Origin of the sequence: Flavobacterium rhizosphaerae (assembly GCF_046000445.1) — a bacterium.
In the GTDB taxonomy this organism is placed as follows: Bacteria; Bacteroidota; Bacteroidia; order Flavobacteriales; family Flavobacteriaceae; genus Flavobacterium; species Flavobacterium rhizosphaerae.
This window is the reverse complement of record NZ_JBELPZ010000004.1, coordinates 57,672-115,342: the sequence shown is the minus strand read 5'-3', so window position 1 is coordinate 115,342 and position 57,671 is coordinate 57,672. Positions and strand designations below refer to the sequence as shown.

At 41.0% G+C, this 57,671-nt stretch carries 45 protein-coding genes, 1 tRNA gene and 5 pseudogenes (2 of these 51 cut by a window edge); 30 read left to right on the top strand and 21 right to left on the bottom strand.

Going from position 1 to position 57,671, the window contains the following annotated elements; translation table 11 throughout:
- The 14 genes and pseudogenes from ABS766_RS06065 to ABS766_RS06000 all read left to right on the top strand — a co-directional run.
- Positions 1–918 carry the 3' portion of an LptF/LptG family permease gene (locus tag ABS766_RS06065; RefSeq protein ID WP_408084229.1) on the top strand. Its footprint begins 552 nt before the window's first position, so 918 of the gene's 1,470 nt are visible here — the last part of the coding sequence; the start codon falls outside the window, past its left edge; its stop codon occupies positions 916–918.
- A complete protein-coding gene (ribB, locus tag ABS766_RS06060) occupies positions 915–2,057 on the top strand; it encodes a 3,4-dihydroxy-2-butanone-4-phosphate synthase (protein WP_408084228.1) in 1,143 nt (380 codons plus the stop codon). Before ABS766_RS06065 ends, ribB begins: the two co-directional genes overlap by 4 nt.
- A 142-nt stretch (positions 2,058–2,199) precedes the next feature.
- Positions 2,200–2,287, top strand: a tRNA-Ser gene (locus ABS766_RS06055).
- Positions 2,288–2,980: 693 nt separating this feature from the next.
- Positions 2,981–3,250: pseudogene (locus ABS766_RS06050) on the top strand (ATP-binding protein); the annotation flags it as partial.
- Between the two features lie 287 nt (positions 3,251–3,537).
- Positions 3,538–4,257, top strand: coding sequence for an SDR family NAD(P)-dependent oxidoreductase (locus ABS766_RS06045; protein WP_408084227.1), 720 nt, complete (start codon positions 3,538–3,540; stop codon positions 4,255–4,257).
- Between the two features lie 11 nt (positions 4,258–4,268).
- Positions 4,269–5,017 (top strand): annotated as a pseudogene (locus ABS766_RS06040) (alpha/beta hydrolase fold domain-containing protein).
- Between the two features lie 489 nt (positions 5,018–5,506).
- Positions 5,507–8,221 carry a substrate-binding domain-containing protein gene (locus tag ABS766_RS06035; protein WP_408084226.1) on the top strand — a complete coding sequence of 905 codons (2,715 nt, stop codon included), beginning with the start codon at positions 5,507–5,509 and terminating at the stop codon, positions 8,219–8,221.
- 235 nt (positions 8,222–8,456) lie between these two features.
- A complete protein-coding gene (locus ABS766_RS06030; protein WP_408084225.1) occupies positions 8,457–9,824 on the top strand; it encodes a sugar porter family MFS transporter in 1,368 nt (455 codons plus the stop codon).
- A complete protein-coding gene (locus ABS766_RS06025) occupies positions 9,787–11,355 on the top strand; it encodes a glycoside hydrolase family 32 protein (RefSeq protein ID WP_408084224.1) in 1,569 nt (522 codons plus the stop codon). Before ABS766_RS06030 ends, ABS766_RS06025 begins: the two co-directional genes overlap by 38 nt.
- Positions 11,356–11,382: 27 nt before the next feature.
- Complete coding sequence (locus tag ABS766_RS06020; RefSeq protein WP_408084223.1) at positions 11,383–14,481, top strand: SusC/RagA family TonB-linked outer membrane protein; 3,099 nt, start codon at positions 11,383–11,385, stop codon at positions 14,479–14,481.
- A 10-nt stretch (positions 14,482–14,491) separates the two neighbouring features.
- Positions 14,492–16,186, top strand: coding sequence for a RagB/SusD family nutrient uptake outer membrane protein (locus ABS766_RS06015; protein ID WP_408084222.1), 1,695 nt, complete (start codon positions 14,492–14,494; stop codon positions 16,184–16,186).
- Between the two features lie 17 nt (positions 16,187–16,203).
- On the top strand, positions 16,204–17,487 hold the full coding sequence (locus ABS766_RS06010; protein ID WP_408084221.1) for a DUF4960 domain-containing protein: 1,284 nt from the start codon (positions 16,204–16,206) through the stop codon (positions 17,485–17,487).
- A gap of 116 nt (positions 17,488–17,603) precedes the next feature.
- Positions 17,604–19,154: a glycoside hydrolase domain-containing protein gene (locus ABS766_RS06005; protein WP_408084220.1), complete on the top strand. Its 1,551-nt coding sequence runs from the start codon at positions 17,604–17,606 to the stop codon at positions 19,152–19,154.
- A 15-nt stretch (positions 19,155–19,169) separates the two neighbouring features.
- Positions 19,170–20,072 carry a carbohydrate kinase family protein gene (locus tag ABS766_RS06000; RefSeq protein ID WP_408084219.1) on the top strand — a complete coding sequence of 301 codons (903 nt, stop codon included), beginning with the start codon at positions 19,170–19,172 and terminating at the stop codon, positions 20,070–20,072.
- 534 nt (positions 20,073–20,606) lie between these two features.
- Here ABS766_RS06000 and ABS766_RS05995 read toward each other — a convergent pair.
- Positions 20,607–20,726, bottom strand: a pseudogene (locus ABS766_RS05995) (IS3 family transposase); the annotation flags it as partial.
- A 710-nt stretch (positions 20,727–21,436) separates the two neighbouring features.
- Here ABS766_RS05995 and moaA point away from each other — a divergent pair.
- The 10 genes from moaA to ABS766_RS05945 all read left to right on the top strand — a co-directional run bounded on the left by moaA (position 21,437) and on the right by ABS766_RS05945 (position 30,775).
- Positions 21,437–22,420 (top strand): GTP 3',8-cyclase MoaA, encoded by a 984-nt coding sequence (moaA, locus tag ABS766_RS05990; protein WP_408084218.1) that lies wholly within the window; start codon positions 21,437–21,439, stop codon positions 22,418–22,420.
- Entirely contained in the window at positions 22,417–23,001 is a 585-nt protein-coding gene (locus ABS766_RS05985; RefSeq protein ID WP_408084217.1) for a nucleotidyltransferase family protein, read from the top strand. Before moaA ends, ABS766_RS05985 begins: the two co-directional genes overlap by 4 nt.
- Positions 22,998–24,176 (top strand): molybdopterin molybdotransferase MoeA, encoded by a 1,179-nt coding sequence (locus tag ABS766_RS05980; RefSeq protein ID WP_408084216.1) that lies wholly within the window; start codon positions 22,998–23,000, stop codon positions 24,174–24,176. Before ABS766_RS05985 ends, ABS766_RS05980 begins: the two co-directional genes overlap by 4 nt.
- Positions 24,177–24,208: 32 nt before the next feature.
- Complete coding sequence (locus tag ABS766_RS05975; protein WP_408084215.1) at positions 24,209–24,436, top strand: MoaD/ThiS family protein; 228 nt, start codon at positions 24,209–24,211, stop codon at positions 24,434–24,436.
- Position 24,437: 1 nt separating this feature from the next.
- Positions 24,438–25,547, top strand: coding sequence for a molybdopterin-synthase adenylyltransferase MoeB (gene moeB, locus ABS766_RS05970; RefSeq protein WP_408084214.1), 1,110 nt, complete (start codon positions 24,438–24,440; stop codon positions 25,545–25,547).
- Positions 25,540–25,980: a molybdenum cofactor biosynthesis protein MoaE gene (locus ABS766_RS05965; protein WP_408084213.1), complete on the top strand. Its 441-nt coding sequence runs from the start codon at positions 25,540–25,542 to the stop codon at positions 25,978–25,980. The genes moeB and ABS766_RS05965 overlap by 8 nt, the downstream gene beginning before the upstream one ends.
- A gap of 1 nt (position 25,981) precedes the next feature.
- A complete protein-coding gene (gene moaCB, locus ABS766_RS05960) occupies positions 25,982–26,887 on the top strand; it encodes a bifunctional molybdenum cofactor biosynthesis protein MoaC/MoaB (RefSeq protein WP_408084212.1) in 906 nt (301 codons plus the stop codon).
- 132 nt (positions 26,888–27,019) lie between these two features.
- A complete protein-coding gene (locus ABS766_RS05955) occupies positions 27,020–27,505 on the top strand; it encodes a (2Fe-2S)-binding protein (protein ID WP_408084211.1) in 486 nt (161 codons plus the stop codon).
- A complete protein-coding gene (locus tag ABS766_RS05950; protein WP_408084210.1) occupies positions 27,498–28,517 on the top strand; it encodes an FAD binding domain-containing protein in 1,020 nt (339 codons plus the stop codon). Before ABS766_RS05955 ends, ABS766_RS05950 begins: the two co-directional genes overlap by 8 nt.
- Positions 28,518–28,540: 23 nt before the next feature.
- The gene (locus ABS766_RS05945; RefSeq protein ID WP_408084209.1) at positions 28,541–30,775 is read left to right on the top strand and encodes a xanthine dehydrogenase family protein molybdopterin-binding subunit; all 2,235 of its coding nucleotides are present in this window, start codon (positions 28,541–28,543) and stop codon (positions 30,773–30,775) included.
- A 32-nt stretch (positions 30,776–30,807) separates the two neighbouring features.
- On the opposite strand, the gene ABS766_RS05940 is transcribed toward ABS766_RS05945, so the two are convergent.
- A complete protein-coding gene (locus ABS766_RS05940; RefSeq protein WP_408084208.1) occupies positions 30,808–31,815 on the bottom strand; it encodes an XdhC family protein in 1,008 nt (335 codons plus the stop codon).
- A gap of 179 nt (positions 31,816–31,994) precedes the next feature.
- On the opposite strand from ABS766_RS05940, the gene modA reads away from it, so the two are divergent.
- Genes modA through ABS766_RS05925 form a run of 3 tightly spaced genes read left to right on the top strand, consistent with a single transcriptional unit; the run spans position 31,995 to position 34,272 of the window.
- Complete coding sequence (modA, locus tag ABS766_RS05935; RefSeq protein WP_408084207.1) at positions 31,995–32,756, top strand: molybdate ABC transporter substrate-binding protein; 762 nt, start codon at positions 31,995–31,997, stop codon at positions 32,754–32,756.
- Positions 32,753–33,424, top strand: coding sequence for a molybdate ABC transporter permease subunit (gene modB / locus ABS766_RS05930; protein ID WP_408084206.1), 672 nt, complete (start codon positions 32,753–32,755; stop codon positions 33,422–33,424). Before modA ends, modB begins: the two co-directional genes overlap by 4 nt.
- Positions 33,421–34,272, top strand: a complete 852-nt coding sequence (locus ABS766_RS05925; RefSeq protein ID WP_408084205.1) for an ATP-binding cassette domain-containing protein — start codon at positions 33,421–33,423, stop codon at positions 34,270–34,272. Before modB ends, ABS766_RS05925 begins: the two co-directional genes overlap by 4 nt.
- An 11-nt stretch (positions 34,273–34,283) precedes the next feature.
- Here the strand turns inward: ABS766_RS05925 and ABS766_RS05920 are convergent, their stop codons facing one another.
- The 11 genes and pseudogenes from ABS766_RS05920 to glyA all read right to left on the bottom strand — a co-directional run bounded on the left by ABS766_RS05920 (position 34,284) and on the right by glyA (position 45,791).
- On the bottom strand, positions 34,284–36,449 hold the full coding sequence (locus ABS766_RS05920; RefSeq protein ID WP_408084204.1) for a xanthine dehydrogenase family protein molybdopterin-binding subunit: 2,166 nt from the start codon (positions 36,447–36,449) through the stop codon (positions 34,284–34,286).
- Positions 36,450–36,464: 15 nt separating this feature from the next.
- Positions 36,465–37,457 (bottom strand): FAD binding domain-containing protein, encoded by a 993-nt coding sequence (locus ABS766_RS05915; protein WP_408084203.1) that lies wholly within the window; start codon positions 37,455–37,457, stop codon positions 36,465–36,467.
- A 25-nt stretch (positions 37,458–37,482) separates the two neighbouring features.
- Entirely contained in the window at positions 37,483–38,277 is a 795-nt protein-coding gene (locus ABS766_RS05910; RefSeq protein WP_408084202.1) for a 2Fe-2S iron-sulfur cluster-binding protein, read from the bottom strand.
- Between the two features lie 398 nt (positions 38,278–38,675).
- A complete protein-coding gene (locus ABS766_RS05905) occupies positions 38,676–39,578 on the bottom strand; it encodes an aspartyl protease family protein (protein WP_408084201.1) in 903 nt (300 codons plus the stop codon).
- A gap of 411 nt (positions 39,579–39,989) precedes the next feature.
- On the bottom strand, positions 39,990–41,012 hold the full coding sequence (locus ABS766_RS05900; RefSeq protein ID WP_408084200.1) for an LLM class flavin-dependent oxidoreductase: 1,023 nt from the start codon (positions 41,010–41,012) through the stop codon (positions 39,990–39,992).
- 11 nt (positions 41,013–41,023) lie between these two features.
- Positions 41,024–42,037: an LLM class flavin-dependent oxidoreductase gene (locus tag ABS766_RS05895; RefSeq protein ID WP_408084199.1), complete on the bottom strand. Its 1,014-nt coding sequence runs from the start codon at positions 42,035–42,037 to the stop codon at positions 41,024–41,026.
- 18 nt (positions 42,038–42,055) lie between these two features.
- Positions 42,056–42,565 (bottom strand): peptide-methionine (S)-S-oxide reductase, encoded by a 510-nt coding sequence (locus ABS766_RS05890; protein ID WP_408084198.1) that lies wholly within the window; start codon positions 42,563–42,565, stop codon positions 42,056–42,058.
- Positions 42,558–43,094: pseudogene (gene msrA, locus ABS766_RS05885) on the bottom strand (peptide-methionine (S)-S-oxide reductase MsrA); the annotation flags it as partial. The pseudogene msrA and the gene ABS766_RS05890, both read right to left, overlap by 8 nt.
- A 15-nt stretch (positions 43,095–43,109) precedes the next feature.
- A pseudogene (gene msrB / locus ABS766_RS05880) lies at positions 43,110–43,559 on the bottom strand (peptide-methionine (R)-S-oxide reductase MsrB); the annotation flags it as partial.
- Between the two features lie 326 nt (positions 43,560–43,885).
- On the bottom strand, positions 43,886–44,326 hold the full coding sequence (locus ABS766_RS05875; RefSeq protein ID WP_408084197.1) for a hypothetical protein: 441 nt from the start codon (positions 44,324–44,326) through the stop codon (positions 43,886–43,888).
- 190 nt (positions 44,327–44,516) lie between these two features.
- On the bottom strand, positions 44,517–45,791 hold the full coding sequence (glyA, locus tag ABS766_RS05870; RefSeq protein WP_408084196.1) for a serine hydroxymethyltransferase: 1,275 nt from the start codon (positions 45,789–45,791) through the stop codon (positions 44,517–44,519).
- Positions 45,792–45,912: 121 nt separating this feature from the next.
- Here glyA and fahA point away from each other — a divergent pair, with 121 nt between their 5' ends.
- Positions 45,913–47,211, top strand: coding sequence for a fumarylacetoacetase (gene fahA / locus ABS766_RS05865; protein ID WP_408084195.1), 1,299 nt, complete (start codon positions 45,913–45,915; stop codon positions 47,209–47,211).
- Between the two features lie 99 nt (positions 47,212–47,310).
- Here the strand turns inward: fahA and clpB are convergent, their stop codons facing one another.
- Positions 47,311–49,917, bottom strand: a complete 2,607-nt coding sequence (clpB, locus tag ABS766_RS05860) for an ATP-dependent chaperone ClpB (RefSeq protein ID WP_408084194.1) — start codon at positions 49,915–49,917, stop codon at positions 47,311–47,313.
- Between the two features lie 128 nt (positions 49,918–50,045).
- Between clpB and ytxJ the strand changes: the two genes are divergently transcribed.
- Both ytxJ and ABS766_RS05850 read left to right on the top strand, forming a co-directional pair.
- Entirely contained in the window at positions 50,046–50,438 is a 393-nt protein-coding gene (ytxJ, locus tag ABS766_RS05855; protein ID WP_408084193.1) for a bacillithiol system redox-active protein YtxJ, read from the top strand.
- Between the two features lie 48 nt (positions 50,439–50,486).
- Positions 50,487–50,906 carry a hypothetical protein gene (locus ABS766_RS05850; RefSeq protein ID WP_408084192.1) on the top strand — a complete coding sequence of 140 codons (420 nt, stop codon included), beginning with the start codon at positions 50,487–50,489 and terminating at the stop codon, positions 50,904–50,906.
- A 31-nt stretch (positions 50,907–50,937) separates the two neighbouring features.
- On the opposite strand, the gene argH is transcribed toward ABS766_RS05850, so the two are convergent.
- The 7 genes in view from argH to ABS766_RS05815 are tightly spaced (at most 44 nt apart) and all read right to left on the bottom strand, a layout consistent with a single transcriptional unit that may run on beyond the window.
- Positions 50,938–52,218, bottom strand: coding sequence for an argininosuccinate lyase (gene argH, locus ABS766_RS05845; protein WP_408084191.1), 1,281 nt, complete (start codon positions 52,216–52,218; stop codon positions 50,938–50,940).
- Positions 52,219–52,262: 44 nt separating this feature from the next.
- Entirely contained in the window at positions 52,263–53,366 is a 1,104-nt protein-coding gene (locus ABS766_RS05840; protein WP_408084190.1) for a M20 family metallo-hydrolase, read from the bottom strand.
- Between the two features lie 15 nt (positions 53,367–53,381).
- Positions 53,382–54,167 (bottom strand): acetylglutamate kinase, encoded by a 786-nt coding sequence (gene argB / locus ABS766_RS05835; protein WP_408084189.1) that lies wholly within the window; start codon positions 54,165–54,167, stop codon positions 53,382–53,384.
- Positions 54,154–55,107 carry an N-acetylornithine carbamoyltransferase gene (locus tag ABS766_RS05830; protein ID WP_408084188.1) on the bottom strand — a complete coding sequence of 318 codons (954 nt, stop codon included), beginning with the start codon at positions 55,105–55,107 and terminating at the stop codon, positions 54,154–54,156. The genes argB and ABS766_RS05830 overlap by 14 nt, the downstream gene beginning before the upstream one ends.
- 25 nt (positions 55,108–55,132) lie before the next feature.
- Positions 55,133–56,266 carry an aspartate aminotransferase family protein gene (locus ABS766_RS05825; protein WP_408084187.1) on the bottom strand — a complete coding sequence of 378 codons (1,134 nt, stop codon included), beginning with the start codon at positions 56,264–56,266 and terminating at the stop codon, positions 55,133–55,135.
- Positions 56,267–56,304: 38 nt separating this feature from the next.
- Entirely contained in the window at positions 56,305–57,282 is a 978-nt protein-coding gene (gene argC, locus ABS766_RS05820; RefSeq protein WP_408084186.1) for an N-acetyl-gamma-glutamyl-phosphate reductase, read from the bottom strand.
- Positions 57,275–57,671, bottom strand: partial view of an argininosuccinate synthase gene (locus ABS766_RS05815; protein WP_408084185.1) — the end only. The gene runs 800 nt beyond the window's last position; the window shows 397 of its 1,197 coding nt (coding positions 801–1,197); the start codon falls outside the window, past its right edge; its stop codon occupies positions 57,275–57,277. The genes argC and ABS766_RS05815 overlap by 8 nt, the downstream gene beginning before the upstream one ends.

The window sequence follows — 57,671 nt, the reverse complement described above, 5'->3', positions numbered from 1 at the left end:
TCTAACGCTACTATAATCAAGTCAAAAAGAGGATTACTTATAGGCAGTGAAAAATCAAATCTTCTTCAACTTGAACTTTATGACGGATATTATTACGAAGATATTTTCTCTAAAAAACCTGCTGAGCGTTTACGCCAGCCCTTTGCAAAAAGCAGCTTTTCTAAACATGTTATGAATATAGACCTTTCACAGTTTAATTCTGAAGACATGGAAAGTGAAGATGTTGGACATACTGACAGGATGCTGAATGTTACCCAGCTTAATTATACGCTTGATTCTTTAAACAAAAATTACAGTAACGAAAAACAAACTATAGCCGATAATGTTGCCCAAAGGCCCAATGCTGTATTAAAAAATTATTCGCAACCTAAACGCACTGCAAGAGATTCTGTAACCAAACCGGTGTTAGACAGTATTCCAGAAAACCTTACCACCCTTGTAGAAATTTATGATTTGTCCCGCATTTATGAAACAGCCTATAATAATGTAAACAGTAATAAATTTTTGCTTTCTAATGGTCAAAGGGCATTATTTGAAAAAACTAAAAATATAAATTCGCACTGGCTTGCACTTTACGAAAAATTTGTAATAGCCTTTTCCTGTATACTTATGTTTTTCATAGGTGCACCCTTGGGTGCCATTATACGTAAGGGAGGGCTTGGCCTGCCTATAGTATTTGCCGTGTTGATATTTATTATTTTTCACTTTATAAATACATTTGGGAAAAAATTGGCGCAGGAAAATGGCATCCCTCCTTTTTTAGGTTCGTGGATGTCATCATTTGTATTAGGCCCGTTAGCTATACTGCTTACTTATCGTGCTACAAATGATATAGGGCTGATAAACTTTGACAATATATTTTTGCCGGTACAAAAAGCCATAAGTAACATTTTTAAGAATAAAAAAACAGAAGAATGATAATTGCTGAAGATACAGAAATAAAATTAAATACTATTGAAGAAGCTATAGAAGATATCAGGCTTGGCAAGGTGGTAATTGTGGTTGATGATGAAAGTAGGGAAAATGAAGGTGATTTTATAGCCGCAGCAGAAAAAGTTACACCCGAAATGATAAACTTTATGGCCACTGAAGGCCGCGGGCTTATTTGTGCCCCACTTACTGATGCACGCTGTAATGAACTGAATCTTCCTCTCATGGTTACCAATAATACTGTATTGCACGAAACCGCTTTTACGGTTTCTGTTGATCTTTTAGGACATGGCTGTACCACAGGAATTTCTGTTCATGACCGCTCTAAAACCATTAAAGCGCTTACAGAAGAAACTACTAAACCAGAAGATTTAGGCAGGCCGGGGCATATATTTCCGCTAAGAGCAAAAGAAGGTGGTGTTTTAAGACGTACAGGGCATACTGAGGCAGCTATAGACCTTGCTAGGCTTGCCGGTTTAAAACCTGCCGGGATATTAGTAGAGATTCTAAATGAAGATGGCTCAATGGCGAGATTGCCGGAATTATACAAAATTGCTAAAAAGCTAAACCTGAAACTTATTTCTATTGAGGACTTAGTTGCATACCGCATGCAACACGATAGCCTCATACAAAAAAAGGATGATTTTGAAATACATACCCGCTTTGGCAGCTTCAGGTTACGGGCCTATGAGCAAACAACCAATAAACAAATACATATTGCATTAACAAAAGGCACTTGGAATACAGGAGAGCCTGTATTAACCCGTATTAATTCTACACAGGTAAATAATGACATATTGGGAACCTTAACCAATAATGCCGACCAAAAGCTGGACAGTATGTTTAATAAAATAAATGAAGAAGGCAGGGGGGCAATATTATTTATTAACCAGGATATTAAACCTTCTGAGTTATTACAAAGGTTAAAAGATTTAAAAGATTTACAAGCGCAAGGTATAAACAAAGCACCACAGGTAAAAATGGATACCAAAGATTTTGGTATTGGTGCCCAGATATTACATGATATCGATATTTGCAATATAAAGCTGCTTACTAATTCGGCACATACAAAACGAGTGGGAATGATTGGCTATGGGCTAAGAATAGAAGAGTATGTAAATTTTTAAAAAGCTAAAATTATTAGTATGAATAACTTATAATTTTACAGGAATTATTTTGACTATTTCACTTAAAATATATTTGCTATAACCAAAAAGGTTACTATATTTGCAACCGCAATTAAGCAAAACAAAATTGCTTATACATACTGGAGAAATGGCAGAGTGGTCGAATGCGGCGGTCTTGAAAACCGTTGACTGTAACAGGTCCGGGGGTTCGAATCCCTCTTTCTCCGCCAAATGAAGTTTCAAAAGAAACTCTAAAACGCAAAACCCTTTAAATCAACATTTTAAAGGGTTTTATTTTTTTAGTTGACAAAATCGTTGACAGTCTACACCTTTATATTGCTGACTTATGAAAAGATTTTTGTTTTCCAATTAATAAATCTAATAATATTTCGAAATTTTCAAAATCAGTATCATTGAATTTTTATAATTATTGTTTATAATCAATTTTACTGTATCTTTTGATAACTGTATAAAATCTTTAATTTTTGTTTTTCTATTTATATCATCTAATAAGATATTTCTATATACATCGATAGGGATGGACAAACCAGTGCAAATTGACCCCCTCTTGGCCGATTTAAAAAGCCCCCTCTCGCCGGAGCAAACTGCCCCCTTTCGGCCAGTTTAAATTGACTCCTCAAAAAAGGCATAAAAAGTAGTCTTTTGCCAGACTTTTGGAACAAGGATTAATTTAGCCTTTTTTGATAAACTAAACCTGAGATAGACCATGTCCAATAAGCCCATAAAGATGAATAAATTACGACAGATTATCCGCCTGTACTGCCGGGGTACGGGCATTAAGACCATCCACGGGATGGTGAGCACTTCCTGCAATAGCATAAAGAAGTACGTTCGCGTCTGGAACACCCTGGACATGGATTTCCGTTACAAAGCCTATCTCGAAGAAGTAGGCCGGGCTTGACTTTATAAAGAAATATAAGGATATATTTATTACCGGTTCCACTAGAACAGGAAAAAGCTACTTGGCAACTGCAATAGGTTACGAGGCATGTCATGATGGCTTTAAGGTACTCTATGTCAATACCGCCAAGTTTATGGGGCAGCTTAAACTGGTAAAAACTAAAGGAACCCTGCTGGCTGAACTTAAACGTATAGAACGCATAGACCTGCTTATACTGGATGATTTTGGCCTGCAGCCCTTTCGACCCGCAGTCAAGGCTCATACTTCTTGACATTATAGAAGACCACTACCAGAAACGCTCTACAATTGCTTACATCTCAGATATCGGTAAAGCAATGGTATGATATAATCGGTGAGAAAACAATAGCAGACGCAGTACTTGCCCGCCGATACACCTGCCCGCCCTTGTTGCTGTAAATGGGCATAAGTAAAGAAAAACCAGATACCAATGCAGGATTAAAAAAGGATCAATAATTTGACTACATATGCTGAGGTAAAGTTGATGAACTTTGCAGTATAAAATTTAAAATAGTATGTCAACACAGAATAAAATTGCCATTGTTACAGGAGGTAGCCGTGGTTTGGGCAGGGGATATGGTTATCAACCTGGCTAAAAAAGGTAATAATATTATTTTTACCTATCACAGTAATAAAGTTGAAGCTGATAAAGTTGTAACTGAAGTATTATCCCTTGGACAGAAAGCTATTGCGTACCAATTAGACGTTAGCAATATAAAGAACTTTGACGCATTTTTAGATCAGGTGAGCGGGCACTTAACCCAGCACGAAGGTTCCCCTAATTTTGATTTCCTGATTAACAATGCCGGTGCCGGTATTTACGGTTCTGTATCAGAGACTACCGAGGAAGCGTTTGACGCGATGATGAACGTCCACTTTATGATATTAGATGATCCGGCTGGAACGTACACTTACCTGATTGAAGAGCTGAACAAATTGGATTTTGCCTATGTGGAACTAATGAGGCGAAGCCCTTATTTTCCTTCGCCTGCTCACTATCCCAAAGACGATGAAATTGAATTCTTCGGCAGAAAGATCCGCCAAACAATTATCGCCAACGCCGGGTATGACAAGGATTCCACTGAAGCAGAACTTGATAAGGGCATTGCCAAACTTATCTCATTCGGGACCTTGTTCATTGCTAATCCTGACCTGCCACAACGCTTTGAAAAAAATGCTGCGCTTAATGAGCCGGACAAGGCTACTATGTTCAGCGGTGCGGAACACGGCTATATCGACTATCCATTATTAAACGACTAAAAACTTAAATTATGAAAAATACATTCAAAATTGTACTGATGTTGGCGCTGCTTCAACTCGCTAACATAAATGTGAAAGCACAAACTATTCCAGATAGTACAATGCAAAAAATCGATGAATTTAGGGCATTCTATGAAACCTTAGGGAAAGTATACCCGCCAGACTCTACTGTTTCGATAAATGAAACAGCCATTGCAGGAGTAAAAAGCTACTGGCTTAATAAGGAGTTGCTAAATCAAAAAAATATAGTTGTTTACCTCCATGGTGGTGTTTATACCTATGGCAATTTTAATACTTACCACTCCATGTTATCACACTTAGCCAAGTCATTCCATGCGCCAATGTTGTACATAGAATATTCACTTTCACCAGAGCATCCTTATCCTACAGCAAACAATGAAATATCAATGTATACAAAGAGTTGCAACGAAAGTACAAAGGCTCTGAAGTAACGTTAATGGGTGATAGTGCTGGCGGTGGTTTAGCTATATCACTGGTACGTAAAGCACAGGAAGCTAATCTATCAATGCCTGCATCTTTAGTCCTAATCTCCTCTTGGATAGATTTAAAGTGTGTTAATGATTCCTATGAAACCAAACAGGCATTGGATCTAATCCTAAGCAAGGATTTTCTGTATAACCATGCATTGATGTATTCTTCAAATAACATCAAAGAGGCTGATCCGAGTGAATTGAAGTTCAAAAAATTCCCTCCTGTTTTCTTATTGGTTGGTACAGACGAAGTATTGAATGATGATTAAAAAACTTTTATGCATTCATTAAGCCAATCCAGAAAAATTCAAAGCTTAAGGAGTATGATGGGCAGAAACATGTTTGGTCATTTTCGCATATTGACTCCAAACATTCAATCGAAGCAATAAAAGACATGAAGGATTTTATATGGGTCAGTAGTAGATAGGTGATGTAATTTTAGTAACCTTGTAAATAGGATTGCGCTCTTAACTCCCTAATTGTTAGCTTCTGTTACCTAATTAATCTGTAGTATAATTATGGGAATAAAATTCCCACAATTATACTTTTACAGCAATGATGCCGGTTTTAGCCATTAGGTTCAAAGCACTACCGGACACAGGACTTTTATTTGCCATTCTCAACCTGATACAGATTATTTTCTTCATTTAAAGAAAAATACTTGTATTTTTGTATTACAGTTTTTAAGTGGTAAATTTTAATATTCAGAAATTGCGATGTGTTTTTTTTTAATGTTCCGGCGGTCTTCTAAAAAGTTGATGATGATGATCTCTTTTATAGTTGTCTTGGGCTGTAGCGAAAAAGAACACGATAAGAAAATCAAGATTGGCTTCTCTCAGGCAATGACTACAGACGAATGGCGCAGGCAAATGAACCAGTCCATGATGGTAGAAGCCTCCTTGCATCCGGAGACAGAATTAACCATTAAAGATGCCCATAACGATGTAAAGCAGCAAATAAAGGATATTGAAAGACTAATCTCTGAAGGGGTAGATATTCTTTTAGTATCACCAATTGAGGCACGCCCACTGGATTCCGTTATTAAAAAAGCACTGAACCAAGGGGTGCCGGTAGTGGCAATTGACCGAAAAACGGATAAAGAAGACTTTACTGCCTTTATAGGCGCCGATAATATAGAAGTCGGGCGTAATGCCGCTAAATATATAGTAGCTAATACCAGAGGGGTAATAAATATCATAGAAATTACCGGGGCTGATGCTTCTTCTCCTGCCTACGAGCGTAGCTTAGGCTTTAAACAAATCGTCGATCAGAACCCTCAATTAAAAATAACTGATAAAATCCGGGGTAATTGGGAACTCCCCTCTGCAAAAAGCCAACTCAAAGCGCTTTTAGCACACAGAAAAGAAACAAGCTACATTTTTGCACACAACGACCGTATGGCGCTCGGGGCATGGGAAGCGGCAAAAGAGTTAGGGGTTGAAAAAAATATAAAAATTATAGGTGTAGATGCGCTTAATACGCCTAACGGGGGTATCGAGCTTGTAAAAAAAGGTACCCTGACAGCCACTATACTGTACCCTAACGGAGGTAACGAAGCTATAAAACTCGCGATTACAATCCATAACCGGGAACCCTTTGCAAAAAATAATATCCTCAATACGATTGTGGTTGACCGCAACAATGCGGAAATTATCGAAAACCAAATGGATAAGGTAGACCAGCAGCAAAAGGTGATCGAAGGTCAGCTTGAAGCCATTAAAATCCAGGAGCAGGAATTCAGTTCGCAAAAACACCTGGTCCGCTTGCTGAGTTTTTTCCTGGCCACCATATTAGCACTTGCACTGTACAGTATTTACAGTACGGTTTCACTAAAAAAGAAAAAACGACAACTCGAAGCAATCAACAATACGGTTACGAGACAAAACAATACATTGGAAACCATGGCTGAGGAAGCCCGCAGGAATAACGAGGCTAAATTCAGTTTCTTTACCGGCTTAAGCCACGAGTTTAAAACCCCATTGACTTTAATCATTAGCTATGCGGAATCATTGATTGAAAATGAAAAAATCAAAGGGACCCGGCTGATGGAAGAAATGAAACTTATTTATACCAATTCAAACCGGTTATTGCACCTTATTAACCAACTGCTGGATTTCAGAAAAATAGAAGAACAAAAATTCAGCCTGCTGACATCCCGGACAAATATCTATGACTTTACCCTGGCGCTCATGGCCAATTTCAGGGCTGAAGCAACAAAACGTAATATTGAATTTACGGTGACCTGTGAAAATAGGGGAATTGATATATTTATAGACCATGGTCTTATAGATAAAGTATATTTTAACCTTCTTTCAAATGCTTTTAAATTTACTCCTGATAACGGGTACATAAAAATCATCATAAAAGAAACGGCATCGCAGGTAAAGATTATCTTTCGAGATTCGGGTATTGGCATACCGGAAAAAGAACTTCCGCAGGTATTCAATCCCTTTTTTAAGGCATCAAATAACACTAAGAGCAGTTCAGGCATAGGGCTTAACTTAGCCCGTGAATTTGTTGTACTTCATAAAGGTTCGTTAGAAGTAAAGTCGCACCACGGTACCGAATTTACCCTATCATTACAAAAAGGCACCAGCCACCTTACTGCTAATGAAATTAACCGTAATGAAGAAGATCTAAAAACAGGCATGTTAAAGCTGCAGGAATTCGTGAGTTCAGAACCTGATGTTACAACAAGTATCAATAAAAATGTAAACAGCGAAAAGTATAGCCTGTTAATTATAGAAGACCATCCGGACCTGGTTAATTTTCTGGACAATAAACTGGGTACAGACTATAATGTAACCACCAGCGATGGTTCTGATGCAGTACTATGTGCCATACAAAACATTCCCGACATCATTATTTGTGACATAAACCTTAAGGAGATAGATGGCTTTGAAATAAGCCGCATACTTAAAAAAGACCTTCGGACATCCCACATTCCTATAGTGATGCTTACAGCACTAAGCAATAAAGAATCTATGATAAAAGGGCTACAGGCAGGGGTAGACAGTTATCTTACAAAACCTTTTAGCCTATCGGTACTGCAACGGACCCTTGAAAACTTATTGTTCAACCGTGAAAAACTCCGGTATTATTATACAAACAATATATATAAAGTAGATCCTGAAACGCGCTTTGGAAGTCTGGAACAGGATTTTATTGCAAAGATGAATACTTTCATTACTGACAATATTGATGACCCAAAATTTTCGGTGGAAGAACTCGCCGAAAAAATGCTGGTATCAAGAGTACAGCTTTACAGGAAAGTTAAAGCAATTTTAGGTATTAACATTAGTGACCATATAAGTAATATTAAACTGGAACAGGCCTCCGAAATGTTAAAAGGCGGAAATATGAATGTAAGTGAAGTAGCATATGCTTTAGGATATTCCTCTCCTAATTACTTTTCTACTGCCTTTAAAAATAAATACGGTGTTTCGCCCAAAGATTATAAAACTACAGGATGAGGTGATACCAATTTGTATCAAAAAACAGGTAACATTTTTAGCTTTTACGTAACATTTTCATAACTATATCGATATAGATGAAAATGTTTTCGTAAAGTTAAGTTTTTGATTTTTAATCATTAACACTAAAATGCATTACAAACTCAATATTGTGTTACATTATTGTAACGTCAGTAAAAAAGCCTAACTGTATTTACTGCTACTTTAGCCATCAGATTAATTAAATTTTCTATCAATGAACAAAATTATTATCTGGTCGGTTATTGCAGCGCTTGCAGGATTTCTTTTTGGTTTTGATACTGTAGTTATCTCCGGTGCTGATCAGCAATTACAAAGTTTATGGCATTCATCTGATGCCTTTCATGGAACTGTAGTTATGGGTATGGCATTATGGGGTACTGTAGTAGGAGCCATTTTTGGGGGCATCCCCACCAATTCCATCGGACGAAAAAACACCCTCCTGTGGATAGGCGTACTTTATTTTATATCGGCTATTGGTTCAGCCATGGCAAATAACCCCTATATATTTGCCTTATTTCGTTTCATTGGTGGCCTGGGTGTAGGGGCATCAACAATAGCCGCACCTGCCTATGTATCAGAAATAGCGCCCGCAGAAAAGCGGGGCCGGTTGGTAGCTCTGTATCAGTTTAATATAGTGCTGGGGATACTGGTAGCCTTTGTGTCAAACTATTTTTTAAAAGACATAGGCGAAAATGCATGGCGCTGGATGTTGGGTATACAGGCATTACCTGCAGCCATATATACGTTACTTATGTTTACTGTACCAAGAAGCCCACGCTGGTTACTATCAAAGTTCAGGCACGAAGAAGCCCGTAAAGTACTAACAATAATTGATCCTAACGCGGATATTGAGACCCTGATGTTGGAACAAAATCAGGAAAAAGATATCGCTAATGAAAACCTATTTTCCAAAAAATACCGCTTTCCGGTATTGCTGGCATTCCTTATTGCTTTTTTTAATCAGTTTTCGGGGATTAATGCTTTCTTATATTACGCTCCACGTATCTTTAAAGAAGCCGGGCTGGGCGATAGTACAGCGCTATTAAGTAGTATAGGTATTGGCATCATCAACCTTGTATTTACCCTGATTGGTGTTGCACTGATAGATAAATTCGGCCGCAGGCTACTAATGTATATAGGCTCGGTGGGATACATAATTTCGCTGGGGCTTGTATCAGCAGCATTTTACTTCGGTTGGGGCGGCATGGCCGTACCGGCCTTCCTTTTCATTTTCATAGCTGCACATGCTATAGGCCAGGGCGCTGTAATATGGGTATTCATCTCCGAAATATTCCCTAACCACATACGCGCTTCAGGGCAGGCATTCGGCAGTTCCGTGCACTGGGTACTTGCTGCAATAATCCCATCTTTGGTACCGGTGCTTTTTACTACTATAGGGCCTGCAATAGTATTCCTGATATTTACTGTAATGATGGTATTCCAGTTGCTTTTTGTAATATTCATTATGCCAGAAACCAAAGGAAAATCCCTTGAAGAGCTTAGCGGGGAGCTGACCAATAATAAAAACAGACAAATTCAAAAAAATGAATACAAAAAAACTTCTGCTCTGCGGGCTGACTAGCTTATGCCTTTTGGGTAACATATATGCCCAGCGGGCAAACAGCGACGAAACAAACTACAGGCCTAACTTTCATTTTACGCCGAAAAATAATTGGATGAACGATCCTAACGGCTTGTTTTATGCCGATGGCATTTACCACCTTTACTTTCAGTATTGGCCCTATGGCAATACCTGGGGGCCCATGCACTGGGGACATGCCACAAGTAAAGATCTGGTGAAATGGGAAGAGCAACCCATAGCCCTATACCCAGACCGTTTTGGATATATTTTCTCCGGCAGTGCGGCTTATGATGCACAAAATACCAGTGGCTTTGGAGAAAATGGTCAAGCACCGGCAGTAGCCATATTTACCTACCATGACCCGGTAAAAGAAAAAGAGGGTAAAATTGATGTGGAATCGCAGGGTCTTGCCTACTCACTTGATAAGGGGCAAACCTGGACAAAATATGACCAGGGAAACCCCGTAATAAAAAATCCCGGAGTACATGATTTCCGCGACCCAAAGGTAAATCGCGATTGGGTAAATAACCGTTGGATACTGGTGATTGCAGCACAAGACAGGGCTCAGTTCTATACGACTGACAACCTGAAGGACTGGGAATATCTTTCTGATTTCGGTGTAGGCATCGGTGCACACGGGGGTGTGTGGGAATGCCCGGATTTTTTCCCTTTAAAGGTAAAAGGAACCAACGAAGTGAAATGGGTATTAATACAAAGCCTGAATCCCGGTGGAGCTAACGGAGGTAGTGGTACACAATATTTTATAGGTGATTTTGACGGGACAAACTTTACCCTTGACAAAACTTTTGCCCAAAAACTTGACAGAGAAAAGGCGGTTTGGATTGATTACGGACGCGACAATTATGCCGGGGTAACCTGGGGGGGCACACCTGATAAAGAATACAAACGCTATTTTATCGGTTGGATGTCTAATTGGGACTACGCTAACGTAGTACCTACACAAACCTGGCGGGGCACAAATACAACCGTAAGGGAACTCGAATTAGTGAAAGACGGCAATGGCTACAGGCTGAATACGGTACCTATAAAGAACCTCCAGAATTATATTACTAAAACCGATGTAGAGAAAAAGATTTCGGTAAAACAAAATACAGTATTGATACCGGAAGGTAAAACGGACCTTACACAGGCTGAAATAAGCCTGACCCTGAAAAACCTGAAAAAAGAAACTTATACACTTATGCTTTCGAATACCGATGGCGATGAACTTCATTTTGGTTTTAACAATGCTAGCGGGGAGTTTTTTATTGACCGTTCCAAATCAAGTAATTCGACAAGTTTCCACAAATTTACGGCTGCAGTATCAAAAGCGAAATTGCCTGGTATAAAAAAGAAGGTAAAACTGAGGTTCCTTCTTGATAAAACGTCCATAGAAATATTCTACAATGACGGCGAAATGGCCTTTACCGAAATATTTTATACCAAAAGCCCCTTTACATCCCTCAGCATTGAAGGCGGGCAAAAGTTTGATGTTGAAAACCTTACGGTCAATCAGCTTAATTTTAACTAAATAACTAACCTTAAACCAAACAAAAATATGAAATGTAAAATTATCTTTTTTTTGTACCTCCTTTTGCCTTTACTGGCCTCAGCACAAGGCATAGAAGTAAAAGGGACGGTGCTTTCCGGGGAAGATAACCTACCCCTTCCAGGTGCCTCGGTACTTGTAACAGGCACTACTATTGCAACAGTTACCGATATTGACGGTAACTTTACCCTTACCAATGTTCCGGCTTCAAGCCAGCTTACCATTAGCTTTATGGGGTTTCAATCGCAAACGATTGCAGCCGGCCCGCAAATCAACATTGCCCTGCAACCGGATCAAACCGAACTGGACACTGTAGTGGTTACAGGATATTCCAGCCAGAAAAAAGCAGACATTACCGGGGCTGTGGCGGTTGTAGATATGGAAGAAGCCTCAAAGCAAAAACAACCCAACGTGGTGCAATCGCTACAGGGGCGTGTACCTGGGGTGCGGGTAAGTACAGACGGCTCTCCCAGTGGTGGTAACACCAATATTGTCATCCGTGGCGTGGGTACGTTAAATAACACTGCCCCACTGTTAGTTATTGACGGCGTGCCTACAAAATCGGGCATGCACGAACTGAATCCGAACGATATAGAAACCATACAGGTATTGAAAGATGCAGCCTCTGCCAGTATTTACGGGTCGCGTGCCAGTAACGGTGTTATCATAATTACCACCAAAAAAGGTAAAAATGGCCGTATGCGCATCAATTTCGATCAGTATACCTCTTTCTCTTCATATGCACACCGGACAAAAGTGTTAAATGCACAACAATACGGCCAGGCACTATGGCAGGCGAATATAAACGATGGGATTGATCCTAACAATAACAACCTGAGCTACCAATTTGACTGGAGCGTAGTAGATGGACGTCCCACACTAAATAATGTGTTAGTACCGGAATATCTTGATGCCGCACAGACCATTAAATCAGCCAATACGGATTGGTACGATGCTATTTCGCGTACAGGTATTGCCCAGAATTACGATTTATCAGTATCCAACGGTTCCGATAAGGGAAGCTACCTCTTTTCATTGAACTACTACAACAACGAAGGCATTGTAAAAACCACCGAATTTACCCGTATTTCGGCGCGAATGAACAGTTCTTATAAATATTTTGACGGCAGGCTTACCATCGGTGAAAATTTTACCATGAACCGCACAAAAGAAGTAACAGACCCGGGAGTATTAGACCCGGCGCTCAGGGCACTGCCTCTTATCCCCGTACATACCGTAGATGGTAAAGGGTGGGGTGGCCCGGTAGGTGGTATGAATGACCGCCAAAACCCGGTGCGCCTTTTAGAATACAACAAAGACAACCCCTATAAATACCTGCGCCTCTTTGGTAATGCCTATGCTGACCTTGAGGTAATTAAAAACCTGCATGTAAAAACGAGTTTTGGTATTGATTATGGTTACTACAACAAACGCACGCTGCAACGCAGCTACCAGTCGGGTTACCTGCAAAACGACCAGACCTCGGTAACTATAGATCAGACCGTAAGCGAAAAATGGACATGGAGCAATACCGCTACCTACAATTTTGAAATGGGCAAGAATCACATAAACCTGCTTGTCGGTACTGAAATGTATAGCGATACCTATGATAACACTACGCTGAGGAAAAATGACTTTATAATCGAAACGCCTGATTATATGTACCCGGATGCCGGTACAGGCGAATCGTTTACAAGCGGTACTTCAACCCGTTACAAACTCCTCTCCTACTTTGGCAAAGCCGATTATGATTATGATGGACGCTACCTTGCTTCGGCCACCGTGCGCCGTGACGGTTCGTCAAGATTCGGAAAAAACAATCGTTTTGGCACATTTCCAGCCGTTTCAGCCGGATGGCGTATCAGCGAAGAAAATTTTCTTAAAAATATTGAAAACACGCCTGTTTCCGATCTGAAACTGCGTGCCAGTTGGGGGCAAACCGGTAACCAGGAAATAAGCAATACGGCAGTATACTCCCTGTTCCTTGCCAACTACGCAGGTGGAAGCCCTACCTGGGCAACCTCTTACGGCACTGCTTATGACATTAATGGAAACAACAATGGGCTTTTGCCATCGGGTTATATTGCCACACAGACCGGCAACGACGACCTGAAATGGGAAACCACAACACAAACCGACATAGGCCTTGACTTTGGGTTTTTCGGGCAAAAATTAAGCGGTTCGGTAGATTATTACGTTAAGAAAACCGACGATATACTGGTACTGCCACCTTATTTAGGTGCCATTGGCGAAGGTGGAAACCGCTGGGTAAACGGCGCCAGCATGGAAAACCGCGGCTGGGAGTCCATACTTACTTACCGCAACGAAACTTCGGGAGGGTTTAAATATGAAATTACAGGTAACTTTTCAGCCAATAAAAATAAGATTACAAAGTTACCCGCAGAAGTACGCAACAGCTATGGTGGTAACGGTTTAGACGATAATATACTGGGCAGGCCCATCAATTCTATGTATGGCTATGTAGCAGACGGCTTATTCCGTACACAGGATGAGGTAGATGAGCATGCGGATCAGCCGGGAAAAGGCATGGGGCGTATTCGCTATAAAGACCTTAATGGCGACGGGGTTATAGACACAAACGACCGTACATGGATCGGCAACCCTAATCCTGGCTTCCAATATGGTATAAACATAGCTCTTAGTTACAAGAACTTCGACTTTACTACCTTTTGGGACGGTATAGGCAATGTAGATGTAATTAACAGTAAAAAATACCAGACTGATTTTTGGAGCGTAGACGACGTAGGCTCTAACAAGGGAACACGCCTGTTGAATGCCTGGAGTGTAGATAACCCGAACTCCTCTATACCGGCGCTGACTACAGTAGACCGTAATGCAGAAAGCCGCTTTAGCACGTATTATGTAGAAAATGGCAGTTACCTAAAGCTACGCGTACTGCAATTGGGCTATACATTGCCAAAGTCGCTCTCGGAAAAATACAGTCTTGAAAATTTCAGGATATATATAAGTGGCCAAAACCTGCTGATTATTGACAGCAAAACGTTTACAGGTGTAGATCCTGAAAGCCCTGCCTTTGGCTACCCGCTACCTATGACTTTTACCGTAGGGCTAAATGTTTCACTTTAAAAAAAAGACAATGAAAAAGACTTTATATATTGCAGGTCTGCTCGGCCTGATGTTTACCGCATCATGTTCTGATTTTCTCGATAATGACCCACGCGGGGTGCTTGACGAAGAGCAACTGGTAACCCCGGAAAACGTAGATGGCTTTATTATTGCAGCCTATTCCGCTTTGGGTAATGACCACTACGATACCCCTTTCAGCCTTTGGCCTTATGGTAACGTACGCAGCGACGATGCCTACAAAGGAGGCAGCGGTACAAACGACATACAGGATTTTCATTTTTTTGAAATATCAAATAATATCCGTCCTGATTTTGGCGAACTCGATGCGCTGTGGTATCAGCACTATGTGGGTATTTCACGCTGTAATAAAGCCCTAAAGGCCCTGGAACAGCTTGATGAAGGAGACTATCCTTTAAAACAGCAGCGCATTGGTGAAATGAAGTTTGTTCGTGGACATTTCTATTTCATGCTGAAAATATTGTACCGAAATATACCCTATATTACTGAGGATATTCCGGTAGAAGACTATGGGCAGATCAGTAATACTGCATTAAACAATGAGGAACTTTGGGAAGCCATAGCGCAAAACTTTGAAGATGCCACCGGGCTGTTACCGGATAGCCAAACACAGGTGGGCAGGGCCGATAAAGCTGCGGCATATGCTTACCTTGCCAAAGTTCGTTTATACCAGGCCTACACACAGGATGACAACTATAATGTTATAGGCATCAATCAGGAACATATGCAACAAGTGCTTGAGGCTACAAGCCATGTAATTGGCGCCGCAAGCCTTGAGCCTGATTTTGCAAACAATTTTCTGCCGGGACAGTATGAAAACGGTCCTGAAAGCATATTTTCCATACAGTTTAGTCAGGACGACGGCACGTTATATGGCAGGCTAAATTATGGCGATGTGCTGAGCCTCCCGCAGGGGCTGGGCTGCTGTGACTTTCATAAACCGAGCCAAAACCTGGTAAATGCGTATAAAACTGCTGCAAATGGTATACCTATGTTTGATACCTATAATGATGCGGACTTAGATTATAATGCACTAAATGATTATACCGTAGACCCGCGACTGTACCATACAGTAGCATTGCCTGGCCTGCCCTGGAAGTATGACCCTGAATATACGTATGTGGAGTCATGGGTACGCAGCCCGAGCACGTATGGCTATACCGCTTCATTAAAAGAAAATGTTCCTGTAGGGTGCAACTGTATTGTGAACATAGACCCTTTTTATGGCAATGCCAAAAACAGGATACAAATTCGTTATGCCGATGTATTGCTCATGAGAGCTGAAGCATTGATAGAAACAGGCCAGCAAGACCAGGCCCTTGAACTAATAAATGAGATACGCAACCGTGCGGCCAACAGTACCGGGCTTATTTCCGGATACGCTACCAATACCAATATCAGCCCTTATATTAACGGGCAAAACTGTACCTGGACACAGGAATTTGCACGCGAGGCACTGCGCTGGGAGCGGCGTTTGGAATTTGCCATGGAGGGCAGCCGTTTCTTTGATCTGGTACGATGGGGTGTGGCAGATGAGGTAATGAATGCCTATTACGCCGAAGAAAAAACTAAGCGTGCTTATTATTCAGATGCTTCCTTTGACCGTAATAAAGAAGAATATTGTCCCATACCTCTGGCGCAGATAAACTTTAGCCAGGGAGTGTATCATCAAAATCCGGGTTATTAATACTTAAAGCTAAAACCATGAAAAAAATATATAAAACCAGTCTTGTAGCAACATTGCTACTGCTTTTTGTAACACTCTTTTCCTGTGAAGATAGTTTTGACAACACAGGCTTTGAAACTAATGTTCCTGTAAGCATCACATATTTTAGCATAGCAGGAACCGAAGGGACAATTAACCAGGGGACAGGGATTATAAATGTGGTAGTGCCTTATGGTACTGACATTACAAGCCAGATAGCTACCATTGGGCTACCAAACGGGGCTGATATAAATGTAGATTTCAGCCAGGTAAAGAATTTTGCGCAACCGGTAAACTTCAGGGTAGTGAATGGGAATCTCTTTAAAGATTATACTGTAAACGTATCAGTTGCTTCGCCCATTATCAGCTTTAAGATCAACGATATTGCAGCAAGTATAAATAATACATCCCATACTATATTGCTAACACTTCCTTCAGGAACTGACCTTACAGCGCTTCAGCCTTTAATAGAGCTTAGTGAAGGCGTTAGCATATCACCTGCTTCAGGCAGCACCATCAATTTTACAAGCTCTGTAATATTTACAGTAAGCACGTCCACGGGCTCTGTAGACTATACAGCAATCGTAAGTGTACCCGCAGAAGGCATAACTGTTGCGTTTTTAGGGACTGCAGCAACGCGTGAAGCGATAACCAACATGGATGAAAAAATTGCATGCGACTGGCTTTTTGATAATTACCAGGGCGCACAATACCTGTCTTTTGCCCAGATTAATTCAGGCACAGACATTAGTGAAATAAACCTAATATGGTGGCATTATGACAGCGCACAAAACCTGCCTTCAATTTCTTTAAATCCTACGGTAACAGCAGCCCTGCAAACCTACAGGGCTAATGGCGGTAACTTGCTGCTTACAACTTTTGCCAGTCAATATGTAGACGCACTTGAAATTGTACCTTCAGGCAAAGGTCCAAACAACATTTTTGGCGATTTCCCTCCTAATGGGGGTGTTGATGCAGATAACTCCTGGGGTATTACATTTGCCGGACACGAAGGCCATCCTATCTTTCAAAATCTGGAAACCTACGAAGGCAACAAAGCCTATTTACTTGAAAGCGGTACCTTCAGGCTTAACCATACCGCCTGGTGGTTTTTACCCGAATGGGGCGGCTATGGGGATGGTGCCGGCTGGAGGAACCAAACTGGCGGTATAAACCTAGCCAGCGAGCCCTGGGATACCGGGCTCAACGGGCGTGTAGTAATTAATTGCCGAATGGGGCGATCCCGACAAAAATGTAGTAGTAATTTCATTGGGTGCCTATGACTGGTATAACGAGCCCGATGTTAATGGTAATCCAAGCCAAACTAATGGTTACATAAACAACATCCAAACCCTTACCCAAAACAGCATCAACTATCTTATAAACAATTAATAGCGCTATGAAATTTAAACAGATATACCTGCTTCCTGCTTTAGCCCTGTCACTTATGTCGTGTAATGATGACGACAAGTACATTGGTGGTTCAATAATAGGCGGCGAAACAGCCATTAGCAGCATATACCCTACCCCTCCTTCGCAATGGATGGGCGGAGAAAACCCTTACTTTAGTGCCGGTTACACAGGCGACCCTATGCCGTTTTATGAAGACGGAACCTTTCATGTATATTTTTTGCACGATGCTATAAATAAACCTGCAGGCAAAGGCTTCCATGACATCCATGAATATTCTACTACCGACCTTGCCCATTTTGAATATAAAGGCCAGATAATTCCTTATGGGGGTCAGGACGAACCTGATTTTGGTGTAGGAACCGGATCATTAATAAAAGTAGGCAGTACTTATTACTTTTACTATACGGGACATAATGATATCGCAGCTTTCCGTGCCAATAACCCACGTGAGAGTGTACTATTAGCCACCAGCACCGACAGGACACACTGGACTAAGCAAACTTCTTTCAAGATAACGGCTCCGGCAGGATACTATGATTATGACTTCCGTGACCCACATGTATTTCAAAACCCAGATGATGGTAAGTACTGGATGCTGGTTAGTACACAAACTGACCCCAGTCGCAAGGCTGTTTTACTTAAATTTACCACAACCGACCCATCAAGTAACAACTGGACACCCTTGGGGCCATTATACACTACTACACCTGAAGATAATTATCTTATGATGGAATGTGCAGACGTATTTAAAATGGGTAGCTATTGGTACCTAACTTTCAGCGAAAACTGGAGTAATGCAAAAGGAGTCCATTACCGCATGGCTACTTCTATAAACGGCCCCTGGACAAAACCTGATAATGATATGCTGGACGGAGAGTACTTTTACGCAGCTAAAACTGCTTCAGATAGTAATAAACGCTATTGTTTTGGATGGACTGCGCGTAAATCACCCGAAAATGATACGGGAGGTAAAGAATGGGCAGGCAACCTTGTAGTGCAGGAGCTTATACAAAATATCGACGGAAGTCTGGGATTAAAAGCCCCTGATGCGGTAAATCAATTGTTTACACAATCTTCTGCTATCACCGTGCAAAACTCTTTAGGTAATATAACCCAAAATGGTAGTACCTTTACATTGAACTCAGTAAGTGAAAACGCTATGGTTACATTGACTCCTGTAGCAAAAAAAATGAAAGCTACGGCACAAATTACGCTTAATAATATTTCAGGTTCGGCAGGTTTTTTCTTTAACGTGAGCAGCAGTGCATATTATAAAATTGTATTCGAGCCGCAGCAAAACCGTATAGCAGCTTATAACAGCAACGGAGACGAAGTTACACGCGTACCTTTTAGCATTCAGGCTGGCACGGCTTATAACATTACGGTTATAGCAGATGGCAGTATTTGCGAAATTTATGTAGACGGAAAAACAGTATTAAGTAACCGTATTTACGGCCGCGACCAACAGACCTGGGGACTTATAGCCACTGAAGGTGCAACTGCAACTTTTAGTGGATTGGAAATTAAAAAACCGTAACCTAAATTAAGATTGATGAGCAATAACAGAAAAATAAAAGCAGTATCTTTTGGAGAGGTATTGTGGGACGTATTTGCTGATGGGAAAAAAATTGGCGGAGCCCCTCTTAACCTGGCCTTAAGGATGCAAAGCTTAGGCTGTGAAGCCGCAATGGTAAGTGCAATTGGAAAAGATACTGATGGTAAAGAGATTATTAGTTATGTGCAGGAAAAGGGCTTGGATACTACAGGAATTGTAACCGTTGAAGATTATCCTACCGGACTGGTACAAGTATATGTAAACGAACGTGGCAGTGCCAGCTATGAAATAAGCTATCCTTCGGCATGGGATAAAATTAGTGTTACCCAAAATGTATTTGATTTGGTAAAAGGGGCTGATGTACTGATTTACGGAAGCCTTGCCTGCCGTGACGCAGTGTCAAAAGAAAGTTTACTCGGTCTATTAGAAATAGACAGCTATAAAGTTTTCGATGTGAATCTCAGGCCCCCACATTACGAAATTGATATCCTACTGGAACTGATGAAAAAAGCTGATTTCATCAAATTCAACGACGAAGAGCTAATTGAAATCGCAGGTAAACTTGGTTCTCACGCTAACCTTTTAGAAGATAATCTGGAGTTTATCGCAAAAAAAACAGGCTCCACAGCTATTTGTGTTACTAAGGGTAAGCATGGTGCGATACTATTGTGGGATGGCCAATTATACAGCAATAAAGGCTACGTAGTAAAAGTGGTTGACACCGTTGGTGCCGGTGACGCATTTCTGGCAACGCTGATAATGAAACTTCTTGTTAATGCCCCCCCCCACAAAGCATTGGATTATGCTTGTGCTATGGGAGCTTTGGTCGCGGCTTCACCAGGGGCAAATCCGGACATTAGTACTGAACAAATTGAAGAGTTAACTAAAAGTGTAAGTTAATTTGGGTGGATAGAGGAAGTTTGGGTTTTCTCTAGAAGCTGCCTCTTAAAGGGGCAGTTTTTTTAGCGTGGATCATTATTATTTACAGGTACTTTAAAAAAACATACACAATATTATTCTTGAAAGAGACCCAAAATTACTTATTTTGCTATTTCCCCTAAAAAGCAACATTAGAATATTACTAGAAATATTCGTGACCCGCCGACGCTTTTGTCGAAACATCACTAACCAGTAAAACCTCTAATGCTTGTTCAGGCATTTTTTAATACTTCAACCCTAGTTAGTTGTTCCTGTAATTGTTTCGTTAATCTATTGTCTCCGTTGTAATTCACATAAACTGAAGATACTTGAGAGTATTTATATTAGGATGTCACATCGTTATATTCGCGCTTTTAGTAGAGGTATTTATTCCAATCAGTACTTAAAGGTTTTTTTGTTTTGTGCTTTTTTGAAATCTGAGTGTCTTTGGACTTGCAACAAAAAGTCGGACAATTTTTTCAAGACCTATGCTACATTTTAAAATTGATAAAATTCTCATTCTATTTCGTAAGGGGTTTCATATTCAAAAAAGGAGTGTAACCTTTTCCTATTATACCATATTTCGATGTACTCAAAAATTGCGATTTTATCCTGCTCTATAGTTTTAAAATCATCATCATGAACAAGTCATACTTTTAAGGTTTAAGGAAAGAGTCAGCTACCGAATTATCCTAACAATTTCCCTTTCTGCTCATAGGTTGGATTTAATAAAGGTTCTAAATGTTTTTGAAGCATATTGTATCCCTCGATCTAAATGAAATATTAAATCCATGTTTATTTTACTTTTTCTTATAGCTATTCTCCATCCAGGAACATTGGTTTGCTTGATCTGCAGGCTTGTACTTATGACCAAGCTATTATATTTCAAGTTAAAGTTTCTTTTCTTTAAGGGCTTTACGCATAGTATCATCGGGTATTGGTTTTTCAGGTTTAGGTAATGTAGTGTTTTGGCTGCCTTGCGCCATTTATAAATCCTTTAGACTTCTATGCCCAGTTCTTCCGTCAACTCTTTTATGTTCTCTCACTGGTAACTTAAACGAACTGCTTGTTCGTTTAATTCGGGAGTATAGTAGCGTTTATGTTTTCTAAGATATTTGTTTTCTAGCAAAAAGTCTTAAATTTTATGTCAGAATAAAGTAGTAACTCCACTTAAAGTTTTGTGAAAAATTAGAAACTCCCTATAATATGTTTAACTTAGTTCTTTATCACGTTCGTCCGTCGGTTGCTTGACTTATATAAATTAAACGTGGAATTTGTGTATAAACTCAATGTAAAACTGTATTACGGTGCAGCACTAATACTATCAGGACGACCTAAATTATAATATGATGATACAGGACAGCTTTGGCCGTATACACGATTACCTGAGAATTTCACTGACTGATAAGTGCAACCTACGTTGCTTTTACTGCATGCCGGATGAGAAATATAATTTTGCTCCCGCTGCACGCCTTATGCAGGCAGGTGAAATTAAAACCCTGGCAAAATTGTTTGTTTCACTTGGGGTAAAAAAAATACGGCTTACCGGTGGAGAACCACTAATACGAAAAGATGCACCACAAATTATAGAGGCGCTGGGCAATCTTGGTATCGAACTGGCCATCACAACCAACGGTATCCGCATCCATGAAATGCTCCCCGAACTTATGGCGGCAGATATCCGTACGGTTAATGTAAGCCTGGACACGCTGCAACGGGAAAAATTCATTAGTATTACGCGGCGAGACCTATACCACAGAGTTCGCAGCAACATTGAACTTTTACTGCACCACGGCATACGAACTAAAATAAACGTGGTGGTTATGAAAGGCCTCAATGATGATGAAATTAATGATTTTATTGCCCTTACAGATAAATATCCTTTAGAAATACGTTTTATTGAATTTATGCCTTTCAGTGGCAATCGCTGGACCGGCAATCAGGTTTTTACGCTTAATGAAGTAGTTGATGTTGTTAAATCTCAATATGAAATAACCCCTATAGAACGCGGTTTACATGATACATCAAGAAAATATTCAATAGCCGGGCACGAGGGCTCTTTTGGTATTATCAGCACCATGAGCGCGCCTTTTTGCGAGGGTTGTAACCGCCTGCGCCTTACTGCAGACGGTAAACTTAAAAACTGTCTCTTCTCAAAAACTGAGACCGACCTGCTTTCGGCTCTACGCGAAGGACAGGAAATAACGCCTCTGATAGTAGAAAGCGTAAAAGCGAAGTCAAAAGCATTAGGAGGACAGATGGACAATAATTTTAAAGAACTCAATGCGGAATCGCTAAAGAACCGCAGTATGATATCAATTGGTGGATGAACACAGGAATCATACTTCTTGCAGCAGGAAATTCTTCCCGCTTGGGCCAGCCAAAACAACTTTTAGAGTATAAAGGCGAAACGTTACTTAACCGTGTTATTAATGAAGCCGTTTGTGTTGCAGGTAATGCTGTTATAGTAGTAACCGGCTATGATACTGAAAAAATAGAAGACAGCATAAAGAATAGAAACGTACTAATCTGCTACAACCAATTATGGCAGGAAGGCATGGCAACCTCAATTACAGCAGGATTAAAGCAACTCCTTTTGGTATATCCTGATTTGCAGAGCTGTATTATATCTGTTTGTGACCAGCCTTATCTTAATGCTTGTGTTTTTAAAGGCATTTATGCAAGTAAGGCAGAACAAAAAAAAGGTATTGTGGCAGCAAAATATCGGGACACTGTGGGTGTTCCCGCCCTTTTTTCAAAAACTTATTTTGATGCACTTTTAAACCTGAGGGGTACACAGGGGGCGCGTGGGCTTTTGAGCCGCTATAAAAATGATGTAATATTATATGCTTTTGAAAATGGCGCTTTTGACATAGATACAATGGAAGATTATAATAAGCTGATAAAATGATACGTGTAGTTGAAGCTAAAGAGATAATAAAGCAACATAACGAGCTGGAGGCCATAAAATTACTTCCGCTGCCAGAAGCTTCAGGATTAGTTGTGGCTAAAGAAGTGGTAGCTACTGTAAACATACCTAATTTTGAACAATCCTCGATGGATGGTTATGCCCTGAAATATAATGACCGGAACAAAAAACTTTTAGTGACAGGGGAAATGGCGGCAGGAGCAACCCATTCTATAACAATTACAGATGGCGAAGCAGTCCGCATTTTTACCGGCGCTCCGCTTCCTGTGGGTGCGGATACCGTTGTAATGCAGGAAAAAACAACTTTTGAAAATGGAAAATTAAAAATAAATGATGTGAGTCTATCACAGGGTGCCAATGTACGCAATATTGGATCTGAAGTAAAAGAGGGACAAATTGCTATGGCAAAAGAAACATTACTTTCTCCTGCTGCAATTGGCTTTTTAGCAGGTATAGGCTATACAGAGGTACCGGTATATGCTGCTCCTGATGTATGCATTATACTTACAGGTAATGAGCTTCAGCAACCCGGCAGTCCACTGGGGTTGGGGCAGGTTTATGAGTCTAATTCCTTTCAGTTGAAAGCAGCCCTGCAAAAGACAGGGATACGTAATATCACCATACATAAAGCTGAAGACGATAAAGCTGTACTTATCAAAACACTTAACAACGCCTTGAAAGCACACACTGTTGTTTTACTTACAGGTGGTGTAAGCGTTGGTGATTACGACTTTGTTCCGCAAGCTGCAAAAGACTGTGGTGTAGAAGAACATTTTCATAAAATAAAGCAAAAGCCGGGTAAGCCTTTGTTTTTTGGCACAAAAGAAGGTAAATTAGTTTTTGGGCTTCCGGGTAACCCGTCATCATCCCTTACCTGCTACTATCAATATGTATTACCTGCCCTGGAAAAGGCAATGCACCTATCGGGTTCGGTAAGAAAGGTCAGTGCTATCGCCACGCATAATTATGCAAAGCAAATAGGACTTACACATTTTATAAAAGCTTTTTATAATGAAGGAAGGGTCACGCCGCTTCATGCACAGGAATCATATAGGCTGCAATCCTTTGCGCAAGCCAACTGCCTGATGGTAATCGAGGAAGACAGCGTCGGTTGTAAAAAAGGCGATAAGGTAGAAGTACACCTTTTACCCATGTAACAGTTCAAAGTAACCAGTAGAGAAAAGAAAAAATGGCAGTTAAAGTAATAGTATTCGGTCAATTAGCGGAAATTACAGGTTCAGAAATATTTATTGAGGCCTGTGATACCGATATTTTAAAAGCCGCTCTGCAAATAGAGTTTTCGAATTTAGCAGTGATGAAATACGCCATAGCAGTAAACAATATAGTGATTACAGAAAAGGTAACATTAACAGAGAGAGATGAGATAGCGCTGATGCCGCCCTATTCCGGAGGATAAGATGGAACAACAGAATGAAAGATACGCAAGGCATTACAGCCTTAAAGGTTTTGGCATACCGGGACAGCAAAAACTTGCTGCCGCCCGGGTATTAGTTGTCGGTGCAGGTGGTCTGGGCTGCCCTGTATTACAATATCTTGCCGCTGCGGGGGTGGGTACTATTGGTATTGCTGATCCTGATATGGTTTCGCTCAGCAACCTGCAACGGCAAGTACTATATACTACAGATGATGTTGGCAAGAGGAAAGCCGAAGTTGCTGTGGCACGGCTTAAGGCGATAAACCCCGAAATAATCATAACAGCAATACCTGAAGCAATTTCAACGCCAAACGCACTGGAACTAATAGCACAGTATGATATAGTATCCGACTGTACTGATAACTTTACCTCCCGCTACCTTATTAACGATGCCTGCGTATTACTGTGCAAGCCATTGGTATTTGGGGCCATTTTTCAGTATGAAGGGCAGGTTGCCGTATTTAATGTTAAAAAAGATAATGGGACAACAGTAAATTACAGGCACTTATTTCCTACCCCACCCTCTCCCCTTAAAGTACAGGATTGTAATGAGGCTGGCGTCTTAGGGGTATTACCAGGTATTATTGGTACACTTCAGGCAACCGAAATTATTAAATACATTACAGGTATCGGTCAGGTAATGGCAGGCAGGCTATACACATACAATTTACTGACAGCTAAGAGCTTTTGTTTTCAAATTTCGGAAAATGCCGATGTTAATAGCCTCATACCTGTTTCTAAAGCTGCCTTCAAAGCAACAGATTATGATTGGGTATGTGGCACAAAGGTAGATAATGTGGAAGAATTAACTGCAAATGAATTTATATCTGTTATAGACGATGCAGATACTATAATCATTGATGTACGCGAGCGCCATGAGCTGCCAGAGCCGGGATTCCGCTGTGTATCCATGCCAATGTCTGGTATTGTTACAGCACTTCCGGATATACGAGAAAAAAAAATTGTATTATTTTGCCAAAGTGGCAAACGTAGCCTAAAGGCAGCGCAGCTATTCATTGATAAATATAAAAGCCTGAAAAACATCAGCCATCTTAGGGGCGGGATTTTGGCATTGGAAAAACAAAATGAGTAAAACAGTCAGAAATATTTTTATACAGGGTGCCATCGGCCCTTCATTTATAGCGAAAAGTATCGCAAAGCATGCTGCTAAAACCAATATAGGTGCGCATAACATTTTTTTAGGACAGGTACGCGCTGATAAAATAGAGGGTAAAGCTGTAAAGGCTATTGAATATACGGCTTATGAGAGCATGGCGCTGGAGAAAATGGATACCATTCGGGAAGAGATTTTTAAAAAACATGAACTTACCTGTATGCATATTTACCACAGCCTGGGCAGTGTAAGCGCCGGAGCGATATGCCTTTTTGTTTTTACCTCATCACCACACAGAAAGGCCGCTACCGAAGCCTGTAGCGAAGTTGTGGAACGCATTAAGGCAGAACTGCCGGTATGGGGAAAAGAAATTTTTGAAGATGCCACCCACCAGTGGAAGGTAAATAAATAATATGGTAAACATAACACATAAAACAAATACACTACGCAGGGCGGTTGCCACAGCTACCTTGCAGGTATCAAAACAGGAAACCATTGATGCCGTTAATGAGCGCAGGGTACCCAAAGGGGATATTTTTGAGTTTTCCCGTGCGGCCGCATTATTCGGCATCAAAAAAACAAGTGATGTAATTCCGGACTGCCATCCCCTGCCTGTAGAATATTCCAATATATCGTACAGTATTGATGGCCTGAGTATCATTATATCGGTTGAAGTGCATACCATATACAAAACCGGCGTTGAGGTTGAGGCGATGCACGGCGCATCGGTAGCAGCGTTGGTTATGTACGATATGCTCAAGCCAATCGATAAAAATGTAGAAATACAGCATATACGGTTACAGGAAAAACATGGTGGGAAATCGGATGCCAGGCATCTGCCAAAGGCATTAAAATGTGCTGTTGTGGTATGCAGTGATACAGTATCACGAGGCGAAAAAGAAGATACCTCCGGAAAAGCTATAGTTAACCTACTTGCTTCATACAATTATAATGATGTGGAATATAATGTTGTATCGGATGATGTGGAAGCCATACAAAAAATACTGCAACAACTTTTAGACAACAGAACGGATTTGGTATTTTTTACAGGCGGTACAGGGCTTTCGGCGAGGGATGTAACGCCCCAGGCAGTAGCGCCGTTTATTGATACTGAAATTCCCGGTATTATGGAAACCGCCCGGGCTTATGGCCAGCAACGGGTGAATACTGCGATGCTAAGCCGTGGCATTGCCGGTTTTGCAGGGGGTACACTTATAATAACACTGCCCGGTTCTAAAAAAGGCGTAGAAGAAAGCCTGCAGGCACTTTTCCCGCAGGTATTGCATGTATTTTCCGTAAGAGAAGGTAATTCGCATTAACAGGCTGATTGTTCAAAAATTTAAATTAAGTGCTTTTACACCCATAGATTAACATATCCTTGTGAACCTTAGCACATTTATTTGCCGAACTTAGTATTTCATCATGAACAGTACCGCAAAAAGCAAATGCCTATGGAAACAACGGATACAACTTTAATCAGCCTCAGAGTAAACGGCAAAGAGCATAGTGTTAAAGTAAGGCCCTGGGTTTCACTTTTGGACGCCCTGCGTGACAGGCTGTACCTTACCGGAACCAAAAAAGGGTGCGACCACGGCCAGTGTGGCGCATGTACCGTTTTGTGCGATGGCAAACGGATATTAAGCTGTCTAACCCTTGCCACCATGAAGGAAGGGGCTGAAATTACTACTATTGAAGGTGTAGCCGAAAACGATGTGCTGCACCCGCTACAACAGGCATTTATTAATCATGACGCCTTTCAGTGTGGCTATTGTACCCCAGGACAGATATGCAGCGGCATTGGCTTGCTAAAGGAAGGGAAAGCCAACACACGTGAAGAAGTTAAGGAACTGATGAGCGGCAACCTGTGCCGCTGCGGTGCCAATGTCGGCATTATTGATGCTATAATGGAAGTGAAGGAAGGAGGCCACCATGAATAATTTCAGCTACACCAAAGCCGCCAGCGTACCCGATGCTGTACAACAGCTACAGGGCAATAACGGTAATAAAATTATCGCAGGGGGCACCAATATTACCGACCTGCTTAAGTACTATATTACCACTGCTGATAAACTGGTAGATATTAACCCTGTTACGGCACACCATTCTATAGAAGCGTTGCCGGATGGCAGGGTACGTCTTGGTGCTTTTGTAACCAATGCCGATACGGCCTACCATCCGCTTATAGAAGAACGCTACCCATTGCTGTCTAAAGCCATACTGGCGGGGGCATCTCCGCAAATACGAAATATGGCAACTAATGGCGGCAACTTGTTACAGCGTACACGCTGCTACTATTTTTATGATATTAATACCCCCTGCAATAAACGCGAGCCGGGTTCCGGTTGTTCTGCCATTGGCGGCTTTAACCGTATGCACGCCATATTGGGGCAAAGCGAAGATTGTATTGCGGTTTTTCCCAGCGATATGTGCGTGGCGCTGGCTGCACTTAACGCTACAATAAATATTACAGGGCCGGAAGGTGAAAAGCAAATACCTTTTGCTGATTTTCATAGATTACCGGACAATACACCTCAAATTGACAATAACTTAAAGCACGGCGAAGTGATAACAGGTATAGACCTTCCTAAGGAGGGCTTTGCCAAAAATTATTCCTACATAAAGCTACGCGACCGCCATTCCTATTCTTTTGCGCTGGTATCTGTAGCTACAGGGCTTGATCTTGACGGCGATATTGTTAATGAGGCACGTATTGCGCTTGGTGGGGTTGCACACAAGCCGTGGCGCATACATGAAGCAGAAGCTTTTTTGAAAGGAAAGGCGGCAACGCGTGAAAATTTTGCAACCGCTGCAAACATTATCCTTCAGGGTGCAAAAGGTTATGAACATAACAGCTTTAAAATTGAGATGGCAAGGCGCGCCATAGTGCGTAACTGCCTTATGGCTTTAAATCCCGAATCACAGCGCCCCGGGGCACAGCCTTCGTTGTAATGTCCAAACGTAAAACAGCAATCATGACAAAATTACCCACAATAGGAAAAGCCATAAGCCGCCTGGAAGGCCGCGAGAAAGTAACCGGCAGCGCAAAATACGCAGCAGAATATAAGGTGAGTGACTTATTATTCGGTTATGTAATAAACAGTACAGTCACAAAAGGAAAAATTAAAAGTATGGATACCGCTCCGGCAAAAGCACTGCCGGGCGTGATTGAGGTTTTTAACCACGATAACAGGCCTTCTACTGCCTGGTTTGATTTTCAGTATGCCGATATGGATGCCCCGCCCGGTGAAGTTTTTAAACCGTTAAAAAACAATCAGGTGCTGTATAACGGGCAACCTATAGGCCTGGTAGTAGCCGAAACTTTTGAGCTGGCACGCTATGCCGCTGCCCTGGTAAAAGTAGCATATGAAGAGGAAGATTTTACTACAGACCTTGAAGCAAATACTGGTAAGGCCCGAGACCCTAAAAAAGGCCTGGCAACCCTGCTGAAACCGCCACCACCAAAACCACAGGGCGATTTTGAAGAGGCCTATAATACTGCCCACGCACAGGCTTTTGGTAAATTTAGGCACGGTACAGAGCACCATAACCCTATGGAACTTTTTGCAACCACCGTGGAATACCTGAATAAGGATAAGCTTCGCATATACGATAAGACACAGGGTACCATTAATTCGCAAATGTATGTTGCCAATGTTTTTGGCCTGAAGATGAAAAACGTACAGGTTATCACCCCTTATATGGGTGGTGGCTTTGGCAGCGGCCTGCGCCCCCAATACCAGCTTTTTATGGCAGTTATGGCCTCCCTTGAATTAAAGCGTAATGTCCGCGTTGTTTTGAGCCGCGCACAGATGTTTACTTTTGGCTACCGACCGGAAACCCTACAGGAAACAAAATTCGGCGCAGACGAAAAAGGAAATCTTACCGCACTGTACCAGAAAGCAATAGGCGAAACCTCCCGTTTTGAAGATTATGTGGAGATTGTAGTAAACTGGGGGAACATGCTTTACCCTGCAGAAAATGTAACATTGGAGTACAGCATAGTACCGCTGGATGTGTATACGCCACTGGATATGCGCGCACCCGGAGGCGTAACAGGTATGCATCCATTGGAAATTACTATGGATATGCTCGCTGAAAAGCTACATATGGATCCCTTGGAATTCAGGCTGAAAAACTATACCAATATTGATAAAGGCAGTGGCAAGCCTTACAGCAGCAAAGAGCTTAAAAAATGTTATGAACTGGGGGCTAAAGCTTTTGGGTGGGAAAAACGCAACCCAACACCACGGACAACCAAACGCGGCAACAAATTGGTTGGCTATGGTATGGCAACAGGAATGTGGGATGCAAACAGGATTTTAGGCCGTGCACAGGCCATACTGAACAAAAATGGAAAAGTACAGGTTAACAGCGCTGTTACGGATATTGGTACGGGCACATTAACTGTTATGACACAGATTGCGGCAGATGAACTTGGCCTTTCCCTTGAAGATGTAACCTTTTCTTACGGCGATAGTAAAAAACCGTTTGCGCCCATTCAGGGCGGTTCGTGGACGGTAGCCACCGTAGGGCCAGCTGTAAAAGCGGCCTGCCACTCGCTCAATAAAAAATTATTCAAAAAAGCCCAAAAGATTAAGGAAGAGTTATTTGGTAATGCTGACTTTGAAATGGCCGTGTTTAGAGAGGGTATTTTAACTTTAAAAAACAATCCCCAGGCAGAAATAAGTTATGAAGAAATTATTGAGGCCAATAAAGGAAAAGCGATAAAAACAACTAAAAGCGCCATGCCCAACCCCTTAAAAACCAAATATACAAAAGCGGCACACAGCGCGGCTTTTGTAGAGGTTGAGGTAGATGAGGAACTGGGCGTTATAGAGGTTACCCGTGCCGTAACAGCAGTAGCAGCTGGAAATATAATTAACCGGAAGACCGCTACCAGCCAGATCCTGGGCGGTATGATATGGGGTATTAGCAAAGCATTGCATGAAGAAACCTATAAAGATAACCGTTTCGGCAAATATATGAACCAGAACCTGGCTGAATACCACATCCCTGTACACGCCGATATCAATGAACTGGACGTTATTTTTGTTGAGGAACACGATGAGGAAGTAAATGAGCTTGGTGCCAAGGGCGTAGGTGAAATCGGGATTGTAGGTATGGCACCTGCTATTGCCAATGCCATTTATAATGCCACTGGCAAACGTATTAATGATTTGCCTATCCATTTTGACAAGCTTATGTAGCGTATTAGCTATTATATTTTTTTCTGTCAACACTAATGGATACTGCCCATCTGCCTACGTAAAGAGGGCACCTCCTTTTTGTTTCTTACCGCTATGATTTCGCTCAAAATAGCAACGGCAATCTCCTGTGGTGTTACTGCCCCAATAGCAATGCCGGCGGGGCTGTAAACAGTATCCATAAAGTCAAAATCAAGGTCAGGGCTATACTCTGATAATTCATTCATTAATTTTTCACGGCGTTTTGCCGATCCTAATATGCCAATATAAAACGGGTTTGTTTGTTGCAACTTTAAAAGAAAATGTAAATCCCGTGCATAATTATGATTCATTAATACCACAGCGGTACTATTATCAATAGTAAAATCAAACTCCGTAGCAGGGTCAAGATGCGCTATATGGGCTGCCCCCGGAAAATCTTTAATTGTTTTTGGGTCTCTCGGCGAATCTGCTATTATTACCTCCCAGCCAAGTTGCGATGCTGCTTTACAAAGCGAAACAGCATCGTGTTCCGCACCTATAATAACCAGCTGTAAAAGGGCATTAAAAGTGTGCCTGAATACAGCGGTACCTTCACTGCCAGATATAAAGTTATCACGTAAAGGTATTTTGGCACCATCAGCAACTATAATTTCCGAACCAAATAAGTGGCTCTCTGCTTCTTCTTTTACATAAAATGAAGCGATAGTAAATGGCTGCCTGCTTTTTATTTCATTTTGCAACATAGCAGATATTTGATCAGAAATTTTAAAGGGCTCCAGTAAAATATATAATATACCTTCGCAACCTAACCGGTAACGGCCGTCGTAAGTCATTACTTTGGGTATACCTGATTTAAAAACACTTTCTGCCTGAAATTTCACTTCTTTCTCAACGCACCCACCACTCACAGCACCGGTTATTACTCCGTTTTCAGCAATCAGCATCTGTACGCCGGGCTTGCGGTAGGATGAACCCTGTAATGCCACGACAGTTGCCAATACGTGTTTCTGGTCCCGATTGCGATATGCTGTTTCAAGTATTATTTTAAATTCATGTGTCATTAGTACAATTTGTCTTAAAGTATTAAAGATACATCTTTTGAGAAACAGTTTTTGCTAATCCGTAGAAAATGTAGCAGTACTTTTTAGAGAAAATTGCAATGTTGTTCCTATCTTAGATACTTCTTAACAACGTTTAATTAGCCTAAAACTTTACCTTGATAAAGAAAACTTTTCAAAGCTTGTTCTTATTCGCATTATTTATACCTATAAGCGCGTGCACACAACAAAAGGCAGTCCCGGTTCGGATTGCCGTGGCTGCCAATATGCAGTTTGCCATAGATTCGTTAATTACTGATTTTCATAAGGAAACAGGTATCAACTGCGAATTAGTGATAGGATCTTCAGGAAAATTGACAGCACAGATTAAAGCCGGGGCGCCTTATGATATCTTTGTTTCGGCAGATATGAGATACCCACAGGAACTTTATAAAAGTGGACTTACAACAGTGCGGCCCAAAATTTATGCTTATGGGACACTGGTAATGTGGAGCCTAAAAAAAACAGGTTCTTTAACTGTAGGGTATCTAAACTCTTCTGAAGTAGCGCATATCGCTGTTGCAGATGAAAAACTGGCACCTTACGGCGCGGCCGCAATGCAATATTTAGAAGCAGTATCGATGAAAGAGGAACTGAAACGAAAGTTTGTAGTAGCCCAAAGTATATCAGGGGTAAACCAATATATTACTACCCATAACGCGGAGGTTGGTTTTACAGCAAAATCGGTTTTGCTGTCGCCTGAAATGAAAGGAAAAGGAAGCTGGATCTCCATTCCGGAAAATTATTACGAGCCCTTAGCGCAAGGCGCTGTAATAATTAGTCATGAGGATGCAACAGCGAAACAACAAAAAAATGTAAAGGAATTTTACCAATACCTCTTCTCTGAATCCGCACACCGGATTTTAAAGAGCTATGGTTATGAAATAAAAAAAGGTATAAAATGATGTGGGAAGCTCTGCAGATAACTTTTACATTAGCGCTTATAACAACTTTTATACTACTGCTTGTTGGTGTACCCCTAGCCTATGCACTCGCGCAAAGCAAAAGTAAACTGAAGCCGTTTATAGAAACTATTGTAACCTTGCCACTGGTTTTACCGCCAACGGTGCTGGGATTTTACATGTTACTTGCTTTTGGAAAATCCGGCTGGATGGGGAAATGGTTATATGACGCTTTTAATATACAGCTTGTCTTTAGCTTTTCGGGGTTAATAGTAGCATCCGTAATTTATAGCCTACCCTTTATGGTACAACCGCTACAGTCTGGATTTGAGCAATTGCCTAAAAAATACAGGGAAGCGTCATTATGCCTCGGAAAATCAGGATGGGAAACTTTTTTTAAAGTAGAGTTACCAAACATTAAGCCAGCCTTACTTACGGCTGTCATATTATCTTTTGCCCATACTATTGGCGAATTTGGCGTAGTGCTGATGATAGGGGGTAATCTGCCGGGAAAGACCAAGGTAGCGTCTATTGCAGTATATGAAGCTGTTGAAAAGATGGAGTATACCGATGCTCACTTCCTTTCATTACTTTTACTACTATTCAGCTTCTCAATACTTTTTATCGTATACCGGTTTAACAGGAACGGGTTTAAAATTCTTAATAGATGATTGAACTACAAATTACCAAGAAATTTAAAGGAAATACGGAATTTGAAATTTCTGTTTCCATGCAAATAGAAAAGGGCGCATTCGTAGCTTTATATGGAGAATCGGGATCGGGTAAAACATCTGTACTTCGTATGCTCGCAGGATTGTTAAAGCCCGATAGTGGAAAGATAATTATTGATGGCATAACCTGGTTTAAGGCAGGATACAAAAAAAATATTGCTACCGGCCAGCGAAACATAGGGTACCTTTTGCAGGAGAACACCTTATTTCCTAACATGGATGTGAATGGGAACCTGATATATGCGCTAGGCAAAGGCGAAAATAGATATTTTGAAGAAATTATTGGTTATATGGGTATTGCACCTTTGCTAAATAAAAGGGTGGATGAATTATCCGGCGGGCAACAGCAGCGGGTGGCATTAGCCAGGACATTACTTACCAAACCCGACATATTATTGCTTGATGAACCTTTTACAGCCTTGGATAATAGCTCTAAAACCTCTTTAATAAAGGCTGTAAAGCAGCTGCATAAACAGTATGGACTTACTATTATTTTGGTGAGCCACAGCATAGCTGAGGTAGCATTACTTTCTGATATTACCTATGTGATAAAAGAAGGGAAAATTACTGCTAAGGGCAGCCCTAATGAGGTTTTTGCCCCTAATAATAATAGCAATACTATTACGTTCCCGGCGGAAGTCATCTCAGTCAATGAAAGTACTGAGGTACTTACTGTTTTAATTCAAGACAAGATAGTTACCCTGCCATTATCCAAATCAGGCAAAGCAATTCCTATAGAAATAGGCGATATATTATGGCTTCGTGCTGATACTTTTAAAGTTATATAAGTTAACTTATTTTATATTCCTTTTTCGGGCTTTGCCATAATCAGTTTTTCAGGTGTTATCGGAAGGTGGCGCATACGTTTACCGGTGGCATTAAAAATAGCATTCGCAATAGATGCCGCAACACTGGTAATACCAAGTTCGCCAATACCTTTAACTCCCATTTCATTGGCTATTTTATCTTCTTCTGGCAGGAAAACAACATCAACATTTGCTAGGTCCAAATTTACCGGCACATGGTAATCTGCAAGTGTCCTTGTAATAAAATTACCATAGTTTGGTTCAATTTTAGATTGCTCTGCAATTACCATACCCGCCCCCATGGTAAGCCCGCCTATAACCTGGCTGTAAGCCGTTTTTGGGTTCATTATTTTTCCGGCAGAGGCAACATTAACCATTCGCTTTATGCGGTACATACCCGTGTCCTTATCCACCCAGACCTCTGTAAAGTTAGCCCCAAATGAAAATACGGAATGGTTTTTAAAGGCCTCGGAAGGCTCGGCAGTACCTTCTGCCGTAAAGGTACTTAGTTTACTCTTCGTCATAAGTCCTGCTACAGAATCACTGTTCCCAGCTTTGCCGCCTGCCTTTTGTTGTAATCCTGAAATCAGGTTTTCGCAGGCTTTTCGCACGCCGTTAGAGTATGATGCAGCGCCCCATGACCCACCTGATCCGGGTGTAACCGGAAAATCAGAATCGCCCAGCTCAACAGTAATATTTTCGATGGGGATTTTTAAATAGTCCGAAGCAGTCTGCCCTAAAATGGTATAAGTTCCGGTACCTATGTCCGTTCCATCCATTTGTATTGTGGCGAAAGATTTACCGTCTTTTAATTCGACAATAACCCTGGCATTAGTTTTCATGTACGGTGCCCTTCTGGATGCCGCACTTACCCCATATCCTATTAGCCAGTTGCCTTTTTTATTGGTTCCGGGTGCTTTTCGTTTGTCCCAGCCAAACTTATCTGCGCCAATGCGAAGGCATTCTGTTAGTAACCTTGATGAAAAAGGTTTGCCAGCGCCTAAATCGGTTTGTGTGTCATTTTTTATACGGAACTCAATAGGATCCATATTTAACTTCCATGCCAACTCATCTATGGCAGATTCCAGTGCAAAACTACCGGTAGCCTCACCGGGTGCCCGCATTGAATTAGGCACCTGAATATTTAGGGGTATTAGGCGATGTGTTACTTCGTTATTAGGGGTATTGTACAGCATCTTAGATACGTTGCCGCACGACTCGTAGTACTGAAGGTTCGTGGCGCAGTGTGAGGTGGTATAATGCCCTAATGCCGTTAATACTCCGCTCTTTGTAGCTCCAAGCCGCATTTTCTGCTCATCAAACTGCCGCATACCTGTGTTGGTAAACATCTGCTGTCGCGTTACTGTAATCTGCACAGGCCTGCCAAGCATTTTGGAGGCCATTACAGCCATGGTAACATGCTTGAAAATATTTAATTTGGAGCCGAACCCACCCCCCACATAAGGCACGATGATCTGAACATTTGTTTCGGGGATCATAAAAGTATCGGCTATCGATTTTTTAGCCTTGGCAAGTATCTGCTGGCTGGCATACATTTTTACGCCGTTTTTTTCCCACGATACAATAGCTGCGTGGAGTTCCATAGGATGCTGGTGCTCGATAGGGGTCGTATACGTTTCCTCTACTTTGGCACTAGCGTCTCTCATCCCCTTATCCATGTCTCCCCGTGAGTAATCTGCTTCTTTGTCGGGCTTAAATGCTTTGCCCCTGTTCTTATCCATATGGATATCCGCCTTATCTTCTTCGTACATTACTTTAACCAAGCTGCAGCCGTATTGCGCCTGCTCAAAGGTTTCTGCAACTACACAGGCAACATATTGCCCATAATAATGTATTTCATTCGTCTGAAATACCGGCGCTACGGTTTCAAGTTCAAACGAAGTCAGTTCTTTTTCATAGTTCTTTAATTTTTCAGCATTTTTATAAGTAATTACCTTTAAAACACCCGGCAGTTTTTCAGCTTCGGCAGTATCTATGGCAATAATCCTCCCCTTGGCAATGGTACTGTTTACCCCTTGTGCGTATATAACATTTTTGACTGGAAATTCCGAGGCATATTTTGCCATACCCGTAACTTTAAGCCTGCCATCAATCCTGTCTACGGACTGTCCTACCCCTGATGCTTCTATTATATTCATACTCTTACTGAAAAATTATATGGTTTTAGTATATGCCTGGCTTAATGCCCTGATTATAGCTTTTTCACCCATGGACACCTTATAGCCGTTCTCAGAAAGGGGCCTGGCATCTTGCATTGCCAACTGTGCAGCTCTTTCAAAATTAGCCTCATTAGGTGTTTTTCCTTTTAAAAAATCTTCGGCAGCAGTTAATTTCCAGGGCTTATGGGCAACCCCGCCCATGGCAAGGCCTAAAGCAGAAATTTTGCCATTTTCAACCTGCATCCCCGCTGCTACTGAAACCAGCGCAAAGGCATAGCTGGAGCGCTCTCTTATTTTAAGGTAATGATAATGATGCTGATATATTGGCCTGGGCAGGTGTATTGCCGTAATCAGTTCTCCCTCTTCCAGATTGGTGTCTCTTTCAGGGTTCAGCCCGGGCAGCCTGTGAAAGTCTTTAAACGCAATTGTTCTCAATTTCCCTCCGGGAGAAGATACTTCAACTTCTGCATCCAGTGCTGCAAGGGCTACACACATATCAGATGGATGTACCGCAACACATTTATCACTATAGCCAAAAATGGCATGCAGTGCATTCATGCCATTTTTAGCGCCGCAGCCTGTGCCCGGCTCACGTTTATTACAAGGCATAGAAACTTCATAAAAATAAGGGCAGCGTGTGCGTTGCAGTAAATTACCACCATTAGTGGCCATATTGCGTATTTGGGCTGTGGCGGCAGAGAGCATGGCCATTGATAACAATGGGTATTGTGTACGTATAAGGTCGTGGTTTGCCGTTTCGGAATTACTTAGCATAGCCCCGATGGTGTAACCTCCCCTATTGCTTTGGTCAACCGTTTTATAATCAAGGTTGGCGACCTCTATAATTGTACCAGGGCGTTCTACATTTTCTTTCATTAAGTCCACCAAGTTAGTGCCTCCCCCTAAATACTTACTGCTTTTTTTGGTACTTACTGCATTAAGTGCCTCTTTTTTGTCAGTTGCACTTATAAAATTAAATGGCCTCATGATTTGCTGTTTTACTATTGGTAGGTTATGCTTTTTTTGCTTTTTCCATTTGCTCTGGTGTGGCAAATTCATAAGTTGGCATTTCACTCTTACCGGTATGGACTTGCCTAAAAGCCTGCACGATATTGTTATATGCCCCGCAACGGCAAATGTTACCTGACATACGCTCGCGTATTTCTTCTTCCGAAAGTGTAAGGCCCTTGCCTGTATTTGCAATATTTTCTGTTACGTAACTGGCTTCTCCACGCTTGGCTTCATCAAGAAGAGCTACCGAAGAACATATTTGCCCCGGGGTGCAGTAACCACACTGGAAACCGTCGTGCTTTATAAATGCTTCCTGCATGGGATGTAATTTATTTCCGTCGCTAAGGCCTTCTATAGTGGTAATTTCTTTGTCCTTACATGTTGCGGCCAGTGTTAGGCAAGATAGTTTCCGCTGCCCGTCAATAATAACGGTGCAAGCACCACACTGTCCATGATCACAGCCTTTTTTGCTGCCGGTTAGGTTCAGGTGTTCCCGCAAAGCATCCAGCAACGTGGTCCGGGTATCAACTGTCAGAGGTCTTACAGATTTATTTACATGCAGTTGTACTTTTACTTGTTCCATAAAGTCTGATATATTGTTATGTATGTGCGGGCTTTCGGCAGCGAAAAGTTCATTGGTAAAATAAGAAGATGCCCATATACTTAAACTGGCTGCGGAAACTTTTTTAAGGAATTCCCGCCGTGTATTGCCATTAAGACTCAAAAGCGAATATATATTCTCCTCGTCTTCACTTAAGTTTTCCTTGTGGTCATTAAAGCTATCTGATTCTTTCATACATTATTATTTATCAGAAGAAAACATTGAATTTAACGTATCACTGCTTTTAACAAAACAGTATTTCATACCTTACTAAAGATAACGCTTTTAAGGCATCAACTAAAATACGATAATGTTATTCTTTTCTTAAACTTATAAAAGTAATGTGGTTAAATACTTCTGAGAGCAAGATATTATATCTAGGATATGTAAAACTTCTAAGTATTTAAATAGTGGCAGCGACTGCTACATTAAATATATATATGACCTCAGCGGGGTGAAACTACAGAAAAAAAGTTACTGCCGGGACTGCTAATTTTATCACTATACAATATTATAGTAGTTTTATATATGAAAATAATGTGCTAAAATCTATGTTTCAGCCTTAGGCTATATTGATTATTTAATAAACCTAATTATTGGTAAACATCAAAATAAAGATTTTTATTCAGCTTAAAATAAATGAAACCACGATTGAAATCGATTATTGTATTGAACCGCTTGAGCAAATTGTTTCCGAAGAAACCGGCCATCTTTTCCGTACTGTCAATACCTTCTGTAGATTCCGATAGCATAGCGGGAATATTGTACAGATATTTGCCGGAGAAATTTATAATAGGGCAAAGCATTACCTGCATCTCATACACTGAGCCATCAGAACCCTGAGCCGTTGCGCTTCCTATATTTCTCATTTTTTCGCTGAGCTTATGTTTCTTAGCATATGGTGCAGCTATGGTCAACAGGTCATCTGCACCACTATCAAGGCCAAAAATACCCTTGTACTCTTTACCTTCAATTACAATAATACTTTCTATGGCGGGATAATTGTCAATAAAGTTAAGCTTCAATTTTTCATATCTATCATAAATGATATCCGTTGCTTGCTGGTTGTAAAAGCGGATTTCATTCCTGTTATAATCGATTTCAACAATATTCCCCTTCATAAGGTCAGTACCAAATACCCCATCAAAAGCATCGGTTTGGAAATCAATTATATTAAGACTTACGTCTTGTCGTTTAATATCGCCAAAAGCCACCACGTTATTATCGCTTTGCTCTACTTCATTGCTACCATTCGAACCCGTATTTAGGCTACTACCCGTAATTTTGATATCGGGGTTTTTGCCTGAAGAACGATTTATTACTGAACCATTAGCCCCTGTATCAAACATAAATTTTAAACTGTCGGTCGCATTTACCTTACAGTATATATAAACTACATTTTTTTCAATAGTAAAAGGAATAACAGCCTGCGGCTTAGCTTGACTATAAGTGACAATATTGCAAATAAGTACGACAAAAGTTAAAATTACTTTCATAAAAGATTAATACATTTAATTTATACTAACAGTATATAACAATCAATTATTATGGCTGTAGCAAATATAACAAAGAAAAGTTTCCTACTAACATAATTAATCAACGGCTGGCCAGTTTGGCTTGCGCAGGCTTATGAATAACTTAATTTGCATAGTATTATTACTTAAGCTATAACTATATCAGTATCTATTTAAAGATTTGAATCTTAGGTAACCATCAAAATGAATTCATAAGAAATAGTAATATGTATTTTTTCATAATTCTATACTTAATTAATCTTGTATTCACTATATAAAATACCTAAACTATTAAAATATATTTTATAAAATAGCATTGAAGCTTTATAAAAAAACAAAATAAAAGCCTCTTTAAAAATATAAAAGAGGCTTTGTAGATTTTGCTTTAAAAAATTAACGCCAGCCCAGTGCCGGGGCTATATGCTCTAAAATTGAAGACAATACATGAATATTATAATCCACACCTAACGTGTTAGGTACAGTTAACAGTAATGTATCTGCTTCCCTGATAGCCTCATCCTGAGCCAATTCTTCAATTAGTTTTTCAGGTTCTGCAGCATAACTCTTTCCAAAAATTGCACGTTTATCATTTTCGATATAACCAATACTATCGGCGGCTTTGCCCTGTTGTCCAAAATAATATCTGTCCTGATCGTTAACCAGTGCAAAAATTGACCGGCTTACCGATACCCTTGGTTCACGCTGATGCCCTGCTTTTTTCCATGCCTCTTTATACAGCCTTATTTGCTCTGCCTGCTGAATATGGAAGGGTTTCCCGTTTTCGTCATACTTCAGGGTAGAGCTTTGCAGGTTCATACCGTTTTCTGCTGCCCAAATGGCAGTAGCGTTTGATGCCGCTCCCCACCAGATACGCTCCCGTAATCCTTCTGAATGCGGTTCCAGGCGTAATAAACCCGGAGGATTGGGGAACATGGGCTGTGGGTTTGGCTGTGCAAATCCCTCACCTTTAAGTTTATCTAAAAATTGCAGCGCTTTTTTACGCCCCATGTCCGCATCTGTTTCACCTTCTTCAGGTTGGTAACCAAAATAGCGCCAGCCTTCAATTACCTGTTCCGGAGATCCCCTGCTTATACCCAATTGCAAGCGCCCTTCAGAAATTAAGTCTGCAGCGCCGGCATCTTCTACCATATACAAAGGGTTTTCATACCTCATATCTATTACCCCGGTACCAATTTCTATTTTGGTTGTTTTAGCACCTATCGCCGAAAGCAGTGGAAAAGGCGATGCTAACTGCCGGGCAAAATGATGCACCCGAAAATAAGCGCCATCCATACCAATTTCCTCTGCCGCAACGGCCAGGTCTATAGACTGAAGCAATGTATCGCTTGCTGTGCGGGTTTGATAAGAAGGATGGCCGGCCCAATGCCCGAATGACAAAAATCCTATTTTTTTCATACCGCTAATTATTAATTATTCCGTTCTTTTATTATTTCAGACAAAATCTGATATGATTTTATCCTGTCATTATGATTATACAGGCTGCTTACCACCATGAGTTCATCTACACCTGTTTCCTGCAAAAACTTATCCAATTGTTTGGCAACTGCTTCCTTCCTTCCAACAAATGAGTATTTAAGCATCTCGCGTACTGCGGGATTGTGCTGAATCATCATTAACTCCTCCGTCATTTCCATAGGGGGTTGCAAAGCTTCCCTCTTCCCGGTTAGTATGCCTAAGAACATCCGTATTACAGAAGTGAAATTCCTTTCGGCCTCATCATCCATATCAGCTGCAATTACATTGACTCCCGCAATTGTATAAGGCTTATCAAGGTATTGAGACGGCTGAAATTCTTTTCTGTAAATAGCGAGGGCTTCATAAAGCAGGCTGGTGGCAAAATGGCTTGCAAAAGCATATGGTAGTCCCATTTTAGCAGCAAGGTGTGCGCTATCTAGGCTGGAGCCTAAAATATATAGTGGCACATTAACGCCTTCGGCTACTACAGCGCGTACCTGAGACCATTCATTATCCGGTGAAAAGTACTCCTGTATCTGTTCAATTTCACCGGGAAAATTATGCACTGCCTGCATCCTGTCACTGCGTATGGCATGTGCTGTAACCTGGTCTGTGCCCGGTGCCCTGCCCAACCCTAAATCAATCCGGTCAGGATAAAGCCTTCCAAGCGTACCAAATTGCTCTGCCACTATAAGTGGTGAATGGTTGGGCAGCATTATGCCCCCTGAGCCTACACGAATAGTTTTAGTATTTCCTGCTATATGGCCTATGAGTACAGAAGTAGCCACACTGGCTACATGCACCATATTATGATGTTCTGCCAGCCATAAGCGGCTATATCCCATTGCTTCTGCTTTTTGGGCAAGGTCAACACTGTTTTTAAATGTTTGTTCTATTGTTACGCCACCCGATACTATAGCAAGCTCGAGTATTGAGTAGGCTGTTTTTTTATTTATTGTTTCCATATATATTTTACGCACCTACTACTGTTTAAGGTGCTTTAACTTTTCATGATTGGCAACCCTGGAGAACCGTTGCATGATAAGCTTTAATTTGGGGTTAATATAAAGTTCGCAGAAAGGCTTTTGCGGATTATTAAAATAATAATCTTTCAACTCATTCCTGCTCGGGTTGAATGCTTGATACGGCAAAACACAGGTGATAAGAGGCTCATTAAACTCTGACTGCAACGCCTCAATAGCTTCTTTAGCCAGTTGTACATCATCATCATTAAATGTATAGACTGCTGAGCGGTATTTATCCCTCATTGGGTGTTGGGAGGTACTGCTATGGGTATAGGCGTGGATAGCGATAAGGGTAGCGAAGGAAATAATTTCAGCGTCATATGAGATAATAACTCCTTCAGAAAAGGAAGCATTGTCCCCATCAGAGGCTATCCAGCCCTGTTGTACAGCGTGAACGCCTTTTAACGAGGAAAATACTGCCTCAGTACACCAATGGCAGCCACCGCCAAAACCTGCCTGCTTAACCATTTGTACTTAAATCCTGCTCTTGATTATCTTTGAGTTTACTTTTAAAAAGCTGCCTGAACTTTTTAAGTTTCGGGTTAATAACTGCCTGGCAATAGCCTTGCTGCTGATTATTGTTATAATAACCCTGGTGATAATCTTCTGCCTTATAAAAGTACTCTAATGGTGCTATCTCAGTAACTATAGGCTCCTGATATACCGATTGCATTTCAGCAATAACTTCCTCCGCTGTTTTCTTTTCAGTTTCATTCCTGTAAAAAATAACACTCCTGTATTGTGTACCTACATCAGCGCCCTGCCTGTTAGGTGTGGTGGGATTATGTGTACTGAGGTGAATACGCAGCAAATCGGCATAGGATATCTCGTCTGCATTATAGCTTACCTCTATAACCTCAGCATGACCCGTCATACCACTGCACACTTCTCTGTAAGTTGGGTTAGCAATTTTGCCTCCACTATAACCACTTTGCACTTTAGTTACACCTTTTAGCAAAGTAAATACAGCTTCGGTACACCAAAAACAGCCTCCGCCAAAGGTTGCCTTGCTTTCGTTGCTTTCTACCTTTTTAAGCGCAACAGCGTTCATACAATACCTTAATCCGCTGGGTTGGGGGCCATCCTGAAAAACGTGACCCAAATGCGCATCACAGGTGTTACATAATGCTTCAATACGCACCATTCCATAACTTACATCTTTGTGATAAGCAATCGCATTTTCGGTAACAGGCTGCGTAAATGAGGGCCACCCGGTACCGCTTTCAAATTTTTCGTTAGCATCAAACAATAATGTTCCACAACACACGCAGGCATATTTTCCAGGTTCAAAAATAGAACACATTTCAGAACTGTGTGCCCGCTCTGTACCTTTTAAGCGAGTCACCCTGAACGCTTCCGGCATCAGTAGCTTTTGCCACTCTTCATTTGTTTTTATAATTTTTTTGTCGGGATCAGGGTTTCCTGTAGTCGCAAATCGTATAACATCAATCCATTTTAGCATTTTAAAATTCCTTTCTTTTTAATTGTGGATTTATATTATTACTTAGTATAAAAAGTATGCCAAACAAGTTGTACCCCTGTAAGGATAAAAAAGCAGCCCTTTTGTCATGTTTTAAAACAACCATTCAGTCAAGCTTTTTAGCGCTACTATATAAATAATAAATCCCTTTCCGTAGAGGAAAGGGATTTATTGATGTATCGAATTGTTGCCCCCAAAAATTCAATGAAAATTTAATTTCATTTACTAATGTAAGACTTTACTCTGAGAAATTAAATTAATAATTTCAATAATCTTTAGAAAATAACAAATAAACAAATAGGTGTTATTTAATTAGCTTTATACGCCTTGAGCACATTAACTTCATAACTATATTTACCTAAAAACAAATGTAAAGTAGAACCGTCTGGTGAATACCATGCCAGGTTTACACGCGCTTTATCACTCTGAATCGCTTTATGCAGCACTTGCGGGTCTGATCCTTTTATATTATCGGCTTCAATACTTTTATAAATATCCGGGTTGTCTATATCCAATCCATTTTCAATCAAAATACGCTCTGTAAGTTTCATTGCATCATTCAGGCCTTCCGGCGTTAACTGAAATTTATACGTAACATCCGGCTTGTTTGCTAATTTTAGCCATTGACGGTAAATAGGTTTTGTAGCATCAAAATTACCTTGAACATCAAGGCCGGTAGCCCCAAAAGTTTGTGCGCCTGCAAATAATCCCTGAAATAAAATAAGTAACGTTACAATACATGTTTTCATAATAACTTTGGTTTTTTAGTTTACCTAATAAATTTACAAAACACATAAAGATGTTATAATAAAAAAATCATAAAATTCTTACGCAGGCTTTATTTAAAGCCAATACAGAGTTTAGTAAGGGCGAACTAAACTTTGCTGAATAAAAAACCCTCCGATATAGAGGGTTTTTCTATTTTGAACCTTACGTTATTTAGAATACAAATATAGGCCTTTCGCTCATCATATCATTTACTGCATCAGCAATCTCTTCAATAACGGCTTCATCCGTATGGTTTTGTATAACACGGTCAATAAAGCCAACTACCGTTTCCATATCCGTTTCAAGAAGCCCACGCGTGGTAATGGCTGCAGTACCTACCCTGATGCCCGAAGTTACAAATGGCGATTTATCATCAAAAGGAACCATATTTTTATTTACCGTTATTTCCGCTTTTACAAGCGCGTTTTCGGCTTCTTTGCCTGTAATGTTTTTATTGCGCAGGTCAATAAGCATCATGTGGTTATCAGTACCTCCGCTAATAATATCATAACCGCGCTTTACAAAAGCTTCGGCCATGGCTTTGGCATTCTTTTGAACCTGTAAGGCATAGCGGAAAAATTCATCGCTTAAAGCTTCGCCAAAAGCAACGGCTTTGGCAGCAATAATATGCTCCAGCGGCCCGCCCTGATTACCCGGAAACACAGCTGCATCGAGCAATGAAGACATCATGCGTATTTCTCCTTTAGGTGTTTTAATACCAAAAGGATTTTCAAAATCTTTGCCCATAAGTATCATACCGCCACGTGGCCCGCGCAGGGTTTTGTGCGTAGTGGTAGTAATAACATGGCAATGTGGTATAGGATCGTTCAACAGGCCTTTAGCGATAAGCCCTGCCGGATGCGATATATCGGCAAGCAATAAAGCGCCAACACTATCGGCTATTTCACGAAAACGTTTAAAATCAATATCGCGGCTATAGGCAGAAGCGCCTGCAATAATCATTTGCGGTTTTTCTTTTGTTGCTATTTCCTGTATCTTATCATAATTAAGCCTTCCTGTCTCTTTTTCTACCCCGTAAAAAACAGGGTTATAAAGCCTCCCTGAAAAGTTTACAGGAGAACCGTGTGTAAGGTGCCCTCCATGAGAAAGGTCAAAACCAAGAATTTTATCGCCCGGTTTAAGGCAGGCATGAAAAACCGATGCATTAGCCTGAGAACCTGAATGTGGCTGCACATTGGCATACTCCGCGCCGAAAAGGCTTTTAGCCCTGTCGATAGCTATTTGTTCAATTACATCAACAACCTCACAACCACCATAATACCTCCTTCCGGGGTACCCTTCTGCATATTTATTGGTAAGTACAGAACCTGCTGCTTCCATCACCTGGTCGCTTACAAAATTTTCTGATGCTATGAGTTCAAGTCCGTGTATTTGCCTGTCCTGTTCTTCAAGGATAAGGTCAAAAATTTGTTCGTCGCGTTGCATTATATAAAATTTCGTTAATTTGCTGCCAAAAGTACAAAAAACGTTTGGTAAAATATCAGACAAAAGTATATTTGATAAACAGATACATTAACAGTTTTAAAAAACACAAACTATTTAAAATATGCCATTAACCGCAAACGATCCAAATAGAAAATCGTGGCTTGATGTGCCCGCAAACAGTGATTTCCCAATCCAGAACATACCTTTTGGCGTTTTTATTACCAAAGATGACGTAGTTACCATAGGTACCCGGATAGGCGATTATGCCATAGACCTGGGCGCCCTGCAACAATTAAATTATTTTGAAGGTATTGAACTTACCGATGATATGTTTATGCAGGACACGCTGAACGACTTTATTAGCGATGGTAAAAAAACCTGGAGGCTGGTACGAAACCGTATAGCCGATATTTTTGATACCGAAAACCCTGTGCTGCGTGATAACCAAAAGCATCGCGACATACTAATTTTTACTATGGATGAAGTTGAAATGCAATTGCCTGTTTTAATTGGTGATTATACCGATTTTTATAGTAGCAAAGAGCATGCTACCAATGTGGGTAAAATGTTCCGTGATGCGGAAAACGCTTTATTACCTAACTGGCTGCACCTGCCTGTAGGTTATCATGGGCGCAGCTCTACCATTGTGCCCAGCGGTATACCTGTGCACCGCCCAATGGGGCAAACGCTGCCTGCCGGTGCAACAGAGCCTGTTTTTGGCCCAAGCCAACGTGTTGACTTTGAACTTGAAATGGCTTTTATCACTACCGATGCCAATATTATGGGCGAACCAATACCTGTTGAAGAAGCCGAAGAACATATTTTTGGCATGGTACTTTTTAACGACTGGAGCGCACGAGATATACAGAAATGGGAATATGTACCGTTAGGGCCCTTTCTTGCCAAAAACTTTGCCTCATCTATGTCTCCATGGATTGTAACTATGGATGCCCTGGAACCATTCCGTACTACAGGGCCTGAGCAGGAACCGAAGCCACTAAGCTATCTTGAACAGGAAGGCAACCATGCTTTTGATATTAACCTACAGGTAGCTATAAAACCGGGCGACGGTGAAGAAAATGTAATTTGCAACAGCAACTTTAAATACATGTACTGGAGCATGGCGCAACAGCTTGCACACCATACCGTAAACGGCTGCCGCGTAAACAGTGGCGACGTTATGGGAAGTGGTACTATAAGCGGGCCAACACCCGATAGTTTTGGGTCTATGCTGGAACTTAGCTGGGGGGGCAAAAACCCTATTAAACTTAGCGATGGGACCGAACGTAAATTTATTGAAGATGGTGACTGTGTAATAATGCGCGGCTATTGCCAGAACGACGAAATACGTATAGGGTTTGGTGATGTAAGCACCAGGCTACTGCCGGTTTATAATAAAAAAGAAACTAAAACAGCTTAAGCTTTCTATTAAAAACAGGAGGTAAATATAAATAAAGATGTAAACTAAAAAGCGCCGCAAAAAATCGCGGCGCTTTGTTTATATAGTCAATTCGGAAGTTCAGTCGTTATTTACCAGTTCATTTTGATTACGGAAAACGAGTTTGCCATCAAAACTATCCAGTAATATAATACTATCGGTGGTAACTTTACCGGCAAGTATTTCTTTACTCAACTCGTTCATTACCTCTTTTTGTATTACACGTTTTACCGGGCGGGCACCAAAATCGGGGTCATATCCTTTTTGAGATAGGTAATCAATTGCCTCGGGGGTAGCATCAAGTGTAATGTTTTGCTGTGCCAGCAGTTTAGATACCCCTTTAAGCTGTATGCTTACAATTTCCCTTATGTTTGCTGCCGTAAGCGGTGTAAACATTACTATATCATCAATACGGTTTATAAATTCGGGCCTAACCGTTTGTTTCAGCAAGCCAAGCACTTCTACTTTGGCAGCTTCCATAGCGGTTTCAACATCCTTAATGGCTTCAAATTTTTCCTGAATTATGCCGCTGCCCATATTGCTGGTCATAATTATGATAGTATTTTTAAAATCTGCCAAACGGCCTTTATTATCCGTTAAGCGCCCTTCATCAAGCACCTGCAGTAAAATATTGAAGGTATCGGGGTGTGCTTTCTCTATTTCATCAAGCAATACTACGCTGTAAGGTTTTCTGCGTACTGCTTCAGTAAGCTGCCCGCCTTCATCATAACCAACATATCCCGGAGGCGCACCTACCAATCGGCTTACACTGTGGCGCTCCTGGTATTCGCTCATATCAATACGCGTCATGGCATTTTCATCGTCAAACAGGTAACCTGCAAGCGCTTTGGCTAGTTCTGTTTTACCAACGCCTGTTGTACCCAGAAAAAGAAACGAGCCTATAGGCTTTTTCTGATCCTGCAACCCGGCACGGCTACGGCGCACAGCATCACTAACCGCTTGTATGGCCTCCTCCTGCCCTACTACACGCTTATGCAGTTCGGCTTCAAGGTTAAGTAGTTTTTCACGTTCGCTTTGCAGCATTTTGGTAACCGGTACCCCTGTCCATTTAGCAACAACCTCAGCAATATCCTCACTGGTTACCTCCTCTTTAATAAGGGTTTCGCCCTTTTGTGTTTCCTGAAGCTGTTTTTCCATAGCATTTAGCTGCTCTTCTGCTTCCTTAATTTTACCGTAGCGTAATTCTGCCACCCTTCCAAAATTGCCTTCGCGCTCTGCTTTTTCGGCTTCCACTTTATAATTTTCAATATCGGTTTTGGCAGCCTGAATATTATCTACAATATCTTTTTCGCTTTTCCAGCGGGCAAATATCTCGTTGCGTTCTTCTTTAATATTAGCCAGTTCCATTCCCAGCGATTTAAGCTTGGGCTCATCATTTTCACGTTTAATGGCTTCTATCTCAATTTCAAGCTGCATTATTTTACGGTCTAACACGTCAAGCTCTTCCGGCTTGGAGTTAATCTCCATCCGTAGCTTACTCGCGGCTTCATCCATAAGGTCAATTGCCTTGTCCGGTAAAAACCTGTTGGTTATATAGCGTTGCGATAATTCAACTGCCGCAATAATGGCATCGTCTTTTATACGCACCTGGTGGTGGGCCTCATATTTTTCTTTAATTCCCCTCAGTATGGAAATAGCGCTTTCGGTATCCGGCTCATCAACCATTACTTTCTGGAAACGCCTTTCCAACGCTTTGTCTTTCTCGAAATACTTTTGGTATTCGTCAAGCGTTGTAGCACCAATGGCACGCAGTTCCCCACGGGCAAGGGCGGGTTTTAGTATATTGGCTGCATCCATAGCGCCATCGCCGCCTCCTGCCCCAACAAGCGTATGTATCTCATCTATAAAGAGTACAATATCGCCCTCAGCCTGGGTTACTTCTTTTACTACAGACTTAAGCCTTTCCTCAAACTCGCCTTTGTATTTGGCTCCTGCAATCAGGGCACCCATATCCAGCGAGTACACTACCTTATTTTTAAGATTTTCAGGTACATCGCCCTGAATGATACGGTGTGCCAAACCTTCGGCAATAGCAGTTTTACCCACCCCAGGCTCACCTACAAGCATAGGGTTGTTTTTAGTACGGCGGCTTAGTATCTGCAACACGCGGCGAATTTCTTCGTCGCGCCCAATAACCGGGTCAAGCTTACCATCATTGGCAAGCTGGTTTAAATTTTTGGCGTATTTGTTAAGCGAATTGTAGGTTTCCTCTGCACTGGCACTGGTAACCCTGTCGCCTTTGCGTAACTCTTCAATAGCAGATTTTAAGCCTTTCTCTGTTACGCCCTGGTCTTTTAATATTTGGGCTACCTTACTTTTAGAAGGAAATATTGCCAGAAGCAGATGCTCAATACTCACAAATTCATCATTCATTTTACGGGCAATATTGCTTGCCTCGTTAAGTGTAGTGGCCGCATCTCTTGATAAACTCATTTCACCACCCTGTACTTTAGGAAAGCTCTGCAGGGTAGCATCAAGCACCTGTGTAAAGAGTGGTACATTTACATTGAGTTTTTTCAGTAAAAACGGCGTAACATTTTCGTCAACCTCCAGGATAGCTTTCACAATGTGTTCATTTTCTATCTGCTGGTGGCCAAAGCCCTGGGCTATTTGTTGTGCCCTTTGTATGGCTTCCTGTGATTTTATAGTAAAATTGGCAAAGTTCATATCGTTATTTCATTAAATTTGATATGTGTATTTCAATTTATATTCCAATAAGTAAAATCTGACAATTTGACCTGTTTATGAGTTTTTAAAATCATGAAACAGACATTTTGTCCTAAAAAACCGCAATCATGGGAGTTTTTGATAAATTATTCGGTAATTCTGACAATAAAGGTACAACAGGCAGCGCAATAAAGTGGAACGATTTAACAGAACTAAAACAATTGGATACTATTGTAGAAGAGTCTGCTGAAACGCCTGTTATTATTTTTAAGCACAGTACCCGTTGCCCTGTAAGCCGTATGGCGCTGAAGAATTTTGAAAATGAATACAGCCTTGAAGAGGATGAAGTAAAACCTTATTTCCTGGACCTGATACAATACCGCGATGTAAGCAATGAAATAGCCTCACGCTTTAATGTGGTACACCAAAGTCCGCAAATTTTATTAATTAAAAACGGGCAATCGATCTATGATACCTCACACGGTGATATTGATGCGGGTGTTGTGAAGGAGAAGATATAGTATATAATATTCTATAATTTTGTTAAATTTACTTCTAAAAACTTACTTATGACTTGGGAGGTAATAGGAGTAGTTACTGGTATTATAGCGTTAGCTGTTGCAATTCAAACTTATCACAGACAATTCAATATTCCTCCTCCAGTTTTTCCAGAGCAAGAACCAACGGCTGAAAAAGAAAATCTGAAGGCTCATTTCAAAATGAACCAAAGAATTTCCTTAAAGATACAAGCATTACTTCAAAAGCAAATTGATTTAGGCTTTGGAAATAATCTCATATTTGGAACATACACTTTTATAAAGTATTATGAATTTGTAAAATCTGAATATGAAGATAATCTAAACGATAATCTATATAATAACTTAGATACTCTGCCTGTGAATAAACATCATATTGATAGTATGGTAAAATCTTTACAAGCACAGTTTCAAAATCTTCAACTTGTAAAGAACCATCTCAAATTACTATGAGGTGTCACTTAATTTTTTAAAGTGTAAATTATCACATTGCCTTTTCCATCTTCTCCCTTATTTCTTCAAGGCATAAATTATTAATACTCCCTTCATGGGTATGTTTAGTAGCTTTTGGCGATACAAATGTGCCGTTTTCCACCTGTTCGCCCACAATTTTATAAGCATCACGGAAAGGTACTCCCTGGGCTACTAATTCATTAAGGGCATCTACTGTAAAAAGATAATCGTATTTTTTATCGTCCAGGATATTTTCATTCACCTCAATTTCCTTTATGGAATAATGCGCCATTTCAAGGCACGATTTTAAGGTTTGTAAAGCAGGAAACAAGCCTTCTTTCAATAACTGGAATTCCCTGTGGTAACCGCTCGACAGGTTATTGGTAATAAGGGTAATTTCATACGGCAATGCCTGAATTTTATTGCATTTACCACGAATAAGCTCAAAAATATCAGGGTTCTTTTTATGCGGCATAATGCTGCTCCCTGTTGTTAAATGCTGTGGCAGGCTGATAAAATTGAAATTCTGGCTCAGATACAATGTTATATCCATCGCCAGCTTAGATAATGTTCCTGCTACCGATGCAATGGCAAAAGCAGTAGTTTTCTCTACTTTACCACGACTCATTTGCGCTGCAACCGAATTATACTTGAGTGTAGAAAAACCCATCTCCTTAGTAGTGAATGTACGGTCTATAGGGAAAGAGCTGCCATAACCCGCAGCAGAGCCTAACGGATTTTGATCTGCTACCACAAGTGCAGCATTAAGCAGCGTAACATCGTCAATCAAAATTTCGGCGTAGGCCGAAAGCCACATACCAAAAGATGATGGCATAGCTACCTGCAGGTGCGTATAGCCAGGCAATAGTATATTTTTATACTTTTCGCTTAAGGCCATTAGCAGGTCAAAAAGTTCTTTAACCTGTGCTTTTATGGTATTCAGTTCATCTTTAAGGTATAAATGTACATCTGTAAGCACCTGGTCGTTACGGGATCGCGCTGTGTGTATCTTCTTTCCCGTATCGCCCAGTTTTTCAATCAGCAGGTATTCTACCTTGCTGTGCACATCTTCAAAAGTATCTTCTATGATAAAGTTACCTGCGTCAATATCAGCCTGAATCTGCTGTAATGCTGCAACCACGCTATCTGCTTCATCATTTGTAATTAAGCCTGTTTTAGCCAGCATTTTCGCCTGCGCCATAGAGCCTATAACATCATACTTAGCCAGTACAAGGTCAAGTTCACGGTCATTGCCTACAGTAAAAATATCCGTTTTTTTATCGGTTGGTATGCCTTTATCCCAAAGTTTCATTGTTTTCCTTGTTTAAAGTTTCAGGTTTAAAGTTTTCTTTATCTTTAATCCTTTATCAATCCCAAAAATGGGCTTAAAATCCTAATATACAACTCAATGCCTTCTTCAATTTCATGTACGTATATAAATTCGTCAGCGCTGTGGGAGCGGCTCGAAAGCCCCGGGCCCAGCTTTAGCGACTGGCAACTGAGCACCGACTGGTCGCTTAATGTAGGCGAGCCATAAGTTGTCCTACCCAAAGCCTCCCCGGCTTTTACAAGGGCATGATTTTTATCTATAGAAGATGAATTTAAGTGTAGCGAACGTGGTTTTACTTGTACTTTTGTACCAAAATTCGCTTCGAGCTGTGAAGTAATTATTGCCATAACCTCAGCATTTGTGTACCTGTCGTTCACACGTACATCTACCACAAGGTTACATTCGGCAGGAATTACATTATGCTGTTTTCCGGCACTTAAACCGGTAACTGTCATTTTCATCGGGCCAAGTACTTCGCTCACTTTTTCAAAACGGTAATCGCGGAACCACTCTATAACAGGTATCGCATTATAAACCGAAACATCATCATTAGGGTGAGCCGCATGTCCCGGTGTTCCTTTAACCGTTACATCAAGCACTAAAAGTCCTTTTTCTGCTATGGCAAGCTGCATTTCGGTGGGTTCTCCCACAATGGCAAGCTCAAGGTTAGGCAAGTGTTTTAAAACACTGTTAAGCCCTTTAGGCCCGCTACTTTCCTCCTCAGCCGACGCTACCATTACAATATTATAGTGCAGGTTTTCAGCTTCGTAAAAATAGGTAAATGTGGCAATAAGTGATACTAAGCATCCACCTGCGTCATTACTGCCAAGTCCAAAAAGTTTGCCGTCTTCAACAACAGGTTCCAGAGGGTTACGTGTGTACCCTTGGTTAGGCCTTACGGTATCATGATGGGAGTTAAGCAACAAAAGGGGTTTCCCTTCCTGAAAATTTTTATTGAAAGCCCAGATATTATTATTTTCCCTTTTAAATGATATGTTATTATTATTGAACCAGGCCTCTATAAGCAGCGCAGTACCCTCTTCTTCAGATGAAAAAGACTGTGTTGCTATAAGCTTTTTCAACAAAGTAAGAGCTTCCTGTGTTAGTGTATGTATTGTTTTCGCACTCATGCATTTGTGTTTTGGTTAGCGGCTCACTACAGTATATGTAATGTTACCTTTCAGCATTTCAGGGCTGCCGATGCCTATTTTTGTTACGCCCTGCTGTAATGCATTAAAGCAATTTTCCAGCTTGGGCAGCATGCCGCTGTGGATAACGCCTTTTTCCCTCAGGGTTTTATAGGTATCAAAAGTAAGGCTTTTAATAACAGAATTATCATCATTGCTATCCATCAAAACGCCCTTCTTTTCAAAGCAATATAGCAAATTCACATTAAAATAATTACTACAGGCTACAGCAAGCGTACTGGCAATAGTATCAGCATTTGTATTGAGTAACTGCCCCTTGCCATCATGTGTTATAGCACAAAATACCGGTATAACTCCATGCTGTATTAAAACCTGTAAGAGTTTGGCATTTACCGCAACAACATCGCCTACAAATCCAAAATCAACAGCAGCATTTTTTCTTTTCTCAGATAATATAATATTCCCGTCTGCCCCGGTAAACCCCATAGCATTACAGCCTTTTGCCTGAAGCTGTGCTACTATATCTTTATTAATCAGTCCGGCATACGTCATTACTGCAACATCAAGCATCGGTTTATCGGTAATCCTCCGCCCTTCGTGAAAAACGGCGGTTATCCCCAACCCTTCGGCTGTTTTGGTTGCAATCTTGCCACCACCATGCACCAGTATTTTATTACCTTTCATTGCAGCAAAATCAGCCAGGAACATTTTAAGCGCATCGGGGTTATCAATTACATTGCCCCCTATTTTTACAATGGTCAATTCCGGTTTACTTTCCTGCATCTTCCAGTATTTTGGTTAATATGGCCTGTGCAGCATAGGTACGGTTGTTAGACTGCGGAATTACAATAGAACTATCACTATCCAGTACAGCATCGGTAACAATCATGTTTCGGCGCACCGGCAGGCAGTGCATAAACTTACCGTTATCTGTAAGTGCCATTTTCTCTGGTGTAACCGTCCAAGATGGGTCTTTAGATAGTATTTTACCATACTCTCTATAACTGCTCCAGTTTTTAGCATAAATAAAATCAGCATCTTTAAAGGCCTCATCCTGATTGTGAGTTATGGCTACCCCTTTGGTAAATTCAGGGTTCAGCTCATAGCCCTCGGGGTGAGTAATTACAAAATCAACATCGGCTTTCTTCATTACCTTTACAAAAGAGTTTGGCACCGCATGCGGCAAAGCACGCGGGTGTGGCGCCCATGTCAGCACCACTTTAGGCCTTTCCTTTTTTTTGTATTCCTCAATTGTAAGGGCATCGGCAACTGCCTGTAACGGGTGTTCGGTAGAACCTTCAAGGCTTATAACCGGTACCGAGGCATATTTTTTAAAGGCACTGATAACATACTCTGCCTCGTCTTTTTCTTTGTCAGTAAGCGTAGGGAAACTCCGGATAGCAATAACATCACAGTATTGCGATACTACCTGCGCCGCTTCTTTAATATGCTCACTGCTGGCGCCATCCATCACTACACCATCTTCAAACTCCAACGTCCAGCCTTCGGTATTCAGGTTCATAACGATAGGATCCATCCCCAGGTTCAGCGCCGCTTTCTGGGTACTGAGCCGGGTACGCAAACTCGGGTTAAAAAACAGCAACCCAAGGATTTTGTTTTTACCCAGTTCTTTATTGGCAAATGGTGCTGCTTTAACCGACTTTGCCAAAGCAATGAGTTCGTTAAGGTTTGTAATATCGTCTACCGAAGTGAAGTTTTTCATTATGATTTAGTGTAATCTTTATAAGTTATAAATCTTTAAGTGCATTTTTAAGTCCTGCAAAAAACACATCTACATCCTGCTTTGTTATAGAAAGTGGCGGCAGTATGCGCAGCAGATTCTTTTGCGAGGCATTGCCCGTAAAAATATGCTCGTTGTAAATCAGTTTTTTGCGGAGTTCGGCCATATCAAAGTCAAACTCAAGCCCAAGCATCAGTCCGCGCCCTTTTATAGTTATAACCTGTGGTATTTCTACTGCCTTTTCTTTAAAATAAGTACTGATTTGGCTAACGTTGTCAATCAGGTTTTCTTTCTCAATGATTTCAAGTACCGAAAGTGCTGCCGCACAGGCTAAATGGTTACCACCAAAGGTAGTACCCAGCAAGCCGTACTTCGCCTCAAACTTAGGAGAAATCAGTATGCCTCCAATAGGAAAACCATTACCCATACCTTTGGCAAGGCTGATAATATCCGGGGTAATGCCATGCCACTGATGCGCAAAAAATTTACCCGAACGGCCGTAGCCACTCTGTATCTCATCCATTATCAGCACTACATTATTATCATTACAGGCTTTTTCAATGGTTTTAAAAAATTCAGTACTCCCCTGGTCCAATCCACCTACACCCTGTATGCCTTCAATAATTACACAACATACATCGCCTTTGGCTATTTCTGCATTAAAGGCTGCTTCATCATTCAGTGGTAAAAACACCACTTCATGCCCGGCATTTAGCGGAGCAACAATAGAAGGGTTATCTGTAGCGGCTACAGCAGCAGATGTGCGCCCGTGGAAAGCCTTTTTAAAAGCAATAACTTTTTTCTTCCCGTTGTGGAAAGAGGCCAGCTTTAAGGCATTTTCGTTAGCTTCTGCACCAGAATTGCAGAGGAAAAGTGTAAAATCAGGATAACCTGATAATGTAACCAATTTATCAGCCAAAGTAACCTGTAACGGATTTTCTATAGAATTGGAATAGAAGCCAATTTTAGCCACCTGCTCACTTATGGCCTTTACATAATCAGGGTGAGAGTGCCCGGCTGAAATTACACCATGGCCTCCGTAAAAATCAAGGTACTCCTGCCCTTTGTCGTCCCAAACCTTAGCGCCCAGCGCTTTTACCGGGGCTATGGTATAAATGGGATATACGTTGAATAAACTCATCGTTATATTTGTGGTTTATAGTTTATTGTTGTGGGTTCTTAAAACCCTTGTGCCTTTAATTTTAATCCCGTGGCTTCCTCAAGGCCGAACATCAGGTTCATGTTTTCTATAGCCTGTCCGCTGGCGCCTTTAACCAGGTTATCAATTACTGATGTAATCAATAAATAATCTCCTTTTTCTTCAAGGCTTATGAAACAGTTGTTGGTTTGCAATACCAGCTTCATATTTATTGCGTTTGTGGTGATCTTTACAAAAGGCTCCCCTTCATAATATTCCCGGTATAGTTTAACTACAGATTCAAAATCCGACTGCAGTTTTGTATATAATGTTGCAAATATTCCCCTTGGGAAATCTCCCCGGTTAGGTATAAATAAAACTTCCTGCTCAAAACTGTTCTGAAGCTGTTTAAGGCTTTGAATAATTTCGCCCAAATGCTGGTGCCCAAAGGCTTTATAATGCGACATATTACCCATGCGCCACGGGTGGTGTGAGGTAGCCGAAGTCATTACTCCTGCCCCGGTACTGCCTGTGGTAGCATTTACGTGTACCGTATCACTTAGCAGCCCGTTTTTAGCTAATGGCAATAATGCCAGTTGTATTGCCGTAGCAAAACAACCCGGGTTGGCAATATACTGTGCGGTTTTAATGGCATCCCGGTTTAATTCCGGCAAACCATATATAAACTTCTTACCTTTAAAAGACGCATCTTTAGAAAGACGGAAATCATTACCTAAGTCAATAACTTTTGTACTAACTGAAAAGTTATTCGCTTCTAAAAAAGAAAGCGACTTTCCGTGTCCAAGGCATAAAAAAACCAAATCAACATCAGGGTTAACGGTATCTGTAAAAGTATTTTCCAGCGTACCATATAAATCTTCGTGTACGGAAAACACAGCATTGCCTGCGTTTGTTGTGCTGTATACAAAATCAATATTGGCATTAGGGTGAAACGCAAGCAAGCGTAATAATTCCCCTGCTGTATAACCGCTTCCGCCAATAATGCCTATATTAATCATATTGTTCTTTGTTTACATGGGCATAAATATTTTGTGCATTGCCCACAATTTTTATAAAGCCTTTGGCATCATCTGCTGTCCATGCATTGTTAACCTCCCCATATTGGCCAAAACCGGAATTCATCAAATCATGTTCCGACTCTATACCATCTAATGAGAAATGATACGGCTTCAGGCTTACCGTAACCGTTCCGGTAACGGTTTTCTGTGTATCTTCAAGAAAAACCTCAATGTTACGCATTACCGGGTCAAGGTACTGCCCTTCATGAAACAGCATGCCATACCAGTTACCCAATTGCTCTTTCCAGTACTGCTGCCATTTACCAAGCGTATGTTTTTCAAGCAGGTGGTGTGCTTTTATAATAATAAGCGGTGCAGCAGCTTCAAAA

Bases quoted from the DNA above. Each gene is read 5' to 3' on its own strand.
- ABS766_RS06010 (WP_408084221.1), top strand. From the start codon at position 16,204: ATGAAAAAAATATATAAAACCAGTCTTGTAGCAACATTGCTACTGCTT.
- ABS766_RS05875 (WP_408084197.1), bottom strand. From the start codon at position 44,326: ATGAAAACATGTATTGTAACGTTACTTATTTTATTTCAGGGATTATTT.
- ABS766_RS05950 (WP_408084210.1), top strand. From the start codon at position 27,498: ATGAATAATTTCAGCTACACCAAAGCCGCCAGCGTACCCGATGCTGTA.
- ribB (WP_408084228.1), top strand. From the start codon at position 915: ATGATAATTGCTGAAGATACAGAAATAAAATTAAATACTATTGAAGAA.
- ABS766_RS05925 (WP_408084205.1), top strand. From the start codon at position 33,421: ATGATTGAACTACAAATTACCAAGAAATTTAAAGGAAATACGGAATTT.
- ABS766_RS05825 (WP_408084187.1), bottom strand. From the start codon at position 56,266: ATGAGTTTATTCAACGTATATCCCATTTATACCATAGCCCCGGTAAAA.
- ABS766_RS05895 (WP_408084199.1), bottom strand. From the start codon at position 42,037: ATGGAAACAATAAATAAAAAAACAGCCTACTCAATACTCGAGCTTGCT.
- clpB (WP_408084194.1), bottom strand. From the start codon at position 49,917: ATGAACTTTGCCAATTTTACTATAAAATCACAGGAAGCCATACAAAGG.
- ytxJ (WP_408084193.1), top strand. From the start codon at position 50,046: ATGGGAGTTTTTGATAAATTATTCGGTAATTCTGACAATAAAGGTACA.
- ABS766_RS05945 (WP_408084209.1), top strand. From the start codon at position 28,541: ATGACAAAATTACCCACAATAGGAAAAGCCATAAGCCGCCTGGAAGGC.
- ABS766_RS05975 (WP_408084215.1), top strand. From the start codon at position 24,209: ATGGCAGTTAAAGTAATAGTATTCGGTCAATTAGCGGAAATTACAGGT.
- ABS766_RS05900 (WP_408084200.1), bottom strand. From the start codon at position 41,012: ATGAAAAAAATAGGATTTTTGTCATTCGGGCATTGGGCCGGCCATCCT.
- glyA (WP_408084196.1), bottom strand. From the start codon at position 45,791: ATGCAACGCGACGAACAAATTTTTGACCTTATCCTTGAAGAACAGGAC.
- ABS766_RS05980 (WP_408084216.1), top strand. From the start codon at position 22,998: ATGATACGTGTAGTTGAAGCTAAAGAGATAATAAAGCAACATAACGAG.
- ABS766_RS05840 (WP_408084190.1), bottom strand. From the start codon at position 53,366: ATGAGTGCGAAAACAATACATACACTAACACAGGAAGCTCTTACTTTG.
- ABS766_RS06015 (WP_408084222.1), top strand. From the start codon at position 14,492: ATGAAAAAGACTTTATATATTGCAGGTCTGCTCGGCCTGATGTTTACC.
- argC (WP_408084186.1), bottom strand. From the start codon at position 57,282: ATGATTAATATAGGCATTATTGGCGGAAGCGGTTATACAGCAGGGGAA.
- argB (WP_408084189.1), bottom strand. From the start codon at position 54,167: ATGCAGGAAAGTAAACCGGAATTGACCATTGTAAAAATAGGGGGCAAT.
- ABS766_RS05985 (WP_408084217.1), top strand. From the start codon at position 22,417: ATGAACACAGGAATCATACTTCTTGCAGCAGGAAATTCTTCCCGCTTG.
- ABS766_RS06035 (WP_408084226.1), top strand. From the start codon at position 5,507: ATGATGATGATCTCTTTTATAGTTGTCTTGGGCTGTAGCGAAAAAGAA.
- moaA (WP_408084218.1), top strand. From the start codon at position 21,437: ATGATGATACAGGACAGCTTTGGCCGTATACACGATTACCTGAGAATT.
- ABS766_RS05920 (WP_408084204.1), bottom strand. From the start codon at position 36,449: ATGAATATAATAGAAGCATCAGGGGTAGGACAGTCCGTAGACAGGATT.
- moaCB (WP_408084212.1), top strand. From the start codon at position 25,982: ATGGTAAACATAACACATAAAACAAATACACTACGCAGGGCGGTTGCC.
- moeB (WP_408084214.1), top strand. From the start codon at position 24,438: ATGGAACAACAGAATGAAAGATACGCAAGGCATTACAGCCTTAAAGGT.
- ABS766_RS05915 (WP_408084203.1), bottom strand. From the start codon at position 37,457: ATGAGGCCATTTAATTTTATAAGTGCAACTGACAAAAAAGAGGCACTT.
- modB (WP_408084206.1), top strand. From the start codon at position 32,753: ATGATGTGGGAAGCTCTGCAGATAACTTTTACATTAGCGCTTATAACA.
- ABS766_RS05890 (WP_408084198.1), bottom strand. From the start codon at position 42,565: ATGGTTAAGCAGGCAGGTTTTGGCGGTGGCTGCCATTGGTGTACTGAG.
- ABS766_RS05940 (WP_408084208.1), bottom strand. From the start codon at position 31,815: ATGACACATGAATTTAAAATAATACTTGAAACAGCATATCGCAATCGG.
- ABS766_RS06000 (WP_408084219.1), top strand. From the start codon at position 19,170: ATGAGCAATAACAGAAAAATAAAAGCAGTATCTTTTGGAGAGGTATTG.
- ABS766_RS05910 (WP_408084202.1), bottom strand. From the start codon at position 38,277: ATGAAAGAATCAGATAGCTTTAATGACCACAAGGAAAACTTAAGTGAA.
- ABS766_RS06030 (WP_408084225.1), top strand. From the start codon at position 8,457: ATGAACAAAATTATTATCTGGTCGGTTATTGCAGCGCTTGCAGGATTT.
- ABS766_RS05955 (WP_408084211.1), top strand. From the start codon at position 27,020: ATGGAAACAACGGATACAACTTTAATCAGCCTCAGAGTAAACGGCAAA.
- ABS766_RS06025 (WP_408084224.1), top strand. From the start codon at position 9,787: ATGAATACAAAAAAACTTCTGCTCTGCGGGCTGACTAGCTTATGCCTT.
- ABS766_RS06005 (WP_408084220.1), top strand. From the start codon at position 17,604: ATGAAATTTAAACAGATATACCTGCTTCCTGCTTTAGCCCTGTCACTT.
- fahA (WP_408084195.1), top strand. From the start codon at position 45,913: ATGCCATTAACCGCAAACGATCCAAATAGAAAATCGTGGCTTGATGTG.
- ABS766_RS05830 (WP_408084188.1), bottom strand. From the start codon at position 55,107: ATGAAAAACTTCACTTCGGTAGACGATATTACAAACCTTAACGAACTC.
- ABS766_RS05905 (WP_408084201.1), bottom strand. From the start codon at position 39,578: ATGAAAGTAATTTTAACTTTTGTCGTACTTATTTGCAATATTGTCACT.
- argH (WP_408084191.1), bottom strand. From the start codon at position 52,218: ATGAAACTTTGGGATAAAGGCATACCAACCGATAAAAAAACGGATATT.
- ABS766_RS05965 (WP_408084213.1), top strand. From the start codon at position 25,540: ATGAGTAAAACAGTCAGAAATATTTTTATACAGGGTGCCATCGGCCCT.
- ABS766_RS06020 (WP_408084223.1), top strand. From the start codon at position 11,383: ATGAAATGTAAAATTATCTTTTTTTTGTACCTCCTTTTGCCTTTACTG.
- ABS766_RS05850 (WP_408084192.1), top strand. From the start codon at position 50,487: ATGACTTGGGAGGTAATAGGAGTAGTTACTGGTATTATAGCGTTAGCT.